General features: G+C 61.9%; 56 protein-coding genes (2 of these 56 cut by a window edge). 31 read left to right on the forward strand and 25 right to left on the reverse strand.

All coding sequences use genetic code 11. The annotated features are described in order from the left end of the window. Window positions 1–916, reverse strand: the 5' portion of a protein-coding gene (locus tag Q0X23_RS07240; RefSeq protein ID WP_374707450.1) for an ABC transporter ATP-binding protein. Its footprint begins 440 nt before the window's first position; the window shows 916 of its 1356 coding nt (coding positions 1–916); its start codon is at window positions 914–916; its stop codon lies beyond the left edge, outside the window. A gap of 973 nt (window positions 917–1889) precedes the next feature. Here Q0X23_RS07240 and Q0X23_RS07245 point away from each other — a divergent pair. Then, window positions 1890–2681: a hypothetical protein gene (locus Q0X23_RS07245; RefSeq protein WP_297859678.1), complete on the forward strand. Its 792-nt coding sequence runs from the start codon at window positions 1890–1892 to the stop codon at window positions 2679–2681. Between the two features lie 12 nt (window positions 2682–2693). Here Q0X23_RS07245 and gabT read toward each other — a convergent pair whose 3' ends face one another. Further along, window positions 2694–3998 carry a 4-aminobutyrate--2-oxoglutarate transaminase gene (gene gabT, locus Q0X23_RS07250; protein WP_297859679.1) on the reverse strand — a complete coding sequence of 435 codons (1305 nt, stop codon included), beginning with the start codon at window positions 3996–3998 and terminating at the stop codon, window positions 2694–2696. A 279-nt stretch (window positions 3999–4277) separates the two neighbouring features. Here gabT and Q0X23_RS07255 point away from each other — a divergent pair, with 279 nt between their 5' ends. Both Q0X23_RS07255 and Q0X23_RS07260 read left to right on the forward strand, forming a co-directional pair. Then, the gene (locus Q0X23_RS07255; protein ID WP_297859680.1) at window positions 4278–4520 is read left to right on the forward strand and encodes a hypothetical protein; all 243 of its coding nucleotides are present in this window, start codon (window positions 4278–4280) and stop codon (window positions 4518–4520) included. A 17-nt stretch (window positions 4521–4537) separates the two neighbouring features. Next, a complete protein-coding gene (locus tag Q0X23_RS07260; RefSeq protein WP_297859681.1) occupies window positions 4538–5224 on the forward strand; it encodes a TIGR02466 family protein in 687 nt (228 codons plus the stop codon). Here Q0X23_RS07260 and Q0X23_RS07265 read toward each other — a convergent pair. Continuing rightward, complete coding sequence (locus tag Q0X23_RS07265; RefSeq protein ID WP_297859682.1) at window positions 5218–5559, reverse strand: hypothetical protein; 342 nt, start codon at window positions 5557–5559, stop codon at window positions 5218–5220. The two genes, Q0X23_RS07260 and Q0X23_RS07265, sit on opposite strands and share 7 nt — an antisense overlap. Window positions 5560–5684: 125 nt before the next feature. Beyond that, entirely contained in the window at window positions 5685–6917 is a 1233-nt protein-coding gene (glyA, locus tag Q0X23_RS07270; RefSeq protein WP_297859683.1) for a serine hydroxymethyltransferase, read from the reverse strand. A gap of 52 nt (window positions 6918–6969) precedes the next feature. On the opposite strand from glyA, the gene Q0X23_RS07275 reads away from it, so the two are divergent. The 3 genes from Q0X23_RS07275 to Q0X23_RS07285 all read left to right on the forward strand — a co-directional run bounded on the left by Q0X23_RS07275 (window position 6970) and on the right by Q0X23_RS07285 (window position 10331). After that, entirely contained in the window at window positions 6970–7224 is a 255-nt protein-coding gene (locus Q0X23_RS07275) for a hypothetical protein (protein WP_297859684.1), read from the forward strand. Between the two features lie 4 nt (window positions 7225–7228). Next, window positions 7229–8098 (forward strand): DMT family transporter, encoded by an 870-nt coding sequence (locus tag Q0X23_RS07280; RefSeq protein WP_297859685.1) that lies wholly within the window; start codon window positions 7229–7231, stop codon window positions 8096–8098. 151 nt (window positions 8099–8249) lie between these two features. After that, entirely contained in the window at window positions 8250–10331 is a 2082-nt protein-coding gene (locus tag Q0X23_RS07285) for an alpha-amylase family glycosyl hydrolase (RefSeq protein ID WP_374707470.1), read from the forward strand. 6 nt (window positions 10332–10337) lie between these two features. Here Q0X23_RS07285 and Q0X23_RS07290 read toward each other — a convergent pair whose 3' ends face one another. The 6 genes from Q0X23_RS07290 to Q0X23_RS07315 form a co-directional block, all read right to left on the reverse strand. Next, on the reverse strand, window positions 10338–11324 hold the full coding sequence (locus Q0X23_RS07290) for a hypothetical protein (protein ID WP_297859687.1): 987 nt from the start codon (window positions 11322–11324) through the stop codon (window positions 10338–10340). A gap of 357 nt (window positions 11325–11681) precedes the next feature. Next, window positions 11682–12035, reverse strand: coding sequence for a hypothetical protein (locus Q0X23_RS07295; protein ID WP_297859688.1), 354 nt, complete (start codon window positions 12033–12035; stop codon window positions 11682–11684). 55 nt (window positions 12036–12090) lie between these two features. Continuing rightward, on the reverse strand, window positions 12091–12540 hold the full coding sequence (locus Q0X23_RS07300; RefSeq protein ID WP_119341902.1) for an Hsp20/alpha crystallin family protein: 450 nt from the start codon (window positions 12538–12540) through the stop codon (window positions 12091–12093). Between the two features lie 112 nt (window positions 12541–12652). Continuing rightward, the gene (locus tag Q0X23_RS07305; RefSeq protein WP_297859689.1) at window positions 12653–13120 is read right to left on the reverse strand and encodes a universal stress protein; all 468 of its coding nucleotides are present in this window, start codon (window positions 13118–13120) and stop codon (window positions 12653–12655) included. A gap of 50 nt (window positions 13121–13170) precedes the next feature. Then, window positions 13171–14307, reverse strand: a complete 1137-nt coding sequence (locus tag Q0X23_RS07310; RefSeq protein ID WP_297859690.1) for a VLRF1 family aeRF1-type release factor — start codon at window positions 14305–14307, stop codon at window positions 13171–13173. Between the two features lie 147 nt (window positions 14308–14454). Further along, window positions 14455–15273 carry a BTAD domain-containing putative transcriptional regulator gene (locus tag Q0X23_RS07315; RefSeq protein ID WP_297859691.1) on the reverse strand — a complete coding sequence of 273 codons (819 nt, stop codon included), beginning with the start codon at window positions 15271–15273 and terminating at the stop codon, window positions 14455–14457. A gap of 281 nt (window positions 15274–15554) precedes the next feature. Here Q0X23_RS07315 and Q0X23_RS07320 point away from each other — a divergent pair, with 281 nt between their 5' ends. Then, window positions 15555–15992, forward strand: coding sequence for a universal stress protein (locus Q0X23_RS07320; protein ID WP_297859692.1), 438 nt, complete (start codon window positions 15555–15557; stop codon window positions 15990–15992). Between the two features lie 490 nt (window positions 15993–16482). Then, on the forward strand, window positions 16483–17349 hold the full coding sequence (locus tag Q0X23_RS07325; protein WP_297859693.1) for a DMT family transporter: 867 nt from the start codon (window positions 16483–16485) through the stop codon (window positions 17347–17349). A gap of 6 nt (window positions 17350–17355) precedes the next feature. Here the strand turns inward: Q0X23_RS07325 and Q0X23_RS07330 are convergent, their stop codons facing one another. Continuing rightward, a complete protein-coding gene (locus Q0X23_RS07330) occupies window positions 17356–17631 on the reverse strand; it encodes a helix-hairpin-helix domain-containing protein (protein ID WP_297859694.1) in 276 nt (91 codons plus the stop codon). A gap of 81 nt (window positions 17632–17712) precedes the next feature. Between Q0X23_RS07330 and Q0X23_RS07335 the strand changes: the two genes are divergently transcribed. Further along, window positions 17713–19761 (forward strand): prolyl oligopeptidase family protein, encoded by a 2049-nt coding sequence (locus Q0X23_RS07335; RefSeq protein WP_297859695.1) that lies wholly within the window; start codon window positions 17713–17715, stop codon window positions 19759–19761. Here the strand turns inward: Q0X23_RS07335 and Q0X23_RS07340 are convergent. Beyond that, window positions 19733–20419 (reverse strand): phosphoribosyltransferase, encoded by a 687-nt coding sequence (locus tag Q0X23_RS07340; protein ID WP_297859696.1) that lies wholly within the window; start codon window positions 20417–20419, stop codon window positions 19733–19735. The genes Q0X23_RS07335 and Q0X23_RS07340 overlap by 29 nt on opposite strands. 253 nt (window positions 20420–20672) lie before the next feature. On the opposite strand from Q0X23_RS07340, the gene Q0X23_RS07345 reads away from it, so the two are divergent. Together Q0X23_RS07345 and Q0X23_RS07350 are read left to right on the forward strand one after the other, a co-directional pair. Next, window positions 20673–21677 carry an ATP-binding cassette domain-containing protein gene (locus Q0X23_RS07345; protein ID WP_297859697.1) on the forward strand — a complete coding sequence of 335 codons (1005 nt, stop codon included), beginning with the start codon at window positions 20673–20675 and terminating at the stop codon, window positions 21675–21677. Between the two features lie 223 nt (window positions 21678–21900). Next, window positions 21901–23499 carry a glycerol-3-phosphate dehydrogenase/oxidase gene (locus Q0X23_RS07350; protein WP_297859698.1) on the forward strand — a complete coding sequence of 533 codons (1599 nt, stop codon included), beginning with the start codon at window positions 21901–21903 and terminating at the stop codon, window positions 23497–23499. A gap of 435 nt (window positions 23500–23934) precedes the next feature. Here the strand turns inward: Q0X23_RS07350 and Q0X23_RS07355 are convergent, their stop codons facing one another. From Q0X23_RS07355 to Q0X23_RS07365, 3 genes are all read right to left on the reverse strand, one after another. Beyond that, window positions 23935–24747, reverse strand: a complete 813-nt coding sequence (locus tag Q0X23_RS07355) for a M48 family metallopeptidase (RefSeq protein ID WP_297859699.1) — start codon at window positions 24745–24747, stop codon at window positions 23935–23937. Between the two features lie 126 nt (window positions 24748–24873). Next, a complete protein-coding gene (pdxH, locus tag Q0X23_RS07360) occupies window positions 24874–25506 on the reverse strand; it encodes a pyridoxamine 5'-phosphate oxidase (RefSeq protein WP_297859700.1) in 633 nt (210 codons plus the stop codon). Between the two features lie 41 nt (window positions 25507–25547). After that, complete coding sequence (locus Q0X23_RS07365; RefSeq protein WP_297859701.1) at window positions 25548–26351, reverse strand: NYN domain-containing protein; 804 nt, start codon at window positions 26349–26351, stop codon at window positions 25548–25550. A 194-nt stretch (window positions 26352–26545) separates the two neighbouring features. Between Q0X23_RS07365 and Q0X23_RS07370 the strand changes: the two genes are divergently transcribed. The 9 genes from Q0X23_RS07370 to Q0X23_RS07410 all read left to right on the forward strand — a co-directional run bounded on the left by Q0X23_RS07370 (window position 26546) and on the right by Q0X23_RS07410 (window position 37578). After that, the gene (locus tag Q0X23_RS07370; RefSeq protein WP_297859702.1) at window positions 26546–26962 is read left to right on the forward strand and encodes a hypothetical protein; all 417 of its coding nucleotides are present in this window, start codon (window positions 26546–26548) and stop codon (window positions 26960–26962) included. Beyond that, window positions 26959–28686, forward strand: a complete 1728-nt coding sequence (gene polX / locus Q0X23_RS07375; RefSeq protein ID WP_297859703.1) for a DNA polymerase/3'-5' exonuclease PolX — start codon at window positions 26959–26961, stop codon at window positions 28684–28686. The genes Q0X23_RS07370 and polX overlap by 4 nt, the downstream gene beginning before the upstream one ends. Window positions 28687–28721: 35 nt before the next feature. Then, complete coding sequence (locus Q0X23_RS07380; RefSeq protein ID WP_297859704.1) at window positions 28722–29702, forward strand: CapA family protein; 981 nt, start codon at window positions 28722–28724, stop codon at window positions 29700–29702. A gap of 11 nt (window positions 29703–29713) precedes the next feature. Beyond that, a complete protein-coding gene (mgtA, locus tag Q0X23_RS07385; RefSeq protein ID WP_297859705.1) occupies window positions 29714–32272 on the forward strand; it encodes a magnesium-translocating P-type ATPase in 2559 nt (852 codons plus the stop codon). 482 nt (window positions 32273–32754) lie between these two features. Further along, the gene (locus Q0X23_RS07390; protein WP_297859706.1) at window positions 32755–33729 is read left to right on the forward strand and encodes a universal stress protein; all 975 of its coding nucleotides are present in this window, start codon (window positions 32755–32757) and stop codon (window positions 33727–33729) included. Window positions 33730–33777: 48 nt separating this feature from the next. Next, window positions 33778–34227 carry a universal stress protein gene (locus tag Q0X23_RS07395; protein ID WP_297859707.1) on the forward strand — a complete coding sequence of 150 codons (450 nt, stop codon included), beginning with the start codon at window positions 33778–33780 and terminating at the stop codon, window positions 34225–34227. A 9-nt stretch (window positions 34228–34236) separates the two neighbouring features. Continuing rightward, window positions 34237–34695: a CBS domain-containing protein gene (locus Q0X23_RS07400; protein WP_297859708.1), complete on the forward strand. Its 459-nt coding sequence runs from the start codon at window positions 34237–34239 to the stop codon at window positions 34693–34695. Between the two features lie 121 nt (window positions 34696–34816). After that, entirely contained in the window at window positions 34817–35980 is a 1164-nt protein-coding gene (locus Q0X23_RS07405) for a VLRF1 family aeRF1-type release factor (RefSeq protein ID WP_297859709.1), read from the forward strand. A gap of 47 nt (window positions 35981–36027) precedes the next feature. Next, on the forward strand, window positions 36028–37578 hold the full coding sequence (locus Q0X23_RS07410) for an ABC transporter ATP-binding protein (protein WP_297859710.1): 1551 nt from the start codon (window positions 36028–36030) through the stop codon (window positions 37576–37578). 284 nt (window positions 37579–37862) lie between these two features. On the opposite strand, the gene Q0X23_RS07415 is transcribed toward Q0X23_RS07410, so the two are convergent. From Q0X23_RS07415 to Q0X23_RS07425, 3 genes are all read right to left on the reverse strand, one after another. Continuing rightward, window positions 37863–38144: a metal-sensitive transcriptional regulator gene (locus tag Q0X23_RS07415; protein ID WP_297859711.1), complete on the reverse strand. Its 282-nt coding sequence runs from the start codon at window positions 38142–38144 to the stop codon at window positions 37863–37865. 125 nt (window positions 38145–38269) lie between these two features. Then, window positions 38270–39082, reverse strand: coding sequence for a TlpA family protein disulfide reductase (locus Q0X23_RS07420; RefSeq protein WP_297859712.1), 813 nt, complete (start codon window positions 39080–39082; stop codon window positions 38270–38272). Further along, window positions 39079–39219, reverse strand: a complete 141-nt coding sequence (locus Q0X23_RS07425) for a hypothetical protein (protein ID WP_297859713.1) — start codon at window positions 39217–39219, stop codon at window positions 39079–39081. Before Q0X23_RS07425 ends, Q0X23_RS07420 begins: the two co-directional genes overlap by 4 nt. 182 nt (window positions 39220–39401) lie before the next feature. On the opposite strand from Q0X23_RS07425, the gene Q0X23_RS07430 reads away from it, so the two are divergent. Continuing rightward, window positions 39402–40046, forward strand: a complete 645-nt coding sequence (locus tag Q0X23_RS07430; RefSeq protein ID WP_297859714.1) for a hypothetical protein — start codon at window positions 39402–39404, stop codon at window positions 40044–40046. A gap of 64 nt (window positions 40047–40110) precedes the next feature. Here Q0X23_RS07430 and Q0X23_RS07435 read toward each other — a convergent pair whose 3' ends face one another. The 7 genes from Q0X23_RS07435 to Q0X23_RS07465 form a co-directional block, all read right to left on the reverse strand. Beyond that, window positions 40111–40542 carry a copper chaperone PCu(A)C gene (locus Q0X23_RS07435; protein WP_297859715.1) on the reverse strand — a complete coding sequence of 144 codons (432 nt, stop codon included), beginning with the start codon at window positions 40540–40542 and terminating at the stop codon, window positions 40111–40113. 15 nt (window positions 40543–40557) lie between these two features. Next, window positions 40558–41310: a hypothetical protein gene (locus Q0X23_RS07440; RefSeq protein ID WP_297859716.1), complete on the reverse strand. Its 753-nt coding sequence runs from the start codon at window positions 41308–41310 to the stop codon at window positions 40558–40560. A gap of 2 nt (window positions 41311–41312) precedes the next feature. Continuing rightward, window positions 41313–41816 (reverse strand): nitrous oxide reductase accessory protein NosL, encoded by a 504-nt coding sequence (locus Q0X23_RS07445; protein ID WP_297859717.1) that lies wholly within the window; start codon window positions 41814–41816, stop codon window positions 41313–41315. Between the two features lie 176 nt (window positions 41817–41992). Beyond that, entirely contained in the window at window positions 41993–42658 is a 666-nt protein-coding gene (locus Q0X23_RS07450; protein WP_297859718.1) for a nitrous oxide reductase accessory protein NosL, read from the reverse strand. Then, the gene (locus Q0X23_RS07455) at window positions 42639–43277 is read right to left on the reverse strand and encodes an ABC transporter ATP-binding protein (protein WP_297859719.1); all 639 of its coding nucleotides are present in this window, start codon (window positions 43275–43277) and stop codon (window positions 42639–42641) included. The genes Q0X23_RS07450 and Q0X23_RS07455 overlap by 20 nt, the downstream gene beginning before the upstream one ends. After that, entirely contained in the window at window positions 43262–44458 is a 1197-nt protein-coding gene (locus Q0X23_RS07460) for a NosD domain-containing protein (RefSeq protein ID WP_297859720.1), read from the reverse strand. Before Q0X23_RS07460 ends, Q0X23_RS07455 begins: the two co-directional genes overlap by 16 nt. Before the next feature lie 123 nt (window positions 44459–44581). After that, on the reverse strand, window positions 44582–44959 hold the full coding sequence (locus tag Q0X23_RS07465; RefSeq protein ID WP_297859721.1) for a hypothetical protein: 378 nt from the start codon (window positions 44957–44959) through the stop codon (window positions 44582–44584). Window positions 44960–45083: 124 nt separating this feature from the next. Here Q0X23_RS07465 and trxB point away from each other — a divergent pair, with 124 nt between their 5' ends. From trxB to Q0X23_RS07515, 10 genes are all read left to right on the forward strand, one after another. Further along, the gene (trxB, locus tag Q0X23_RS07470; RefSeq protein ID WP_297859722.1) at window positions 45084–46022 is read left to right on the forward strand and encodes a thioredoxin-disulfide reductase; all 939 of its coding nucleotides are present in this window, start codon (window positions 45084–45086) and stop codon (window positions 46020–46022) included. An 8-nt stretch (window positions 46023–46030) separates the two neighbouring features. Beyond that, a complete protein-coding gene (locus Q0X23_RS07475) occupies window positions 46031–47098 on the forward strand; it encodes a C4-dicarboxylate transporter (RefSeq protein ID WP_297859723.1) in 1068 nt (355 codons plus the stop codon). 275 nt (window positions 47099–47373) lie between these two features. Further along, the gene (gene tkt / locus Q0X23_RS07480) at window positions 47374–49350 is read left to right on the forward strand and encodes a transketolase (protein WP_297859724.1); all 1977 of its coding nucleotides are present in this window, start codon (window positions 47374–47376) and stop codon (window positions 49348–49350) included. Between the two features lie 29 nt (window positions 49351–49379). After that, window positions 49380–50081, forward strand: coding sequence for a 2-phosphosulfolactate phosphatase (locus Q0X23_RS07485; protein ID WP_297859725.1), 702 nt, complete (start codon window positions 49380–49382; stop codon window positions 50079–50081). A gap of 72 nt (window positions 50082–50153) precedes the next feature. After that, window positions 50154–50903 (forward strand): HAD family hydrolase, encoded by a 750-nt coding sequence (locus Q0X23_RS07490; RefSeq protein WP_297859726.1) that lies wholly within the window; start codon window positions 50154–50156, stop codon window positions 50901–50903. Between the two features lie 2 nt (window positions 50904–50905). Then, entirely contained in the window at window positions 50906–51208 is a 303-nt protein-coding gene (locus tag Q0X23_RS07495) for a Dabb family protein (protein ID WP_297859727.1), read from the forward strand. Beyond that, window positions 51205–51492: an annexin VII gene (locus Q0X23_RS07500; RefSeq protein WP_297859728.1), complete on the forward strand. Its 288-nt coding sequence runs from the start codon at window positions 51205–51207 to the stop codon at window positions 51490–51492. Before Q0X23_RS07495 ends, Q0X23_RS07500 begins: the two co-directional genes overlap by 4 nt. 9 nt (window positions 51493–51501) lie before the next feature. After that, window positions 51502–51786, forward strand: coding sequence for a hypothetical protein (locus Q0X23_RS07505; RefSeq protein ID WP_297859729.1), 285 nt, complete (start codon window positions 51502–51504; stop codon window positions 51784–51786). A 2-nt stretch (window positions 51787–51788) separates the two neighbouring features. Then, window positions 51789–52619, forward strand: a complete 831-nt coding sequence (locus Q0X23_RS07510) for a class I fructose-bisphosphate aldolase (RefSeq protein ID WP_297859730.1) — start codon at window positions 51789–51791, stop codon at window positions 52617–52619. Window positions 52620–52629: 10 nt separating this feature from the next. Continuing rightward, window positions 52630–53955, forward strand: partial view of a DUF3422 family protein gene (locus Q0X23_RS07515; RefSeq protein ID WP_297859731.1) — the 5' portion only. 3 nt of this gene lie beyond the right edge of the window; 1326 of the gene's 1329 nt are visible here — the first part of the coding sequence; the start codon lies at window positions 52630–52632; the stop codon falls past the right edge of the window.

The raw sequence follows: 53955 nt of genomic DNA on the forward strand, positions 1-53955 counted from the left end.
CCGCCTCGCGCACCCGCACCCTGAGGCCGTTCTGCTGCGGCTCGACCTCGGAAAGCCGCACCCGCTCGGGCCGGATGGCCACGTAGCCCTCGTCCCAGGGGGGGGTGCGGTTCAGGGCCAGCTTGCCAAAAGAGGCCTCGAAACCCATGGGAAGCCGAAGGCCTTTGATGAGGTTGGCCGCGCCCAGAAACTCGGCGGCGTAGCGGGTGCGGGGCCGCTCGTAGACCTCGTCCGGGGTGCCGACCTGCTCGAGTTGGCCCATGCGCATCAGGGCGATGCGATCCGAGACCGCCATGGCCTCGTCCTGGTCGTGGGTGACCAGGATAAAGGTCAGGCCCAGTTGCTGTTGGAGCCGCCTTAGCTGCACCTGCACCTCGGCCCGCAGCTTGGCGTCCAGGGCGCTCATGGGCTCGTCCAGAAGCAGTACCTGCGGCTCGTTGACCAGGGCCCGGGCCAGGGCCACCCGCTGACGCTGCCCACCCGAAAGCTGGTGGGGCAGGCGGTCTTTGAAGCGCTCGAGCTGCAAAATCTCGAGGCCGTACTTGACCCGCCGCTCCACCTCGGCCTTGTCCATGCGGCGGCTTTTAAGCCCAAAGGCGATGTTTTCCCAGACCGAAAGGTGGGGAAAAAGGGCATAGCTCTGGAAGACGGTATTGACCGGGCGCTGGTTGGCCGGTAGGGGGGTGATATCCTTGCCCAGGAGCACCACCCGGCCCTCGGTGGGCACCTCGAGGCCGGCAATAATCCGCAGCAGGGTGGTTTTGCCGCAGCCCGAGGGGCCTAAAAGGGTAAAAAACTCGCCGGAGGGCACCTCGAGGCTGACCCCGCCCAGCGCGGTAAAGTCGCCAAATTTTTTGACCACGTTCTGTATGGAAAGGGATTCGCTTGTGGCCGGGGGCCGTGCAGCGACGTTCATGGTTGGGCCTTAGATTACCAGAGGACACGGCGCTTTTGAACCGCTCGGGGATGTGTGTGCAGTTACCGAAGCAAGACACCTAAGGGCAGAAGCTACCTACCTTGGAGAAAGGTCAGGAAAAGCAAAGGATGCCCTCGTACTAGTGCCGGAGCGTTTGGCACCAATGACTGTGTTGCTGCATAGCGGCTAGGTATAGGAAGCAATAAATGTGTACTTAGTATAAATAAAATATTTGCTATTGACCTCACTTGAAGCGCTAACCTACAATGATTCTGGCTGCCCCAAATGTAGCCTGGACTATGGAGGTTAATTCAGCTATGCGTTTCTCATCTTTTGGTTGCTGGTTGCTGGTTGCTGGTTGCTGGTTGCTGGTTGCTGGGCTGGGGTTACTGATTACGGCTTGTGGGGCGCATGACCCAGGGCATTCTCAGCATCAGCAGGGTAGTGTCATTTTTGAAGGAACCGCTGAGGAATCCAATGAGCTCAGCTCGCAACAAACTCGAGCCTCTAAAACTACCTGCACGATAAGGGTTGACTATCCACACGCTGCGTGGTGGGGTCAAGGATTCAACATGACGCGAATTGTGAAAGCAAAAGCAGAAGGTAAATGTACGACCGAACCACCCTGGCCCGGCTTGAAGTACCATTTATACATGGTTCTTGAGCGCGCCAAGCCTTCCATTGGCTTTGTACCAAGATGGGTTGAGATTGGTAGAGAAGGTCCCCTGACTCGCATTGCGCAGACTATCGGTGCTCAACAATCAGCCGCTTGGAGTGTATCTTCGACATACATATTTGCCCCTTGCAGCGACGCTAGATACCGCGTTTGGGTTTACGTTTTGCGTGAAGCCCCGGGGCTTGTCGCTGCAACCCCCATAACTTTTGGTCCTATAGAGAATTTCGTCAAGTGTTTCCCTGATGAACCGCCACCATCCCCACCCTATTACCCTCCCCGGTAATTCTGCAGCTACCTATGGCCATTACCCTTCAAGATGTCTTCATCAGGATGGTTTCGGGAAGTTTTCGCTTTGACTTTGGCTTGTATTTCAAAAGCCTTTGGCGGCTCAACGTACCCTTGTTTGGGTTTTACTCCAGTTGGCGTCTGCCATCGAAACACAGGCCTAAACTCGATCCAAAGTTGCTTCAACAGGAACTGTTGCAGCCCCGTTTTCAGATTGCAGAAAGTGAGTTCTGGTGGCTTCCGGGGGTGGGCTACCGAAAGAGGTACTGCTTGTATACACTTCCCAATAAACAAAGGGAGGAATGGTTCGATACGGTTAACTGGCGGGGAGTCAAAAAAGTGTGGGACAAAGGTACCTACCAAGTGGTCTCCTCTAAACCGATCCACGAGTATCGCTGTCTTAGCTCCGAAGGCGATGAATTTTATTGTAATCCTGTAAACGTAGATGCACGCATTCCCGATATGTCCGGTACAAACGAACTTTACCACTTCAGGCCCTTACTAGCCGAGGTGCAGATTGAGCTGGTAGGCGAGGACAGATATCTGGATCGCCCGGTAGTGCTGCTACGGGGGGTACCCAAACCTTTTCCAGAACGAGAAACCCCACCTTTTTTGGCGGGTTGGTCCGGGCCGGAAGATTGGTGGTTGGTTGCTGATTACTACGACCTGTCCTTGGACATGCGGGAAGGACTCTTGCTCAATTACCAAGGGCATGTAAAAGAGGGAATCCTGGTTGAATCGAAGATACTCGAGCTAGACACGTCAAACGAAGACGCCAGAAGTGAGCGCGTCTTCCAGGTGTAGCGGGAAGGTGTCTTACCTTGGCTCGCTCAGGGCCTGCTCGAGGCTCGCCTGCAAAATTTCCAGACCCTTCCTGGCTTCCTCTTCGCTCACCACCAGCGGCACCAGGCAGCGGATCACGTTGGCATGCATTCCGGCCTTGAATAAGAGCAGCCCTTTCTCGCGGGCGATATCCAGCAAGCGGTTGGTGAGTTGTGGGTCGGGGGCCTTGCTCTGGGGGTCTTTGACCAGCTCCATAGCAATCATGGGCCCCAGGCCGCGCACATCGCCCACAGCTTGAGGGAAGCGGGCCTGAATCTGACGGAAGCCCTCGTGCAAAATTTCCCCCAGCCTTTGAGCTTTTTCTAGCAGGTTCTCCTGCTCAAAGATGTCCAGAACCGCCAGGGCTGCCGCGCACGAGAGGGGGTTGCCGCCGAAGGTGCTGCCCAGGCCGCCCACGGTGGGTGCGTCCATGATCTCGGCCTTGCCCAGCACCCCGCCGATGGGCAGGCCGCCACCAATGCTCTTGGCGAAGCAGATCAGGTCGGGCTCCACCTCGGCATGCTCGATGGCCCAGAACCTGCCGGTGCGGCCTATGCCGGTTTGGACCTCGTCGTCAATAAACACGATACCGTGCTTCTGGGTAAGGCTGCGCAGGGCTTTGAGGAAGGGTTTGGGTGCGGGTACAAAGCCCCCCTCGCCGAGCTGCGGCTCGATGATGATGGCGGCCACGCGGTCGGGCTGAATCTGGGTATCGAATACCTCGTGCAGCCCGTCCAGGGCCTTGCGGGTGTCCACGCCGTGGTACTCGCTCGGGTAAGGCGCGTGGTAGACCTCGGGGGCAAAGGGGCCGAAATTCTGGCGGTAGGGGTTGGACTTGCCGGTAAGGGTCATGCCCATCAGGGTGCGCCCGTGGAAGCTGCCCCGGAAGGCAATCACGCCGGGCCGATTGGTGAACGAGCGGGCAATCTTGATGGCGTTCTCGGTGGCCTCCACGCCGGTATTGAGGAAGAAAGCTTTTTTATCGCCGCCGATGGGCGCGGTGGCCGTAAGCCGCTCGGCCAGCTCGATGTAGGGCTCGTAGGCCACGCCGGGAAAGCAGGTATGCATGTACTGGTGCAGTTGCCTTTCGACCGCCTCTACCACCTTGGGGTGGTTGTGCCCCACATTGAGCACCCCAATCCCCCCAAACCAGTCGAGATATTCCTTGCCCTCGACATCCCAAATTTTGCCGCCCTGAGCGCGGGCAATCACGATGGGGTGTACCTGCGAGACGCCTCGGGGCACCACTTTGTGCCGCCGTTCGATCAAGGCCTGGTTTTTGGAAGGGGCTTGAATCATAGATTTCCTCCGATAGTCCGACCTCGAGTGTATCCCGCCCGCTCTCGCTTGTGTACCCCTTGGGCGAGGAGTCAGGGCTGGTGCATAAAGCAAACCACTTCTTCCTCCCCAACGGGGGAGGCTAGCTGGGGGCCTGATACCCAGGTAGGTCGCCTGCCTACGAGCACAATACCGACTGTCTAAAGCGCACCTGGCAAATGTTTGCGCGGGTTCACACACCGACCCTGGCGAGGAGTGGGCGATTTTGGGCTGGGTGACAGCTTGAGTTAGACTTATGACGTGCTGAATAAAGTAGCTGTCACGCTGGGTTTGTTGCTACTGACCGGTCTGCTGGTGTATACATCTGCGTATTTTTTCGCCTTGGGCCAGGCACTGTTGAATGGGTTTCATATAGTGCTACTGGGTTTGATGCTTTGGGGATGGTGGGGGGTGTGGCGGGGGCCTAGAGCCTGGGCAGGCTGGGCTTTGGGGGTGCAAGTGTTGCTCACCATGGGCCTGTACATCATCTATTTGTACAACTAGAGGGTAGTGTATGGAGCATGAACCAGTCGGCCGTACAACTCTTGTGGCCCACCCCGATCCTGGTGCGCAAGTTCGACCAAGCGGAAGAAGTTAATGCTGAACTGCTTCGGCTGTTTTATGGTGAGTTGCAAGCCAAAGGGGGCTTGAAGGGCACGGTATATAGCAGCTCAGATGATATCTTGCAGCGCTATCAGAGCCCGGCCCTACAGGCCCTGTTTGGCTTTATTTCCAACGCGGTATTCGAAGCCGCCAGCGCCATGAACGGGCCCATCTGGAAGCAGGTTGGGGTGCGCAACTTGCAGATGCGGGTGGTGGGGGCCTGGTTCCAGATTCAAAACCGCTTTGGCTTCCACGACATCCATAACCACGGCAACTGTTCGTGGTCGGGGGTGTACTATGTGCAGCTCGACCCTGCCGAGCGACGCCAACAGCACCCGGTTCTGGGTGCGCTCAATGGCATTACCCGGTTTTATGCCCCACATCTGAACCTGTTGGGGGGCGCCCACATGGACATGGGCAACGCCTACATGCAGCAGTCCACCTTTGATGTAACCCCCGAGGAAGGGGTGCTGGTGGTGTTTCCGAGCTGGCTGCTACACAAAGCCATGCCCTACGATGGTGAACGCGACCGGGTAATCATTTCCTTCAATGCCCAGGTGCATGGCGAGCAAGGAAACCAGGCTTTCGAGTACGGCTTTCATTGAAAGTTGATGGTAAAGGAGGCTGGGACGCCGTAGCGGAAGGTACAGCGATAGGGCTGCCGGATACTGGCGCTTCGGTCGGTGGTGTCTACAAACGACTCGAGGCTTTGTGTGCCGTTCTCGGATTTGAGGGCGCGTAGATCGCGCCAGAAGCCTGGAAACAGGAGGTTGACCGATGACCCCAGCTCTGCGCGTATGCTGCTGTAGTAGGTCTGGATGGCCTGGTAGCGGGGGAAGAGAAACGCCAGGGCGACCCCTAAAAAAAGCACCAGCACCACCCCAAACACCACCAGCGGCTCGAGGCGGGCGCGCGTCTCCATGGGGGTTTCTTCGGGCATGGGTTCCTGAATGAGATAGCGGCACTTGACCTTGCACAATCAAGGCCGCTTGAGTTCTGATTATGAATCATGCCCGGGCGATGGAAAATCCCCTAAAGGAGCCAACAGGCCCGTAACGCAAAACTTTACGGCAAGGGGAACTGGGATGCGAAAGCTTTAACCTCCGCCTTCAGGGCCTGAGCGTCTTCACCCTTGAGAGCGCGGTCAATGAACTCGGCGATCTGGGGCATATGCTCTTCGGTCATACCCCGGGTGGTGATGGCCGGGGTGCCGATGCGGATGCCCCCGCCGTGGATGATTTTCTCGGTGTCGTAGGGCAGGGTGCTCTTGGAGATGGTGATGTGGGCAGCATCTAAGAGCCGGGTGGCCTTGGTGCCGTTGAGGCCCTGGGGGCGCAGGTCAACCACAAAGAGGTGGTTGTCGGTGCCGCCCGAAACGATGCGGTAGCCGCGCTTTTGCATCTCGGCGGCCAGGGTTTGGGCGTTTTTGATAATCTGGGCCGAGTAGGTTTTGAACTCGGGGCGCAAGGCTTCGCCAAAAGCGACCGCTTTCCCGGCGATGACATGCTCCAGAGGCCCTCCCTGAGTTCCGGGGAAGATGGAGCGATCCAGGATGGCGGCTACCTCCAGGTCGTTTGACAAAATCAGGCCCGAGCGCGGCCCCCGCAGGGTCTTGTGGGTGGTGGAGGTGACCACGTGGGCGTAGGGCAGGGGCGAGGGGTGCAGACCTGCGGCCACCAGCCCCGCGATGTGGGCGATGTCGGCCATCAGGTAGGCCCCCACTTCGTCGGCAATCTCGCGGAAGGCTTTGAAGTCGAGGATGCGGCTATAGGCGCTGGCCCCGCAGATGATCATTTTGGGCTTGTGCTCCAGCGCCAGGGCGCGCACATCCTCCATGTGCAGCAGCTCGTCTTCCTGGCGCACCTTGTAGCCAAAGAAGTGGTAGTTGAGGCCCGAGAAGTTGACCGGGGAACCGTGGGTCAGGTGGCCGCCGTGCGACAGATCCATGCCCAGCACGGTGTCGCCGGGCTTGAGCAGGGCGGCATACACCGCGATGTTGGCGCTGCTGCCCGAGTGCGGCTGCACGTTGGCCCAGGCCGCCCCAAAGAGCTGCTTGGCCCGCTCGATGGCCAGGGTCTCGATCTGGTCTACAATCTCGCAGCCACCATACCAGCGCTTACCGGGGTAGCCCTCGGCATATTTGTTGGTGAGCACACTGCCTACCGCCTCGCGCACCGCCGCCGAGGTAAAGTTTTCCGAGGCGATGAGTTCCAGGCCGTTGCGCTGCCGCTCTTCTTCCTGACGGATCAGGTCGAAGACCAGCTCGTCGCGGGGGAGATTTTCGGGAGCCTTGATCACCCTTCAAGTATAGCAATATCCAAGCGGCCCCCAATCCGGTACACTTAGGAGTATGAGCGTTTTAGGGCGTATCTCTTTGATTCTCGGGCTTATCCTGCTCTTGGTAGCGATTATCCTGGCCACGCTGAATTTCATCACCATCCGCGACTACCTGGTAGCCCTCACGGCCCAGCGCAGCCGGGACTTTTACAACGTGAACCCCCGCCTCTGGATTACCTACCTGGTGGTTTTTGGCTCGGGTCTGTTTTTGGGCCTGGGGATGGTCTGGAGCGTGATGGCCCGGCGCCAGCACCGGGCTGCTGAGTAAAACCTTGGCTGGCTACCTCTACGTTTTAGCCGCCGCTTGCCTGTGGGGCCTCTTGGGGGTGGTCTCGAGGTGGGCCTTCGAACAAGGGGTGAGCCCCCTCGAGGTGGCCTTCTGGCGGGCTGCTTTGGGTGCGGGGCTGTTCGGTGCCCAGGCCTTGCTAATGCAACAGGTGCGCCTCGAGCGCCCCGACCGCTGGGCGGTGCTGGGCTTTGGCCTGGTGGGCATCTCGCTTTTTTACGGGGCTTATCAGCTGGCCATCGAGAGCGGCGGGGCGGCTTTGGCGGCGGTGCTTTTGTACACCGCCCCGGCCATTGTGGCTTTGTTGTCCTGGCTTTTCCTGCGCGAGCCGATGGACGCCCAAAAGCTCGCGGCGGTGGGCCTGACCCTGCTGGGCGTGGCGCTGGTGAGCCTGCAAGGGGGCGGGGTGAAGGTGAGCCTGGCAGCCCTTTTCTGGGGGTTGCTGTCGGCCCTGACCTACGCCACCTATTACCTCTTTGGCAAGCTCTACCTGCATAGATACACCACCCCTACGGTGTTTTTGTATGCGCTGCCGGTGGGGGCACTGGGGCTCTTGCCTTTTGTGGATTTTGTGCCCAAAAACGCCGAGGCCTGGGCGGCCATTGCCTTCCTTACGGTGGCCTCGACCTTTTTCGCGGTCACGCTTTACTTTGCCGGGCTCAGGCGCTTAGAGGCCACCCGCGCTTCGGTGGTGGCGACCATCGAGCCCGTGGTGGCGGCCTTTGCGGCCTGGCTGTGGTGGGGCGAGCGCTTCAGCCTGCTGGGGTATCTGGGGGCCGGTTTGGTGCTTTTGGGGGTGTTGTGGATGGTTTTGAAGCCGCCCAAAGCTGTTCTCGAGGTTCCACGCTCGACCTGAACCACTGCTCACCTGCCTGCTGGGGTCGGATTGTAGACTGAGATAAGTCTTATAACGCTCAGGAACGGGCTGGAGGTGGCGGGTGCATGGATTGAGGCAGTGGATTTTAGGGGTGTTGCTCCTGCTGGGCTTTGCGTGGGCCCAGCAGAAAATGGCCGTTATCTTCACCTACGACCCTCCCTATGGCCTCGAGGTGCGCTCGGTGAGCCTGCGCGGGAGCTTTAACAACTGGGCCGAACTGCCCATGCAAAAAACCGAAGAAGGGGTCTGGCAGGTAGCGGTAGAACTGCCCCCGGGTTCGGTGCAGTACAAGTTCTTTATCAACGGGCAGTGGCCCCGCAACATGTGCGAGGACGAGACCTTCGGCACCCCGCAGGTAGACCTCGAGGCCCAGGGCTGTGTGGACGACGGTCAGGGGGGGCAGAACGCCCTGCGCGAGGTGGGCCGGGTTGCCGACCAACCGCCCGATACCGGCGGGCTGGCCCTGGTGCATGAACCCAGCCAACCGCAGTTCGTCTCGCAGGCAGCAGGCCGCCTTTCGGTGCGCTTCCAGGTGCCCCCGGGCAGCATCCAGGGGGCGGTGCTGATGGCCGACAAACCCTACCCCGTGGCTTTGCAGCTCACCGCACCGGAGGGGGAGATGTGGCGGGCGGCGCTACCGCTCGCGGTGAGGGCCTACCGTATTCAGGTGGTGGACAAAGAAGGTAAAGAACAGACCTTTGGCCCCTACCAAATCCCCGCGAAGCCCTTCCGTGCGGTGGACTGGGTGGCGGGGCGGGTGGGCTACCAGATTTTCCCCGACCGCTTTTGGAACGGCGACCCCAAGAACGACCGCCGGGCCCTGGAAACCAGCCAGGCCCGCTTCGACCAGACCTGGACAGGCAGGCTGCCCTATCTGTCGCGCTGGAACGATCCGCCGGACGATTACCACTGCTGCCAGCAGTACTACGGTGGCGACCTGGCCGGGGTGCTGGCGCGTCTGTCGCACCTGCGGGCGCTGGGGGTGAACCTGATCTACTTCAACCCCCTCTTCGATTCCGGCTCGGCCCACGGCTACGACACCCACGACTACGTGCGGGTAGCCCCCCGCCTGGGCGACAACGCTCTCCTAAAGCAACTCCTGGCCGAGCTAAAGCGCCAGGGTATCAAGGTTATCTTCGACTTCGTGCCCAACCACACCGGCCTGGGGCACTGGGCCTTTCAGGACGTGGTGAAGAAAGGGCGAGCCTCCCGCTACTGGAACTGGTACTTCATCCGTCGGTGGCCCTTCACCCCCGGCGATGGGCGGGCTTATGTGGGCTGGGCCGACCTGGGTAGTCTGCCCAAGCTCAACACCGCCAACCCCGAAGTCCAGGACTATTTGATCCGGGTCTCCAAGTTCTGGCTCAACTTTGGCTTCGATGGGATTCGGGTGGATGTGGCGAATGAAATAGCTCCCGAGTTTGTGCAGAAGTGGCGGGCCGAGCTCAAGGCCCTGAAGCCCGAGGTGTACCTGGTGGGCGAGGTCTGGGATTTGCGCCCGCAGTACCTGCAAGGCGATCAGTTCGACTCGCTGATGAACTACACCGTGGGACGGGGGGGCTCGCCCCCGGCTTTTGGGGGCGTGCTGGGCTTTGCCCGGGGCGGGCCTTTGCAAAATGGACGGCGGGTGCTTTCCGAGCTGGCGCGGGTCTATGCGGCCTACCCCGAAGCGGTAGCGGCCATGGGCTTCAACCTGATCGGTTCGCACGATACCCAACGGGTACTCACCGACCTGGGGGGTGGGGGGCTGCGCGATGCCCCATCGCCCGAAGCCCTGGCCCGGCTCAGGCTGGCCTCGGCCATGCTCTACGCCCTGCCGGGGGCTTCGGTATTTTTCCAGGGCGAGGAATGCGGTTTTACCGGTGAGCGGGGGCAGTGGCCGGTGAACGAGCTGTATCGGTATCCACTTCAGTGGGAGAAGTGCCGGGCCGAGGTGCTGCGCCACTATCAGTTGCTGGGCCGGCTCAAGGGCCAAATCAAAGCGTTCCAGAGCCCGCTCTTCCGCACCTATCTGGGCGAGGGCTCATTGCTGGCTTTCCTGCGGGGTGAGCCGGGGGTGGGCGAGGTGCTGGCGGCTTTCAACAACGGCACCGATCAGATAAACCTGCGCTTGCCCGAGGGCCGGTGGCGCGATGCGGTGGAAGGGCGTGTCTACCAGGCGCAGGTGGGGCTGCCTGGGCTGGGGTGGCGGTATCTGGAGCGGATGCAGTAAGTTTCTCTAAGGGAAAGCCCGCACCCCTAAAACTATATTGAGCACGGTGCGTTCATTACTGAGTAAAACGTTCAGGTTGCTGCTGAGTTCATAGTTGGAAAAGAGGTAAATGTAACTGGCGCTGAGCTGGGCCCGCAGGGGATGGTTCAACAGCAGGTAAGTACTCAGGTTCCAACGGGCGTCCTCCCCCTGGGTAAAGACCCACTGCCCGGCCAGGAAATGGCTTGCAGCCAAGAGAGGCAAGGTGCTGGCGTAGCCCCCCTCGAGCGCCCACCAACCCTCGCCCAGGCTACCGCTCAGGCCCAGCGCGTAGCGGGCCTCGGGGGGGTCGAGCAAAAGCCAGCCTTCCCCGTAGACCACCAGCCCCGCCACGGTGCCGCTCCCGCCCAGGCCCAGCACGGGGCGGGCGGGGTAGAGGGCGTAGGCCTCGAGTTCAAGCCCACCAAACTCTCGCCTCAGGCTCAGGACGGGAACCAGCCGGCCTGCCTCTTCCAGCACCGCCAGGCGCAGCCGGGTGGCTTCGGGGTTCCAGCCTAACCGCACACCCCAGCGGCCCTGGCGGCTGCCCAGCGAACCGACGGTCTCCAGGCTATAGGGTAGCGCGAGGCGGGCGACTTCCAGCGGCAGGCGCTCGAGCCCCGCGCTTACGTCCAGCTCGCCTTCGCGGTAGAGCATGTACAGCTCGGTTAGACCCGCATCGGTGGTAACTGCAGTAGAAAAGCGCACCCCAGGATCCAGCACCAGTTGAAAGCGCAGGGGGCTCAGGTCGTAGCGGGCCTCGAGGTGGGCCCCAAGGCTCCAGCTTGTGGTCAGGGGTGTATGGCTGATGGCCAGGGCAGTGCTATAGCGAAACTCGAGCCGGGTCTCCAGGTTTTGTGCCAGGGTGGGCTGAAGGCAAACCGCAACTTCGTGGCTAACCTGGCCCAGACGCAACGCAGGCCAGCGTGCTACCCCGCTTCGCAGCGAAGAAAGCGTATCAATGGGGTGTGACACACTTCTTTGTCCCTTCTCGTTTTTGCGGGCGGCCACGTCCGTGAAGAACGCGATAAGGCTCGCAGGAAAAACCTGTGTTCGAATAGAGCAATGCTGCTGTACAGTGACGCTTCCATCGATTATCTGCCATGAACTGTAATACCAGATTCGGTTAGTTCGGCGCCGGATGGCGGCGAACTAACCCGACCGAAGGGAGTGCTCTAGGATTCAAAAAGATAGCCTCTGGGGGTCTTTGGTTTGGATGATTATCTTTTTGAATCCGGTATAAACTCACAGCCACCACTGTCCAGCACAGGTCAAACACAGCGAAACGGGGCGAGTGTGGTTCCGCCCCGTTTCAAGCGATGGGTTTGCCCCTCAAGTGGCGGTTCTGGGGGTGCCCAGCCAGTCGTAGATCAGCACCACCGCAGCAATCAGGTTCACCACGATGTTCCAGCCGCCCGTGGGCAGGCCCAAGAAGCTGCTGTTAAAGAACCCGATGATGGCCAACGCGGCATACACCACACCGATCACCGCCGATACCAGGTGGGCCATCTGGTCGCTGGTGAAATAGCCATAAAGCAGCACCACGGCGGTAATCAAGTACACCAGTGCCATCCCGGTGGTGCTGGGAATGAAGCCCAGGATGAGGCCGTCGGGCGCAAAGAACAAACCCAGTACCGCCAGCAGGGCAAACACCAGCCCCATGAACAGATCAATCTTTTGGGCCATAGCTACCTCCTGTCCGCTAACTGCCTTATGGTCAGGCTTGGCAAACCACCCTAGCTCAAACCTTGGCCGGGGTCTTGATCGGGATGGCTTTGGCCTTGGCCACCTCGCTCTTGGGGAGCGTCAGGGTTAGCACACCGTTTTCAAATACGGCCTCGGCCTTATCGGTCAGCACCTCACTGGGCAGCATCACCGAACGCTCAAAACGGCTGTAGCGGTGTTCGCGCAGGTGGTAGTTGCGTTCTTTCTTTTCTTCCTCCTTCTTGGTTTCGCCGTAGATCCGCAGCACATCGCCACGTACCTCGATCTTGATGTCTTCGGGCTTGAGACCGGGAATCGAGGCTTTCACCACGATGTTGTTGCCCTCTTCGTAGATGTCGAGCGGCATGGCCGCCACCTCTTTATCGAGGAATGGAAACTCCCGACGGAACAGGCTTTCGTCAAACAAGCGCTCGATTTCCCTCCGCATGGTATCCATTTCGCGCCAGGGGTCGAAACGAGCCAACATACGCATTCCTCCTTTATTTGTGGCGTGGGTGGCTGCACGCCAGGTAAGATTTTGAGCCTATCCTCTTGAGTTCCGAACTGCCACCTAGCTCAGAACCCAGAGGTTTTGACGCTCAAGCCTGGGCTGCTTCAGCCCCAGCTTGATTCTCATCGGATGCTGCCGGAACAGGACGAACCAGCAGCAAGGGCACCGGTGCGTGGTGAGCAACCCCTTCGGCCACGCTGCCCAAAAGCATCCGCCCCAGCCCCTCGCGCCCGTGCATACCCATCACGATCAGATCGCACTGGCTGCGGTTGGCCAGGTAGACGATGCCCTCGGCAATGTCTTCGTCGTGCATGGGTTCGGTGTGGAGGTCGAGCTGCATCTGCTGACCCAGCAACGCCCAGGGCTCCAGAATTTCCTGAGCATGTCGTTTCATGGTGTCCGACGGCGCAGCCAACCCCCAGTAGGTTGGGGGCGCCTTCATCACATGAGTCGCCACCACCTGGGCATTCAGCTTTTTAGCGAAGGCCAGTCCTACCCGCCCAGCCCGTTCACTGCAGGATGATTCATCCACCGCGATCAGGATTTTGCGGAACATGGCACCCTCCTTCTCAAACGAGAGGATAAACTGCACCCGTTACGAAAGCATTACCACCGCGGCAGCCCAGCCAGACCGCCAAAGGCTTTGATGAGGCGCTCTTCAGCCGGCCCCCGCACGAACTCGAGGCGGGTTCCATAGGTGGCGGCCAGCTCGGGCAAGACCTGCCTGAGTTCCACGTCCTCGATGCGTCCGGCTCCATGCGCCACGGCGCCCTCCATGCTGCCGCCCACCCAGCCGTCCGGGGCGCGGTAGACCTTGCCCTGGGGGTTCCAGGGAGCCACCAGCAGGTGCAGCCCACCTTGCTGCAAGAGCTCTAGGGTCTGATCCAGCCCAGTTACCCCGCGCTCGGCCAGTTCGTCCAGGAGACGGTTTTCCCGTTCGCGCTCGAGGGGTTCTAGCACTTCTTGCACCCGCTTCAGCACCTCGCCGGCCTGGATCAGGGGGGTGGGCAGGGAGGGCAGGGTAGCCAGTATCTGTTCGCGCAGCCGGCGGGGCAGGAGTTCTTTGAACACCTGCACCTCGACCCTGGGCCCCATTAGCACCAGCCGCTGGATGTTGCGCTCGCGCAGGGTTTGCTCGAGCAGGCCGGCCAGGCGCTTGTAGAAGCGGTGGGTCCAGGCATCCAGCCGGCGCTCGAAGCGGTCGGTGTTGGCCGCCGCCCGATGAATGCCGCCCTGGCTATAGCGCCGCCCGGAGCTATCCTGGGTGAGCCGGTTCCACTCCTGGGTGGGTACCGCCCTGAAGGCCCCCGGCAACTCCTCAATCTCGCCCAGATACACCTCGAACATGCGCCATTTCTCGCTATCGAGGTAGACCACCCCCACCCGGTCGTATTCGTCCAGCACATAAAAAATGGGGGTCAGGTAGGGCTCGCCCCAGTGCGCCTCGACGCCCTCTACCAGGGGCAGATCCACCTGCAGGTCGTAGATTTCCATCCAGCTCCCGGTGGCAAAGAGCACCCGGCTGTGGGCCTGGGGCAGGTTGTGCTCGAGCGCCTCCAGCACTTTTTGGCGTACTTCAGGCGGCGTTTTTGAAGCTTCCAGCGCTTCTTTAGCCCTCAGCATATAAGCCTTGCCCTGGTTGCTGGGGTTGGCCGGGTTTACATCCAGGTACAGCGACAAGACCGGAGCTACCCTCGGAGCTACAAACTCGCGTATGTAGCGAGTACCTTCCTGGGTCAACATGGCAACCTCCTTACATTATTTCTCCTGAACCTTGTGCCGGGAGGTTAGGTGGCTACCTCCGCCTCCTGGTTTGATTCAAATCCAGGCCAATTACCTATCCATTACAGTTGTTGGAATGCCTGCTTGTGGGCGAGCGGGCCTACTGCATCAAGCCTGTGGGCTTCTGGAGCCCAGGCCATGAACCTCGTGATAGGGAGCGATGGGATCCCCCTGCTTGATGTGCTCGGCCAGCGCTTTGGTTTCGGGCATGGGGGTATCGCCCAGTTCTTCATGCAAAAATTTCACGAAGCGACGGTAATGCTCGATGGCCCCGTACCGGTCGCCGGCAGCAGCCAGGCACCACATCAGGCGCTGATGGTAGTTCTCGCCGATGTAGGGATCGGCCTTCAGGGCCCGCTCGAGATACTCCGCAGTGGCCCGCCAGTCTTCCCGGTCATAATGGATCAGGGCAACCTCCAGCAGCGCTTGTACATAGGCTGCCTTGTGCTCCTCGCGGGCTTGAGAAACCCAGTTGGTTGAGAAACCCGGCAGATAATCGCCCCGATAAAGCGAAATGGCTTTGTTGTAGCTTTCCAGACGGGCCGTTTCACAAGTGGCATGGTGGCCCTGGGCCAGAGCCTGATAGAAACCATACAGATCGGTGCTGTGCAAAATCTCCTCGGCTAGACGATAACGCCCATGGTCTTCCTGGATGGCCTCGGGGTTTTTCAGGGCTGTACGGACACGAAAAACCGTTACCCTAAAGCGGTTGTTGGCGATAGGGTCGGGGTCGAGACCCCACAGCGTCTCGAGGATCTCTTCTTTGCTGCGACCCTCGGGATAAGAAAGTAGATAGAAGAAGAGTTCTTCCGCCGTGTGGGCGTGCCAGACGGCAGGCCGTCCGGCCACCAATACCTCCACCTGGCCCAGGGTGCGCACCCGGAGCGCAGGCGTAGCCTGTTCTGAACGGGATGGCATCCTTTTCATGCCCTAATTTTGTTACAAATCCATTACCGCTTCATCCGCCATTTGGAGTAGAAGCGCCGGTATCAATATTTGAAAGCGTGAAAGTTTTGTCCGGGCATGGGTTGCGCGAAGAGGAAGTAAGGCAGAACGCTGGCCAATGACTGAAGATGAGCAATGAGTGGTGGCTTACTGCGTGCCGTTATAGCTCTCGAGCCTTGACCCAGAGCAGCGGTAATACCCTGGTAATGGCCTGGGCCCATTCTGAACTCAGATGTGCTGGATTGAACCAACAGGAGGTGCTTGTGTTTCGTCACATCTTGGTTCCTGTGGGCCTGGGAGCGGGTAGCCAGGCTGCTGCCCAACATGCCCTCAACCTTTCCCGCTGGCTGGGCTGTAAGGTGACGTTGGTGCATGTGCTCGAGAACGCCGAGGGCGCGGTCTACGAGACTTTTGCCCAAATGGTGCAGGGGGCACGCCGCAAACCGACAGTATTGCTGGTGGAGCCCCACGGCCAGACCGTGGGCGCGGTGGTGGCCCAGACCGCCCAGCAAACCCACGCCGACCTGATTGTCATAGGTTGCCACGATGCCGCCCCGCAGACCTCGGAGGTGCTGGGGCCTACAGCCCAGAGCGTTGTGGCTGAATCCAAAGTACCTGTTCAGGTGGTTCCCACTGCGGTATGGGGACAGAGTAAACCCTGGCTGCAACGCTTTCTGGGTCGAGCGGTACAAGAGATTTGATCCTGGCTATGGGATGATTCGGTATGGCCTGATAAGGAATCTGCTTATTCCGTTTCCAAATTTCCAGAGCACTTACCCAAAATACCGCTGTGCGGAAGAAGAGGTCTTGATAAAGGGTTCCGCTCCAGATGCGCACTCCCCCACCCGATCTCCCCCGCTGGGGGAGGAAAAAGAGGCTTTTCGTTAGCGGGTGATACCGGATTCAAAAAGATAATCATCCAAACCAAAGATCCCCCAGAGGCTATTTTTTTGAATCCTAGAGCACACCCCTCCCGAACGGTCGGCGAAGAAAGCGTCTCCCTTCCAAAGGGGCTTACGCCCTCCGCTACGCGGATAACTTCGGCCCTGGTAGTTCGCCGCCATCCGGCGCCGAACTAACCGAATCTGGTATGAGGCAGGTCTGCTTATCCCTTCTGATTTTCGCGGCCAGGTCTGTGAAGCCCACCCTAAGCTCGGGGCAAAAGTACTAGAACTCGGTAGACTCTTCTTTGTGCGCCGAGACCAGCTTTTAGGACTGCTTTACCTCAACCTGGCTACGCTCTTTTGGGGCAGCACGTTTGTGCTGGTGAAGGATGGTCTGCAAACCCTGGGGCCGGGCCAGATCAATTTTGTGCGCTTCGCCATCGCTACGTTGGTCTTTGCGCCCTTCCTGTTCCGGCGCGACCCCAGCTTGTGGCGGGCAGGCCTCGAGCTTGGAGCGGTGCTTTTTGTGGCCTACTTGACTCAGACCGTGGGCCTGCAATACACCACTGCCAGCCGCAGCGCCTTCATCACCACGCTCTATGTGGTGGCGTTGCCTTTGCTGCTGGGGGTTCTGGGGCACCGCCTGGGCTGGCCCATCTGGCTGGCGGCAGGGCTGGCAGTGGGGGGCGTGGGGCTATTGTCCTACGACGGCTCGCCCCCCAACCTGGGCGATGCCTGGACGCTCATCACGGCGCTTTCGTATGCCTTTTACATCTGGCGATTAGAACACTTTGCTCAGCGCTTTTCGGCCCTGCCGCTCACCGGTATTCAGATGCTTATGGTCACCCTGCTCTCGCTTGTCTGGATGCTTGGCGAAGGGCCTACCTGGAATCCCAGCAATTTCCCCTTCCTTTCGCTCTTGTACCTGGGCCTGGTGGCCTCGGCGCTGTGCATCTGGCTGCAGGCCCTGGGCCAGCGGCTGGTACCAGCACCCCAGGCGGCGGTGATTTTCACCCTCGAGCCGGTCTACGCAGCCGCTTTTGCCTATGTGCTGCTGGGCGAGCGATTGGGCTGGCAGGGGATGCTGGGGGCGGCCCTGATTATTGCCGCGACCCTCATTAGCCAGCTCAGGAGCACAAAGCCCCACCCCGAGCAGGTCACCCCGGAGGTGTAGCCGAGCCTAGCGGAAGCGCACGTAGCGTTTGATTTCTTCCCAGGTTTTAGGGCCAATCCCCTTGACCTTGGCCTGGAGCTCTTTGCCATCGCGGTAGGGGCGGTTGCGGATGATCTCGCGGGCAATTTTCGGGCCGATGCCAGGAAGGGCCTCGAGCTGGCTTTGGGTAGCGGTATTGATGTTGATAACCCGTGGGGCACTTTGGCTCTGAGCCCAGGTGAGGGGCAGGGTAGCCGGGCCCAAAAGGGTCAACAAAAGAAGAATGCTCTGCAGTGCTTTCAAGATGCTTCCTCCCGGGATTGCGTTCTGCGAACAACTTACCAAAAAGCCCACCTGGGCAGCAAGCTCGGGTATATTGGCGGAATGAAGTTTTCATATCCCCCAGCTCCTACCGCCCAGGTTGTGGAGGACTTACACGGTGTGCCGATTCCCGATCCCTACCGGCCCCTGGAAGACCCCCACGCGCCCGAGACCCGGGCCTGGATTGAGGCCCAGAACCGCCTTACCTTTGACTACCTGGCCCAAATCCCCCTGCGCGGGGCCCTGAAGGGCCGGCTCGAGGAGCTGTGGAACTACCCCCGTGTGGTCAGCTTTTTCAAACGGGGTGGGCGCTATTTCAGCCTGCGTAACAATGGCCTGCAAAACCAGAACGTGCTCCACGTGCAGGAGAGCCTGGAGGCGGCCCCCCGGGTGCTGCTCGACCCCAACACCCTCTCCGAGGACGGCACGGTGGCCCTGAACAACTACGCGGTGAGCCGGGATGGGCGCTACCTGGCCTATGCCCTGAGCCAGAGCGGCTCGGACTGGCTTGTCTGGAAGGTGCGCGAGGTGGAAAGCGGGCAAGACCTACCCGACGAAATCAGGTGGAGCAAGTTCAGCACCGCGGCCTGGCTACCCGACAGCAGCGGGTTTTTCTATAGCCGCTACGACCCCCCCGCCGAAGGCGCCGACTACACCGGGGCCAACTACTTCCAGAAGGTCTACCTGCACCGCCTGGGCACGCCCCAGGGCGAAGATGTGCTGATCTACGAGCGGCCCGACCAAAAGGAGTGGGGCTTTCATGCCTTTGTGACCCACGACGGGCGGTACGAATGCCTGCACGTGTGGCGGGGCACCCACCGGGAGAACCTGTTTTTCTACCGCTTGCATGGCTCGGAGGAGCCTTTTGCCCCGCTGGTGGGTGAGTTTGTGGCCTCGTTTGCCTTCATTCGCAACCAGGGTTCCCGCTTTTTCTTCCAAACCAACCTCGAGGCCCCCAGGGGCCGTGTGATTGCGCTGGACGTGGCCCAGGGGGGCCTCGAGGCCCACCAGACCGTCGTGCCCGAGGGCGAGGACACTCTGATCTTCGCCGAAGCCGCAGCAGACTGTCTGGTGCTGGGCTACCTGCACCACGCCAGCCAGCGGTTGGAGGTGCTGGATCTCGAGGGACAGTCCAGGGGCCGCCTGCCCTTGCCCACCCTGGGCATGGTGCCCACCCTTGCCGGGGAGGAAGACGACCCGGAGCTCTTTTACGGCTTTACCTCGTTCCTGTACCCCACCACCCTGTACCACCATCACCTTGCCACCGGCCAGACCCGAACCCTTTTTGCCCCGCCCCTGAATTTTGACCCGGGCCACTACGAGACCCACCAGGTGTTCGTAACCAGCAAGGACGGCACCCAGGTGCCGCTGTTCCTGGTACACAGAAAGGGGCTCGAGCATAGTGGCCAGAACCCCACCCTGCTCTATGGCTATGGGGGCTTCAACATCCCCATGACCCCGGCTTTCAACCCTGGGCGCCTGGTCTGGCTCGAGCAGGGCGGCGTATTCGCTCAGGCTTGCTTGCGCGGGGGTGGCGAATACGGTGAGGACTGGTACCGGGCCGGCACCCTGGAGCGCAAACAAAACGTGTTCGACGACTTTATCGCCTGCGCCGAGTGGCTTATCGCGCAGGGCTATACCCAGCCCAAGCGACTGGCCATCCAGGGTGGCTCCAACGGCGGGCTTCTGGTAGGGGCGGCCCTCACCCAGCGCCCGGAGCTGTTTGGCGTAGCGCTGCCTGCGGTGGGGGTGCTGGATATGCTGCGCTTCCACAAGTTCACCATTGGCTGGGCCTGGGTCTCGGACTACGGCTCACCCGACGACCCGGCGCAGTTCCGCTATCTGTTGCCCTACTCCCCGCTGCACAACCTGAAGCCCGGCGTTCACTACCCGGCCACCCTCATTACTACCGCCGACCACGACGACCGGGTGGTGCCGGCCCACTCCTTCAAGTTTGCGGCGGCCCTGCAGGCAGCCCAGGGGGGCCCTGCGCCGGTGCTCATCCGCATCCAGACCAAAGCCGGACACGGCCTGGGCAAACCCACCCGGATATTAATTGAAGAACAGGCCGATATATACGCTTTTACCCTGCATCAGATTGGGCTGGCCTAGCCGGGCTATCCGACCGACGGGCGGCCTGGAGCAGGGCCAGCACCTCTTCGTCGGAGGTTTGGGGGAAGTGTTCATACCACAGACCCACCGCCTGAAAAAAAGCGGGCGTCTGCAAGCAAACCACCTCGTCCACCAGGGCCTGTATTTCCGCCACCGTATCCGGGGGCGCCACCGGTACGGCTACCACCAGGCGTTTGGGGTGTTGTGCCTGGGCCGCCGCGATGGCCGCTTTCATGGTAGCGCCGGTGGCCAGTCCATCGTCTACCAGCAAGACGGTCTGGCCGCTCAGGTTGGGGAACGGCCTGTTGCCGCGGTACAGCTGCTCGCGGCGCTGTAGTTCGGCCCGCTGCTGCTGCTCCGCGGCAGCGATGGTATCCGCTGATATTTGCAAACTTTCCACAATTTCCTGGTTGAGTACCCGCCCCCCGCCCGAGGCAATGGCCCCCATGGCCAGCTCTTCATGGCCGGGGGTGCCCAGTTTGCGCACCACCCAGACATCCAGGGGGGCCCTGAGCCGCAAGGCCACCGGATAGGCCACCGGTACACCTCCCCGGGGCAAGCCAAATACCAGTAGATGAGGCTCCTGGTCATACCCCAGCTCCACCAGCCTTTGGGCCAGCAGTTCGCCAGCCTGGTTGCGGTCTTTGAAGGGTTTCATGCGACCTCCTTGGGTCTCTTGCAAGTTTGTACCTTTATAAGCGCCCAAAGCCCAAGGCTGAGGGCTGGGTTTCCCCAACATCAAGGAACACACACCCACAGACAGAAAATGGTCTTGGCTGCCCCCATGTGCCTTTTTCTATCTTCCACTATAGAATTGGGGCATTACCAGACGGTTACAAGTGCTACTTGAAGCTTCTTAGATGTAGATAGCGCACCATTCGGGGCCTGGCCTGCCGGCTATACTGCTTCAAGTGAGCCAAATTCGGGCCCAGAACCTATCCAAGTTCTATCCGGTAGCCCTTAAAGCGCCTGGATTTGTGGGTACCCTGCGGCATTTCTTCCAGCGCAAATACAAGCAGGTGGAGGCCGTCAAGGGTGTTTCGTTTCAGATAGCCCCAGGCGAAGTGGTGGGCTTCCTGGGGCCCAACGGGGCCGGCAAAACCACCACCCTCAAGCTCTTGTCGGGTCTAATCTACCCCAGCGCGGGGCAGGTGGAGGTGGCCGGACACCAGCCCTTCAAGCGCGAACATGCGTTTTTGCGCAAGATTACCCTGGTAATGGGCAACAAACAGCAGCTCATCTGGGATCTGCCGGCTGCCGATAGTTTTCGGGTCAACGCTGCCGTCTACGAAATTCCCGAAGCCGATTTCAAAAAGCGGGTGGGCGAACTGAGCGAGATGCTGGCCCTGGAGGGCAAGCTGAACCAGCCTGTGCGCAAGTTGAGCCTGGGCGAGCGCATGAAGGCCGAGCTGCTGGCGGCGCTTTTGCACCGGCCCCAGGTCCTGTTCCTGGACGAGCCCACCCTGGGGCTGGACGTGAATGCCCAGGTAGCGGTGCGCGAATTTTTGCGCGAGTACAATCGGCGCTACCAGGCCACCATTCTGCTCACCAGCCACTACATGACCGACATCACCGCCCTGTGCGAGCGCGTCTTGATGATTCATCAGGGGAGCCTTGTATACGATGGTGGGTTGGAGGGGTTGTTGGGGCGCTTTGCCCCCTACCGCGAGGTGCACATCCAGCTGGGGCAACCGGTGGAGAAAGACCGACTGGAGCAGTTCGGCGAGGTGCGCGAACAGGAGGGCCTCGAGGCCCGACTCCTGGTACGGCGTGAACAACTGGTAGGCGGGGTCAGCCAGATACTCCGTGAGCTGCCCATTGCAGACCTCGAGGTGCGGGATCCGGCCATCGAAGAGGTGATTGGGCAGGTGTTTGCCGATACCCGGCTGATTGCTGGGTCAATAACCGATGGCTAAATGCTGAGGGCCAGAGCTAAAGGCAGAGTAGCAATGGGGGCTCGCCTTTGCGGATGATGGGCAACCTATGCGCTCGGAACCGGGTGCTGGACTATGTTGGCAGGATACCTGCCGGAGAATATACGAAACCCACAGTTTTTGCCAGCAGGAGACAGTCCCCCACCTATCGGCCAGACGGCTCTTGGTTGCAGTTCCCCATCTGCGTTAGGCTAGGTGCAAAGCTATGGAACGTGCCCAATTGCTAGAAAGACTTGCTTCCGAAACCTTCGACCTGCTGGTAATTGGGGGTGGTGCTACCGGGGCAGGGGTAGCCCTGGAAGCGGCCAGCCGGGGCCTCAAAACCGCCCTGCTCGAGCGATACGATTTTTCTGAAGGCACCTCGAGCCGCAGCACCAAACTGATCCACGGTGGGGTGCGCTACCTGGAAATCGCCGTCAAGACCTTCGACCGGGTGCAGCTTAACCTGGTGCGCGACGCGCTGCACGAGCGGGCCATCATGCTAAGGAACGCGCCCCATCTATCCCGCCCCTTGTGGCTCCTGACCCCCCTGTACAAGTTTTGGGAAGCGCCCTACTACTACACCGGCCTGAAGATATACGACCTCCTGGCCGGAAAGGCCCGCCTGCAACCCGCGCAGTACATCGATGCCAAAGGAACCCTGGAACGCTTTCCCTCGATCAATCCGGGGGGGCTCAAAGGTTCGGTGGCCTATCAGGACGGCCAGTTCGACGACGCTCGCTTTAACGTAGAGCTGGCCCTTACTGCAGCGCAGCAAGGGGCGGTGGTGCTCAACTACGCCGAGGTGAAGGGGTTGCTCAAGCAGAATGGCCAGCTAGGGGGGGTAGTGGTCAGGGATGGCCTGAGCAAAAAGGAAGTGGAGGTGGCCGCCCGGGTGGTGGTCAATGCTACCGGTCCCTTCTCCGATACGATTCGGCGCATGGACGACCCCGACGCCCCCCCTTTGCTGAAAGCCAGCTCGGGTATTCACATTGTGCTGGACAAAAAATACAGCCCCCTCGATACCGGCCTGCTGATTCCCAAAACTGAGGACGGACGGGTGGTGTTCGTGTTGCCCTGGTTGGGAGGTACCCTGGTGGGTACGACCGACGACCCAGCCCCGATAGTCGATCACCCCAGGGTAACGGAAGAGGAGATTGGTTATGTGCTCCGGCAGGTTAAGCCTTACCTGGGCGAGATTCCACGGGAGGCTGTGCGGGCTAGCTGGTCGGGCCTGCGCCCGCTGGTTTCGCGCCCCGAGGCCGACACGGCCCGGCTGGCCCGCGACCACCTGATTCAGAAAAGCCCTTCGGGCTTACTTACCCTGACGGGGGGCAAGTGGACCACCTACCGCAAAATGGCCCTGGACTTGGTGAACTATGCCGTGCGGCAGTTTGAACTGCAAGCAGGCCCCTCTCGAACCGAGCAGCTTCCGCTCTTGGGCGGGCAAGGCTTTGAGCCGGATGGAGCGAAAAAACTCGAGCAGATGGGTTGGTCTTCGGACATCGCCCAACACCTCCACCGGTCCTATGGCGCCCGCGCCACAGTGGTGGCCCAGATTGCGGCGGAAGGCTATCGGACGCGATTGGCGGTGGAGTGGCCGATCATTGAAGCCGAAGTGATTTACGCGGCCCGCCACGAGATGGCTTACTCTCCGCTCGATGTGCTGGCCCGCCGAACCCGCCTGGCCTTCCTGGACACGCTGGCTGCCCTCGCGGCAGCCCCACGGGTGTCCGAACTGATGGGCCGGGAACTGGGTTGGAGCGCGGACCGTGTGGCGCTGGAAGCCGAAAAAGCCAGGGCGCAAATTCTAAGCGCAATTTGAACAGGTGTTGTGTTATACCAGATTCGGTTAGTTCGGCGCCGGATGGCGGCGAACTAACAGGGCCGAAGTTATCCGCGTTGCGGAGGGCGATACCGCCCCTTGGAAGTTATCCGCGTAGCGGAGGGCGTAAGCCCCTTTGGAAGTTATCCGCGTAGCGGAGGGCGTAAGCCCCTTTGGAAGGGAGACGCTTTCTTCGCCGACCGTTCGGGAGGGGTGTGCTCTAGGATTCAAAAAAATAGCCTCTGGGGGATCTTTGGTTTGGATGATTATCTTTTTGAATCCGGTATAAGTTCCCCTGGGCCAGCATACGTGATGGAAGCCAGTAATGCAGACATCTATAGTATCTGGAGTATCTGGCTATGCAAAAAGGATAAAACCCAAACCGAGTTTGTCAAATGGCGGAAGTCCATCCTGGCTGGGCCGATGGCGCGATAACTACCAGTACAACCTCATGCCTAGCTCGTGCAGGGCCTGGTGACGGGCTTTGTAGTTGGGCATGATCTGCTCGACCAGGGCCCAGAAGCGAGGGCTGTGGTTGAGCACCTTGAGGTGGGCCATCTCATGCACCACCACATAGTCCAGCACCGGCAAGGGCAGCATCACCAGCCGCCAGTTGAAACGTAACTCGCCCTTGGCGTTGCAACTCCCCCAGCGCTTTTTCTGGTTGCGGATGAGCACCTTGGGCATGCGCCAGCCCAGTTGATCGGCATAGTGCTGTACCCGGCGCGTAATTACCTCCTCGGCGCGGGCCTTATACCATTCCTCGAGAATCTCCCGTACCTCTTTGGTGCTCTGCTTTGAGGAGGCATCGGCCTGTACATGTAAAACATTGCCTTTGAGGGCCACTGCTGCTTTGGGCCTGGCTCTGGGTAAAAAGTTAAAATCAAACAACTCGGGCTGCATCGAGGAACCGGGTTTGTGGCTCCCCCGCTTTGGGTGAGGGGATAAACCTTCGGACTGAATCTGAAGGCTCACCCGGCGGCCCAGGTACAAAAACTCTTCCCCACTGACAAATCGCTTGCGCGGCTCCAGTCGACTCTTGAATTCGGTGTGTTTTTCGGCAATCCAGCGGGCTTTGGTGTTCACCAGAGCGATAACCTGCTCGAGGGGCATACGTTTGGGGGCGGCGACCCGCACCCCCTGAACATCGATGGTAATTCCCACCGTCCGGCGGCGGGCACTGCGGCGGATGGTATAGCGAATGGTTTTGTTTTGGTAGTAAAGGGTAGCTTTCTCCGTGTCTGACATCCGGCCTTAATCCTATCCAGAACACGCAAATCAGATGGTGAGATGAGGGCTTGCAAAATTAATCAAATGGCTATTTGTGAGAATAGTTTTCTTTCATTTACATAACGTAACTCTTAATGTTGCGACTCAAGGAGCCAGCCGTTCAATTGTCCATCCCCCATCCGGCTGAAGGCGGTAGACCAGCCGGTCATGCAGGCGGCTGGGGCGGCCCTGCCAGAACTCGAAGGTATCGGGCTTCAAGCGGTAGCCCCCCCAGTGGGCCGGGCGGGGTACGGCTTCGGGGTAGCGGGCCTTGAGCTCGGCGATGCGTTGCGCCAGTACCTCCCGACTGGCAATCACCTGGCTCTGGGGGCTGGCCGCCGAGCCAATCTGGCTGTCGTAGGGGCGGCTGGCAAAATATTCGTCGGACAGCTGCGGCTCTACTTTTTCAACCCGCCCCTCGATGCGCACCTGGCGCTCCATGGGGGGCCACCAGAAGTTGAGGCAGGCCCAGGGGTTGGCCTCGAGCTCTTGTCCCTTGCGGCTGTGGTAGTTGCTGAAAAACACCAGGCCTTCCTCGTCCAGGCCCCGCAGCAGCACTACCCGGCTGCTGGGCCGTCCATTCGTGCCCACCGTGGAGAGGGTCATGCCGTGGGGTTCGTAGAGATGGGTCTCGATGGCTTCCGAAAGCCAGCGTTCGAGCTGCCGAAAGGGGTTGGGATCGGCGTCCTGCTCGCTTAAGGTGCCGTAGGTGTAGTCGCTGCGGAGGTCGCGGAGCATATTTGAATTATGCGATTTTGAATCAACCCCAATTGAGGCCCTTACTCCCCTCGAGGGTGCACAATATAGCCCCCCGAGCGCTCGTCGCGCTCCAGGCGCAAAAGCCCCCGCCGCTGGGCTTCCTCCAGCAAGGCGCTAAAGGAACGGAAGCCGTAGGAGGCTTCGTTGAAACCCGGCTTGCGCCGCTTAAGGGTTTGCTTGACCAACGAACTCAGGATGCGCTCCTCCTCGCCGCGCTCGGCTTGCAGGGCCATGAGGGTCTCGAGCACAAGTTGTAAGGCCTCCTGCTGCTGATCCTGGGGCTTCTCGGGGGTTTTGCTCTTGGGCGCCGGCCTGCTGGCTTTGACGGCCCGCTTTTGGGCCAGTTCCTCCTGGATCAGGTCATCGTAGAAGATGAACTCGTCGCAGGCTGCGGTCAACAGATCCGAGGTGGACTTTTTTACGCCTACTCCGATTACCAGCCGGTTGTTTTCGCGCAGCTTGGACACCAGGGGCGAGAAGTCGGAGTCGCCGCTGATGATCACAAAAGTATCCACGTGGGACTTGGTATAGCAGAGGTCGAGGGCATCTACCACCAGCCTGATATCGGCCGAGTTCTTACCCGAGAGGCGGGTATGGGGAATCTCGATAAGCTCGAAGCCGGCTTCGTGCATGGAGGCCTTGAAATCCTTGTAGCGCTCCCAGTCGCAATAGGCCTTGCGCACCACGATACTGCCTTTGAGCAGAAGCCGCTCGAGGATTTTCTGGATGTCGAACTGGGGGTACTTGGCCTCCCGAACCCCCAGGGCAATGTTTTCGAAGTCGCAGAAAAGCGCCATGTTTTTGATATCGGATCGGCCTGCCATAGTTTCACCACGCGGTAGGGGAGTGTCCTGCTCAAGTATAGAGGCCAAGCGCTCTGTGTTACGGACTACGGGGGTTTGGCGCACAGGCTCAGGTCTTGCATCCATTGGTAACGCCTTGGTAATTGAGCCGGTTCAAGCTAGAGGGGAGCCCGCGAAAGAGGTGGCTCCCCCGGAACCGGCAAGCGAGGTTGAACATGGCGATGCCGCAAAACTTTCCGTCCAAAGTCGTCTATATTCCGCTGGAGAACCTGGGTGCGCTCGAGGGTGACCTCTGCGTCCCTCCCGGGGCGGAGGGGGTGGTTCTTTTCGCCCACGGCAGCGGCAGCAGTCGGCACAGCCCGCGCAACCGCTACATTGCCCAGGAACTGCAACAAGCCGGTCTGGCCACCTTACTCTTTGATTTGCTGACCCCTGAAGAAGAGCAACTGGACGAGTACACCCGTCGGTACCGCTTCGATATTGGCTGGCTGGCCGACCGCCTGGTGGCCGAGGTGCTGGGTCTTTTCCTGGAAGACCCCCGCCTGTTGCGCTGGGCCCGCCTGCCGGTTGCCCGCCAGGTAACCCCCTGGGGGGGTACTCTGGACGAGGGGCTCGAACTGATGGTGCGATGAAAAACGCCGAAATTGCCCGTATTTTTCAGGAAATGGCCGATATGCTGGCCTTCCTGGGCGAGAACCCCTTCCGGGTGCGGGCCTACGCCCAGGCCGCCCGCACCCTGGCCGACCTCGAGGCCCCCATCGAGGCGGTGGCGGCCCAGGGAACTGAAGCCCTGGAGGCCCTGCCCGCCATCGGCCCCGACCTGGCCGCCAAAATCCAGGAGTACCTGCGCACCGGTGCCATCCAGGCCCACGCCCGGCTAGCCCAGCAGGTGCCCCAGGGCATCCTGGAGGTGCTGCGGGTGCCGGGGGTGGGGCCCAAGACCGCCAAACTGCTGTGGGACAGGCTGGGGGTGAACTCGCTGGAAACGCTGCAGGCCGCGCTGGCCTCGGGCCAGGTGCGGGGGCTGCCCGGTTTTGGCGAGAAAAAACGCCGGCATCTGCTGGAAAACCTGGCCCTGGCCGAAACCGCCACCCAGCGCCGGCCCCTGGGCGCGGTGCTGGGGCAGGCCCGGGCCTTGCTTGAGCAAGTGCGGGCCCAGCCGGGGGTGGTGCAGGCCGAAGTCTGCGGCTCGCTCAGGCGCTACCGCGAGACGGTGGGCGACCTCGATTTTCTGATTGCCACCGAAAAGCCAGCCGAGGTGCTGGCGGCCCTGGTGCGCCTGCCGGGCATTGCCGATGTGGAAGCGGTAGGGGAGAACCGGGCTACGGTCTTTTTGCGTGAAGGCTTGCAGGTGGACTTCAAGACCGTGCCCCCGGCGGCCTGGGGTAGCGGCTTGCAGTACCTGACCGGCTCCAAAGCCCACAGCATCAAGCTGCGCACCCTGGCCCAGAAACAGGGCCTCAAGCTCAACGAGTACGGGGTCTGGCGCGGGAAAATCCGCCTGGCCGGCGAGGACGAGGAAAGCGTCTACCGAGCCCTGGGCCTGCCCTGGATTCCGCCCCCCTTGCGGGAAGACGGTGGTGAAATCGAGGCGGCCCAGGCCGGGCGGCTGCCCCGGCTGGTCACCCTTCAGGAGATTCGTGGCGACCTCCAGGTGCACTCCAGGTGGTCGGACGGCAAGGCCAGTTTGCTCGAGCTGGCCCAGGCCGCAGCAAAGCTGGGCTACGAGTACCTGGCCGTCACCGACCACTCCCAGAGCCTCAAGGTGGCCCATGGGGTGCCGCTGGACAAGGTACAGGCCCGCCTGAAGGAGATACGCCAGGTCAACGAACAAACCGGCGGCAAGCCCTATTTGCTGGCCGGGGCCGAGGTGGAGGTTCTGGCCGATGGTTCCCTGGACTACCCCGAGAAAGTGCTGCGGGGGCTCGAGGTGGTGCTGGTGGCCGTGCACTCCCACTTCCACCTGAGCCGCGCCCAGCAGACTGAGCGCATCCTGCGGGCGCTGGAGCACCCCGCCGTACACATCCTGGCCCACCCCACCGCCCGCATGCTGGGGGTGCGCAAGGAGCTCGAGGCCAATTGGGAGAAGATTTTCCGGCGGGCCCAGGCCCTGGGGAAGGCCCTGGAAATCGACGGCTACCACGACCGCATGGACCTGCCCGATACCCTGGCCCGCCAGGCTGGCGGAATGGGCCTCCTTTTTTCCCTCTCCACCGATGCCCACCAGCTCGATCACCTGCGCTTCATGGAGCTGGCGGTGGGTACGGCCCAGCGGGCCTGGTTGGGGCCTCGGCAGATTCTCAACACCCGCTCCCTGGCGGCCCTTCTGGACTGGCTCCAGGGCGTGCGGGGGTAATGGACCGGGAACGCCGAAGGCCCAAGCTGATATAGATGGAAGGCATGGTTTGCCTTTGCCTGACCGGCGACCTGATGCTGGGCCGGCTGGTGAATGAGGCCTTGCTGCGCTACGGGCCAGCCTATCCCTTTGGCAACGTGCTGGACGAGTTTTACCGGGCCGACTTGCGGCTGGTGAACCTCGAGTGTGTCATCTCGGACCGGGGCCGGCCCTTTAGCCGCTGGGAAAAGGCTTTTCACTTCCGCGCCCATCCCCAGGCCCTGGGGGCGCTCCAACTGGCCCGCATAGACTGCGTGGTGCTGGCCAATAACCACGTGCTGGACTACGAGGAGGAAGCCTTCCTGCAGATGCTGGAACTGCTTCAGGGGGCCCACATTCCCTACGTGGGGGCCGGGCGCAACCTGGCCGAAGCCTGCCGCCCGGTGCTTTTGCCAACCCAAAGCGGCCCGGTGGGGGTGGTGGCCTTCACCGACAACGAGCCGGGCTGGAAGGCGGGCCCCCACACCCCCGGCACCCACTACCTACCCGTAGCGCCGGAATCGCTGCCGGTGCTAAAGGAGCAGATTGGCCAGGCCCGCGCCCAAGGAGCCCGCTGGGTGGTGGTCTCGGCCCACTGGGGGCCCAACATGCGCTTGCGTCCTCCGCCTTACTTCCGGGCTTTTGCCCATGCGCTTATAGAGGCTGGGGTCGACGTGTTCCACGGGCACAGCGCCCATGTTTTCCAGGGCCTCGAGGTCTACCGGGGCAAGTCCATCCTCTACGACTGCGGCGAGTTTGTGGACGACTACGCGGTAGACCCGATTTTGCGCAACGACTGGGGCCTTTTATACCGGGTGGAGCTCGAGGAAAAACGCATTGGGGAAGTGGAGCTAATGCCCCTCTACATTGATAACTGCCAGGTCAACCTGGCTACCGGCCCCACCTGGGAGGCCGTTGCAGAACGGGTGCAAATGCTCTCGGCGGAACTGGGTACCCCGGTCTCGCGCGAAGGTACGCGATTGTGGGTAACCTGCTAGAGGAGGCCACCATGCGCCAGCATTCGCATCATCCCAGGGCCCCCACCCCCTACTGGGCGGAAGCGCTGGAGGGCCTTTGGACTCGGCTGAAAAGCCAACCCGATGGACTAAACCCTGCTGAGGCCCGTCGCCGCTTGCAACAGTGGGGTCCCAATACCCTGCAAACCCGGCGGCGCACCACGGCTCTGGCGGTTTTGCTGGCCCAGTTCAAGAGCCCCCTGGTGCTGATGCTGGTCTTTGCGGCCTCGGTCTCGGCACTGGTGCAGGAATGGCTGGATGCCTTCATTGTGCTCCTGATTGTGCTGGGCAGCGCGTTGCTTTCTTTCGTGCAGGAGTACAGCGCCAGCCGGGCGGTGGAGAAGCTACTGGCCAGGGTTCAGGTTCGGGTTTGGCTGTTGCGCGGGGGCCAGACCCTGCACCTCCCCGCCGAGGAGGTAGTTCCGGGCGATGTGGTGCTGCTCTCGGCGGGCAGCCTGATTCCTGCTGATGGTCGGGTGCTCGAGGCCAAGGACTTCTTCGTCAGTCAGGCGGCCCTCACCGGCGAGACCTTCCCGGTAGAGAAGCTCCCAGGGGTGGTGCCACCGGAAGCCAGCCTGAGCGAGCGCACCAACTGCGTTTTTATGGGTACTAGCGTGCGTAGCGGTACTGCCCGCGTGTTGGTGGTCGAGACCGGGGCCAGTACGGCTTTTGGAAAGATTGCCGACCGGCTGGCCCTGCGCCCCCCCGAGACCGAGTTCGAGCGGGGGATTCGGCAGTTTGGCTTTTTGCTGACCCAGGTCATGTTGCTTATGGTGCTACTGGTTTTTGCGGTCAACGTGTTTGGCGAGAAGCCGCCCATCGACTCGCTGCTTTTTGCCATTGCGCTGGCGGTGGGCCTGACCCCCGAACTGCTGCCAGCCATCATCGGGGTGAACCTGGCCAAGGGCGCCCAGCGCATGGCCCGCCACGGGGTGATTGTGCGCCGCTTGAGTGCCATCGAGAACCTGGGCAGCATGGACGTGCTCTGCACCGACAAAACCGGCACCCTGACCGAAGGGGTGGTACGGCTAGACGGTGCGCTGGACTCGGGGGGGCGGCCCTCATCCCAGGTCCTGCGACAGGCCTTCTGGAACGCTTACTTCCAGACCGGGCTGGCCAACCCCCTCGACCAGGCCATTGTGCAGGCGGCTTCCCGGGCGGGCCTGGATGCCGCCCAAGCGCAAAAAGTGGACGAGATTCCCTACGACTTCAGCCGCAAGCGCCTGAGCGTGGTGGTGGAGCAGTCGGGGAAGCGGCTTTTGGTGACCAAAGGAGCGCTGGAGCAGCTCCTCGAGGTCTGCACCGACCTCGAGGAGGAAGGCCAGGTTCGGCCTCTGGACGACGCCGACCTCGTGCGCCTCGAGGCGCTCTACAGCCATTACAGCGAGCAGGGCTACCGGGTGCTGGGGTTGGCCTGTAAGCTGGTCTCTACTCAGCAGGCCGTCTTCACCCGCGATGATGAGCAAGACCTTACCTTCCAGGGGTTTTTGCTCTTCTTCGACCCCCCCAAAGCGGGTGTGCAGGACACCCTGATCCAACTGGCCCGCCTGGGCGTGAACCTCAAGATCATTACCGGCGACAACCGTAAGGTAGCGGCCCACCTGGCTGCCCGGGTGGGGATGGAGGTGCGGGGGCTGCTGACCGGGCGGGAGCTCGCCACCCTCCCCGACGAAGCCCTTTGGCACCAGGCCGAGCGCTGCAACTTGTTTGTGGAGGTAGACCCTACTCAGAAGGAGCGCCTGATTCTGGCCCTGCAAAAAACCGGCCACGTGGTGGGCTATATGGGCGATGGCATCAACGATGCCCCAGCCCTGCACGCAGCCGATGTGGGCATCTCGGTGGATCAGGCGGTGGACGTGGCAAAAGAAGCCGCCGACCTGGTGCTGCTCGAGTCCGACCTGGATGTCCTGCGGGAAGGCATCGAGGAAGGGCGCAAGACCTTCGCCAACACCCTCAAGTACATCTTCACCACCACCAGCGCCAACTTCGGCAACATGTTCAGCATGGCCGGGGCCTCGGCTTTTTTGCCCTTCTTGCCCTTGCTGGCCAAGCAAATTCTGCTCAACAACTTTCTCTCCGACCTACCGGCGGTGGGCCTGGCTACCGATAATGTAGACCGCGAATGGCTGGAAAAACCCCACCGCCTGAATATGCGCTTCATTCGCAATTTTATGGTGGTGTTTGGCCTGATCAGTTCGGTCTTCGACTACCTGACCTTTGGCTTGCTGCTATGGGTTTTTCGTGCCAGTTCGGAGCAGTTTCGCACCGGCTGGTTCATAGAATCCCTGCTCACCGAGCTCTTGGTAGCGCTGGTCGTGCGTACCCGCCGTCCCTTCTTCCAGAGCCGACCCGGTCGCCTGTTGCTCTGGTCCACCCTGCTGCTGACCGTGCTGGCCGTGCTGATGCCGTATCTCCCTTTTAGCGGTGTTTTTGGGTTCGTGCCCTTGCCCTATCCACTGCTGCTGGGGCTCCTGGACCTGACCTTGCTGTACGTTTTGCTGGTGGAGTGGGTCAAAGGGATTTTCCACCGGCGTTTCTCGAGCCAGGTGTAATACCAGATTCGGTTAGTTCGGCGCCGGATGGCGGCGAACTAACAGGGCGAAGTTATCCGCGTAGCGGAGGGCGTAAGCCCCTTTGGAAGGGAGACGCTTTCTTCGCCGACCGTTCGGGAGGGGTGTGCTCTAGGATTCAAAAAGATAGCCTCTGGGGGCTTTTGGTTTGGATGATTATCTTTTGAATCCGGTATAATATCTACATCCCACCCTAAAGCTGATGGTGCAGTAACGAAAGGGGTGAGTTTGTGCGGTGGTTGCTGCTGGGCCTGCTGGAGGCGGCCGTGGTCAAGTGGCCTGGTAGTTACCCGGCCGGCCGAACTATCCCTGGGGACAAACACCCCTTGGCAAGGTTGCCACACAGGACTACCCTGAAGATGAAAGGAGGCAAGTCGGCAACGGCTTTCCTTCCTCCCACCTCAGCAGCCTCTTCCCAAGGGAAAGGTCGCTGAGGTGTTGGTTTGAAGCGAGTGGAGGTGGGTATGTATCAACGCATTCTGTTGCCCATAGATGGCTCACCCCCCAGCGAGCACGCGGCGGCAGTGGGGCTGGCCCTGGCCAAGCGCCTGGGGGCCTCGGTGGTGCTGGTGCACGTCATTGAGCCGCAGCGCTACCGCGAGCTGCGCGATGTGCAGGAGGCCCTCGAGCGGGCCCGTACGGTGGGTCGGGCTTTGCTCGAGCAGTGGGAGCGCAAAGCCAGCCGCGCCCAGGTGGCCTGTGCTACCCAGCTCACCAGCACCGAACCCGAGAGCAGGCCCGGCGTGGCCGAGGCCCTGGTGGATGCCGGGGTAGCCCATGGTTGCGACCTGGTGGTGATGGGTACGCACGGCCGCACGGGGCTGCCCCGCGTCTTGCTGGGCAGCGTGGCCGAGCGGATGGCCCGGCTGGCCCCCGTGCCGCTTATGTTGGTGCGGGGAGACGACACCAAACCCACCCTGTTCAAACGCATTCTGGTGGCTATTGACGGCAGCTCTCACAGCGATCTGGCCCTGCAACATGCCGACGAACTGGCCGGGGCACTGAAGGCCCGGCTCTCGGTGGTCTATGTGGTGCCCGACCTGACCCAGCTCTATGTGAGTGCGGGACGGGCCTGGATGTTTACTGACCCGGCCCAGCTCCAGGCCCAACTGGCCCAGGAACAGGCCCACCTGCGCGAGCAGGGCGAGTTCATCTTGCGAGAAGCCGCCCAACGCTGCAAACACGCCCGCGTACACACCGTGCTGCGCGAGGCCGGACGGCATCTGATCGGCGAGCGCATCCGCGAAGTGGCCGAGGAAGAGAAGGCTGAACTGATCGTCATGGGCACCCACGGACGTACTGGGCTACGCAAGTTCTTGCTGGGTAGCGTGGCCGAGGATGTGGCCCAGCAGGCCCGCCAGCCCATTCTGCTGGTGCGCAACCCGGCGGCCCTGACCCACCCCGACGAGACCCACCTGCCCCCGCCGGGGGAGCGCTAAGTGATCCTGTAGCAAATCTGCTCTTAAAAGAGCCAACGAGGAGGAGCTATGTACAACCGGATTCTGATTCCCACCGATGGAAGCGCCCCCAGCGAGGCCGCGGTCAAGGCGGGCCTCGAGCTGGCCAAAAGCCTGGGGGCCGAAGCGACCCTGCTTTATGTGGTGGAGCCGGTGGTAGCCCGTATTCTGATTGGCCCCGAAACCATTCCCTACTACCCCGAGCTGTCGCGTGACCTCGAGGTCGCGGGCAAGCAAGCCCTGGAGCGGGCCGAGGGGTTCGCCCAGTACCTGGGGGTTCCGGTCAGAACCGAGCTCAAGCAGGGCAACGCAGCCCAGGTTATTGTGGAGGAGGCTGCCCTTCACGACCTGGTGGTGATGGGCACCCACGGGCGCAGCGGGCTGGATCGACTCCTGCTCGGCTCAGTGACCCAGAAGGTCTTGCAACGCTGCCCCAGGCCGGTGCTGGTGGTGCGCTTGAGCGAGCCACACCACCCGTAAGGGACTGCTATGAAAGCCAAGCAGATCATGGCCAGGCCCATTGTGGCCGTCTCGCCCAAGACGCCGTTGGTGGAGGTGGCCCAGAAAATGCTCGAGCACCACATCGGCTCCGCGCTGGTGGTGGATGACAAAGGCCAGCTGGTGGGCATCATCACCCAGGGCGATTTTTGCCGCCACCCCGGGCGTATGGTGCCTTTTTCCCTGTTCGAGAGTGCCAATGTGCTGGCCAACTGGCTCTACCCCGATCAGGTCGAGAAAGTCTATCAAGCAGCCCGCAACCTGCGAGCCCAGGACATCATGCGCAGCCCGGTGGTCACGGTCTCGCCCGAGGCTTCGCTAAAGCGAGTGCTGGCCCTGATGCTCGAGCACGATGTCAACCGCATCCCGGTAGTGCGCAGGGGTAAAGTGGTGGGCATTATTTCGCGCTACGATATGCTCAAATGGATGATGCAAGCGCAAACTGATTAGATAGAGGCCCTGCCCACCGTGGGCCCATGTGTGCGGGCATGCGCGGTTCACAAAAGCACAGAAGTCCGCTTCAGTAGCCAACAACCGATGCTACAGGGGCGTACCTTGTGAAAGGAGGCATATGCTCAACAAAGCGCAAATCACCTATCTCCAGGAGGCCATCGCACCGCATCCAGCCCCGCTGCTCTCCTTGTACCTCGATGTGAACCTGGCCAACCCCGACAATAGCGGCAAGGCCTACGTGCTGCGGGCCAAGGAAGCCCTCGAGCGCCTGGGGGTGCCGTCGGCCCTTAGCAAAAAAGTGCTCGAGCGCCTGCAGCACTACATCCCCCAGGGCCGTACCCGGGCGCTCTTTGTGGCCGAAGATTTGTTTGAAGACTACCACCTGCAGGTCGAGCTGCCCCTGCTCGAGCCCCGCGCGGGGGTGGAAGCCCACTGGGGGCCGCCTTACCTGGCCCCGCTGCTCTTTGCCCTCGAGGAGTACCAGCGCTACGGCGTGGTACACATGGATCAGGAGCGCCTGCGGCTATTCGAGGTATTCCTGGGCGAGATTGAAGAGGTGGCCGATGCCTTCCGGCTGCTGGACACCCACAACTGGCGTTACCTGGGCGAAGACCGCACCGGCTCGCCCGGACGCAGCGCCGCCCCAGCCACCAGCCCGGTGGGGGTAGCGGCGCGGGGCGGTTCGGGCAAGGACAAATACGAGCGGCGGGTGGACGAGTGGAGCCAGCGCTTCTTCCGCGAGGCCGGTGTCATTCTGCAGCAGCAGATGGCCGAGCGCGGCCTGGAGCGGCTGATTTTGCTGGGGGTGCCCGAGGAAGCCCGGCAAGCCCTCCCCAGGCCGGTAGCCGAAAAAGTGGTGGCCCTGCTGCCCCCGCTGCACACCGCTACCCCCAGTCCGGCGGAGGTGCTCAAAACCGTCTCGGCGACCATCGAAGCAGTGGAGCGACGGGAAGAGGAAGCCCTGCTCTCGCAGGTGCGGGAGAAAGGGGTGGGGGGCCTCGAGCAGGTGCTGAGCCTCTTGCAGGAGGGGCGCTTGCAGTACGTGCTGGTGCCCTGGCACCTGCAGGAAAAAGCCTGGCGCTCTGGCGATGGCTGGGTGGGCAGCAGCTCCCAGGCCGCCCAGGCCCACAGCCCCGGCCAGCCGGTAGAAGAAGTCGAGCTCAAGCGGGTGCTGCCCGAGCTGGCCGCCCGCTATGGCACCAAGCTCGAGTTTGTTCATGCCGAAGTCGCAGAGCGCTTGCGGCAGGAGCTGGGCGGTCTGGCCGGTATGCCCCGCTGGTAATCCTCTGGTAATGGCCGGAAGCTAGCCTGAGGGCAAGGAGGGTAGCCATGACCAAGCCCATGGTTCCCACAGCAGAGGCTATGCCCACCCAGCGCAATGCCCTCGAGATGCGGGGTGTTTCCAAGCGCTTTCCGCTGGTACAGGCCAACCAGAATGTGGATTTCTCGGTGCGCTGGGGCGAGGTGCACGCCCTGGTCGGCGAAAACGGCGCCGGTAAATCCACCCTGATGAAAATTCTCTACGGCATCCAGCGCCCCGATGCGGGGGAGATCTGGATTGATGGAGAGAAGCGAACCCTCCGCGACCCCCACGACGCCATTGCCCTGGGGATTGGAATGGTGCACCAAAACTTCACCCTGGTGGAGCCTTTTAGTGTGCTGGAGAACGTGATTCTGGGCCACGAGCCCACTGCCCCCCTGGGCCTGGATATGGCCGAGGCGCGCCGCCGGGTAGAAGCCCTGGTACGGCAGTTTGAATTCCAGCTCGACCTCGACCGCCGGGTGGAGGATTTGCCGGTGGGCTTGCGGCAAAAAGTGGAGATCCTCAAGGCCCTGTACCGGCAGGCCCGCATCCTGATTCTGGACGAACCCACCGCTGTGCTTACCCCGCAGGAGACCGACGACCTCTTCCGCTTTCTGCGGGAGTATGCAGCCCAGGGCAACGCAGCGGTTTTTATCTCGCACAAGCTGCTCGAGGTCATCCAGGTCTCCGACCGTATCTCGGTCATGCGCGATGGCCGCATGATCGGCACCATTCCCACCCCAGGGGCCACCCTGCCCCAGATCGCCCGCATGATGGTGGGGCGCGAGGTGGAGTTCAGGGTGGAAAAAGGCCCCGCCCATCCCGGCGAGGCGGTGCTCGAGGTCACCCACCTGACGGTGGCCCAGGCCAGAGAAAAACCCTTGGTGCGGGATGTGAGCTTTGCGGTGCGGGCCGGCGAGATTGTGGGCATCGCCGGGGTGCAGGGCAATGGCCAATCCGAGCTGGTCGAGGCCCTGACCGGGTTGCGGCCCTACACCGGCGAGGTGCGCTTTTTGGGCCGCTCGCTCGACCACGGCGACCCCCACAGGGTGCGGCGGGCGGGGGTTTCGCACATCCCCGAGGACCGCAACCAGCGGGGGTTGGTGATGGGCTTTACCAGCGCCGAGAACCTGATCCTGGGCGACCACAACCAGCCCCCCTACGCCGGGCCCTGGGGTTTTTTGAACCAGGAGGTGATAGAACAAACCGCTCGCCAGCGCATCGAGGCCTTTGATATCCGGCCCCGCTCCACCACCCTGAGCGCCGACCGCTTCTCGGGGGGCAACGCCCAGAAAATCATCGTGGCCCGCGAGCTCTCCCGCAACCCCCGGCTTCTGATTGCAGCCCAGCCCACCCGGGGCATCGACATTGGCGCGACCGAGTTCGTGCACGAGCAAATCGTGCGGGCCAGAGACCGGGGTGTGGCGGTGCTCCTGGTCAGCGCCGACCTGGGGGAGATTATGGCCCTATCGGACCGCATCCTGGTGATGTACGAAGGGCAAATTGTGGGCGAACTGCCCGCCCAGGAGGCCACCGAAGAGAAGCTGGGCCTGCTGATGGCCGGGGTAAAAACCTAACAGCGGCCCTTTGATACCAGATTCGGTTAGTTCGCTGCCGGATGGCGGCGAACTAACAGGGCCGAAGTTATCCGCGTAGCGGAGGGCGATACCGCCCCCTGGAAGGGAGACGCTTTCTTCGCCGACCGTTCGGGAGGGGTGTGCTCTAGGATTCAAAAAGATAGCCTCTCGCAGTTTCGGGCAATCGACGTGCTTCAAGATGTGTCACAAAACAAGTTACCTGTGCACCAGATCCGCTTTTCAGCTTTCAAAGAGGGGTCTTTGCGCTAATCGGAAGGCCCGGATTAGCCTCGCAGCAAGCGCACCGCCTCCACAATGGCTTTGGTATCGCCCTGGCCCCGGGCCAGGTCGGCCCGGCACTCCTCCAGATAGGTCTCGAAGATCAGGTCGCCGGTGGCTTCCAGGGCGCTTTTGATGCCTGAGAGCAGGGTCAGAATCTCGCGGCAGTCGCGGTCTTCTTCCACCATTTTTTGCAAGCCCCGCACCTGCCCTTCCAGCCGCTTGAGGCGGTTGAGGACGCGCGTACGGGCCTCGAGGTTGTGTTTCTTACTGCTGGCAGCGCCCATAATGTATCCCCAGGGGGTATCGTACACTAAGACCGCGCTTCTTCCAACGTTCTCTGCATGCCCGCAGTCCAGGGCCCCAAGCAAAAAAGGTTTTTGCCGACCCATAATCAGCCATGGGCTAAAAGCTAGTCCAACTGTCGCAAAAGCTGCTCGAGCTGGGCCCGGTTTAAGGGGCCCAGGTGACGGGCCACGATCTGCCCATCGGCCCCAATCAGCAAGGTGGTGGGCAGCCCGCTCACCTGGAAGGCCCGCTGCAAACCTGCACTGTCCAGGAAAACCCGCGCTTCTAGCCCGGTCTGCTGCAAGAAGTCCTGAATGGCGCCTGCGTCTTCACCTGCGTTCAGGAGCACGATGGGATAGCCCTTCTGCTGGTACTCCACCAGGAGGGGCATCTCGGCCCGGCAGGGAGGGCACCAGGTGGCCCAGAGGTTCACCAGCATGGGCTTGGGCAGATCTGCAAAGCGTACCTCGCTGGGGCGGGACTGGCCGGCCTCGAGGTACTGTAGTACCTGGCTCCCTAGGGCTGGTTTGCTGGTTGAGGGGGCCGGACGGGTAAGGCCATACTGCACCCCTAACGGCAACAAGGCCACAGCCAGCGAGGCCGCTCCCGGAACCAGCAGGCGCATTGCTTCCCGCTTGAGCAAGAAAAGTGCCGCTAAAGCCCCGGCGGGGACGCCCACCCACCAGTTCCAGCCCCCGCTGCGGATGTCCAGGATACCGAGCAGGGCAGCAAAAGGATCAGGCCAGGTAGATAGGTGTTCCACGGCGTAGCCCACTCGAGCCGCCAGCACCGCAACCAGCAACACCCACCAGGCTTTACCCTCCACCCCCTGACGCGCGGCCAGCCAGGTAAAAGCAAGAATCCCCAGCAGGAGGGCCAGGTTGGGCCAGCTCAGGGCCAGGGGGCCTAGAAGCAAGGCATCCGGTGTGAGTCTCATCGGCTATACACCACCCATCCCAAAAGAAGCACGGCCATCCAGGGCATCAGGTTGCACAGCGAAAGCCTGCGCAAGCGGCAGGACATCCAGCCGCGCAGGCGATCCGCAAAAGCCTTAGCTGGTTGATGAGTGTTCATAATACCATTATACCCCCAGGGGATATAACATGCAAATAATTTGGCTTTGTCGAGTCGGAGGTCTTTATATACCCGTACCAGGTATAAAATCTAAATTTGGCTCAAGCTACATAGTGTTGACATTGTAGAAATACAATTGTTTTGGGTAAATACCCAGTAGGGATATCCACAGGAGGTAATAAATGCGACTAATTGTTTTCTTGATGCTTGTGCTAGGCTTTGTACAAGCCCAACCGCTTACCCTGGGGGAGCAGTATTTACTTCGCGGTTACACCGGGAATGCGATGGGCAAAATATGGGCAAGCGCACTGCGTTTTGAGGGGGTTGAGGTGCTCACCAACAGCAGCTCGATCTGCGCCAGCCTGAGCGGTGCAGCCATCGCTAGCTACCTGGAGGCCCGACCCAACGCGCAGCTAGCCAGCGTGGCCCTCTCCACTCCAGAAGATGCCCTGCGGTTAGTAAGCTTTCGGCAGCCAGCCCTAGCGCTCATCTTCGGAGGACAGACCGATGCTGCAACCAACAACGCCCTGGTAAAAGGGGTGTTGGCCGAAGCGGCCCAGCGCAATTACGGTGGGGCTATCTTCATCCACGTGCGCACCTGGGGTCTGGGCTCGGTGGGCCAAGCCGCCAAAGAGGACGCCAGTATCCGCCGCTACCTTAGTGCGAAGAATAACCTCTTTGCAGTGCTGGTAGATGGTAACGCAGGTGAGGTGCGGGTAGCGCAGGTCAGGATCAACGCCTCCTCAGGGGACCAGGAGGTGGCCCAGGTGCTGGGTAGTCAGAAAATGGGAGAAGCCTGGCTGGCCTTATTCCGTCGTTCGTTGTAGTTGATGAAAAGAGTAGTTGGTTAAAGGACGTCACGTCTTTTTATCAGAAAAGACGTGACGTTTTTTAACGCATTTCCACAGTTAGGGTAAAAGTCACCTTAGTCCCATCCTCGAGCCTGAGGGTCAGAGTTACTTTCTGCCCTTCGGCCAGGGGCTTGGGGTTTTTCTCGCGCAGGCCGTAGAGCATTAAGTGGTAGCCGCCGGGCAGAATCTTGAGGCGGCCCTTGGCCGGCACGGTCAGGGCGTCCACCCGCCGCATCGCCGACAGGTCGAGGTGCTGGTCGTTACCGGCTTGGGTGGTCTGATGGAATTCCACCCGCGTGGCGATGGGGGTGCTGGCCCCCACGATGCGGATCGGCTTATCGGTGGGGTTGTAAAGCACCAGGTAGGCCGCGGTAATGTTGCCCGGCACCCGCCGCACCCAGCCTTCCTCGAGCCGCAGCGTGGGCTGGGCCAGGGCCAGTCCAGCAAACAAAAGCAAAGATAACCATCGCATAAACGTCTCTACAGTTTACCGGTCGCGTCGGGTAAAACGCCAACCCGCGCCGAAAAACCCCATTCCTATCGCCAAGAGACCCACAGCCACCGGTAGAAGCCCCCCTGTGTAGCCTAGAAACTCCTTAAGCAAGTACCCCGTGGGCCCCACCAGCACCGGGGCTTCCAGCGCATACAGCAGGCCCACCCTAAACATCTCCAGGGGATTCAGCAGCACTGCCGAGAGCAAGAAACCTTCCAGCGGATAGTCCCGCAACGCTACCGCCAGCCCGACCACCAGAGGGTCGTAGGCCAGTACCAGCATCCCCCACGCCAGCAAGCCCACCCCCAGTGCTCGGGCAGGCTCGAGGCCCGCCCCCACCCAGCCCGCCAGGGCTACCCAGACCCACAGAAGGCCCAGCCCACTGAGCATCAGGAGGCTGGCAGCCTTGCTCCCCAAGCCCAGCAGCCCTGCCGCCAGGGCCAGCCCGGCCAGAATGGGCAGGCTAAAGCCCAGACCCACCCCCAGCACCCCGAAGAGATAGAGCTGTGCTGGGCTCTGGGGCATCCCGGCCCAGAAGGCCCAGTCTTCCCGCAGGGTCAGCAGGGGTACGCTCAAGGCCAACACAAAAGGCGGCAACAAGAGCGCCAGCGAGGCAAAAAGCGAGACCACCGCCACCGCCTCGCCCCGGCCCAGGAAGGCCAGGGCCAGCAGGGGCAGCAGTACTACCGGGGCCAGGGCCCAGGGGTTGCGCAAAAGGGCTTTGGCATACAGGGGCAGGAGGGCCATGGTCACCTGCCGTAGCCGGGTACCCAGGCTTGCTTGCGACCCCGCGCGAGGAGCTCGTTCCAGCGCAGTTTTTCTCCGGCGTGTTGGGGGCGCTCTTTCAGGTAAGCCTCCAGGGCTGTGCTGCTGCTAAAAGCCAGCAAGCCCACCCCCATGGGGGTACGAATGCGTTCATTGAACAAAAAATGGGCCTCTTGGGTCGGAATAAAGCGGGCCTCGCGGCGCTCGGAGGTGGCAAAATCGGCCACGTAGAGCTCCTTGGGGGTGGCCTGGGGGCCGCCGTAACCCAGTAGATGGTCGAGCAGGCAGCCTACGTCGTCGTACTGGTAAACCTTTCCGGTACTGGTCACCATCTGGGCCGCGTAGCGGGCGTCCAGGATGGTCATGTTGCAGTAGGGGCAGGCATCCACCCCTACCCGCAAGGGCCGGGCTGCGGCCAGCGCGGGTTGCAATAGTCCAAAGCCCAGGGGCAGGGCCAGCAGTCCTTTGATGATGGTGCGTCGTTGCATAGAGGCTCCTTGTGGTCTCGTGTCAAAGAATTTGGCGCGCAATACAGTCCCCTCGATGAGCCGCACATTGCAATTTTTGGGACAATCTACGTGCTTCAAAACGTGCCGCAAAACAAGGTATCGGTGCGCCAGCAGGGCCGAGGGTATGAACAAGCCCCCGGCCCAAGCGTCTGGGTTTATTTGAGCAGGCCGGCGTGTTTGGCCAGGAGGTTCACCAGGTTCATCTCAGGCAGGGGGGCCAGATCCAGCAGGGTCTGCCAGTCCAGGATACGGGTGCGGCCTAAGTCGGGGTTTTTGCGGGCAAAGACCTCCGCTTCTACCTTGGAACTGAAGGCGGCAATTTTTGCATCCATCACCACCCAGCCGCGCTTCTCACCCCACAGGTAGACGGCCTGGCGGGCGGGCATCAGCCGTACAGCTTCGGGGCCTTTGGCAGGGTCGTAAAGCCCCCGGTCGGCCACGTAGAAGGTGCTGCCCACCCCGTCGCGCAAGCCGTAGATCCAGGCATAGTTGACCATGCAGGCGATGGACTCGAAGTGAATGGCCTCCATTCCCTTTTGCGGCTCTTTGAGGGCAATCTGGCTGTAGGTCTGCTCGAAGAAGCCCGGAGTAAAGGTGCGGTTCATCCAGGCCCCGGGGGCCGGGGTCTTGAGGGGCATCGAGCAGAAGGCGCAGGTGCCCTGCTCCCAGGGGATAGACTTGGCGGGGATGGTTTCCAGATTGGCCGGGGCGGCGGAGGGGGCTTGCATCTGCTGCATATGCTGGGCCAGGGCCTGCGAAAGCGCAGTCGAAGCGCCTAAAGCCGAAAGCATCTTGATCACTTCACGACGGTTCTTGTACATGGTTCACACTGCCTTGTTCTACTACCCGGCCGTTTTCCAGGCGGATAAACCGCTCGGCCAGGCGCGAAATTTCTTCTTGCCGGTGAGCCGACAAAATAACCAGTCCACCCATGGTCAGGTGGGCCGAGAGCCAGTCCTGCAAGCGGTTTAGGCCTTCGGTATCCAGGGCCGCGGCTGGTTCGTCCAGAAGCCAGAGCGGCGGGTAACCCATGAGCCCGGCCGCCAGGGCCAGCCGCTGCCGCCAGCCGCCCGAGAGCTGGGCTACGGGGCGCTTGTAGTGGGCCTGTAAGCCCATGCGCTCCAGGGCCTCGTCCTTGTCTGCCGAACCTGCACCCTTGAGCCGTCGGGCTGCTTCCAGTACCTCTTCTACCCGCAGGGTAGCGGGAAAGGTCAGGTGCTGGGGGATATAAGCGCGGCCTCGAGCCGCCCCCAGACTGCGGGGGTCGTGTCCGAAGAGCCGCACCAGGCCGCCATCGGGCTTTAGCCGCCCGGCCAGCAGGCCCAAAAGGGTGCTTTTCCCGGCCCCGTTGGGGCCCAGCAGGGCCAGGCTGCCCGCCTCCAGGCGAAGACTCACCCCTTCCAGGCGGCCTTTTTTGCGCAGGTCTACGACCTCAACCATAACCCTCCCAGCAGGCTCAAAAAGGCCAGCCCCACAAAGCCGGGCGCTATGCCCGCGGTGGGCCGCGCGGCGGGCCGGGCTTCCGAATCGGCCAGGGACAGCATCCGCAGCCCCGGCACCCGGGCCTCGGCGGTCTCCCAGAGCACTACCCCCGGTGAGAGGGCCAAAAGGCTCAGGTCGGGTTGGCGCGCACTGAGCAGCGCAAAGCTGCTGCTAGGCAGGTGGGGGATGGGCAGGGGATAGGCCCGATCGAAGGCGTTGCCCCGCAGGCGTACCCTGGCTCTAGGGTCGTCGACCGCCAGGTCGTGCAGGTTGCCCATAAAAGTGTTGCTGGTAGCGAAGAGGGTGTTCTGGTCGGTGTCGCGGGCGAAGAGCAAGGCGGTGCCGTTGTTCTCAAAGCGATTGCCCTCGAGGCGGGTGTCCCTCGAGTCCAGCGACAAAAGCCCAACAGTACTCTGCACGAAGCGATTGTTTTTCAGTACAGTTTTCCATTCCTCTTGCAACAAAAGCCCGTAGCGCAGAGGCCCTACTTCCTGGGCGAAGGTGTTGTCTTCCACCCGGTTTTCGGCCCCGTGCATGAGGGCCGAGCCTACCCGGTTGCGCTGGCTGTGGTTGCCCCTCACCTGGGCCTGGTAGGTAAACATCAGGTGCAGGCCGTAGCGTTCGCTCGCCTCGACCCGGTTACCCTCCACCACCACCCGCTCACCGTACTCCACGTAGAGGTTGTCCAGGAATCCGCTGATGCGGTTGTTCAGGAGCACCACGTTGTCGCTGCGATAGGTCTGTAGGCCGGGGGCTACCCCGGTGCCCGAGATTGTGGAGCTTTCGACCCTTGCCCCATTAGATTGCTCAATCCGGATACCCCCGGTAACACCCTCTGCCCGCAGGCCCCGCACCATACAGCCCGCGCACTTGTAGAGCACCAGGGCTGCATCGGGCTCGTAGAAGTCGTCGCCGGGGCCTACGCCCCGCACCTCGAGGCCCTCCACCACAATCCCGGGGGCCGATAGCAGAAGCCCGCTGCCCCTGCCGCCCGCATCCAGCACCGCCCCCGGGCGGGCCACCAGGCGCACCCCCGGGGTGCTAATCTCCCAGGGACCACGGTAAACACCCGCCTCCAGCACCACGGTCTGGCCCGGGAGCAAAGGGGGAGGGGGAGCAGGGGGATGCAGTATCAGCATGATTCAGCCAGGCGACAGGCTGTGCCTGCCAGACGGAGAGCAAACTTATGGTGGTTACGCAGTACCAGCAGCGAGGCTTCGCCACAACGGCTACACAGCCGCTCGTGCAGGGCGGCGTGCTCGCTAAACCGGCAGGGGCGGCCCCCGGTTAAGCAGAGGGAAAGCCGGGCGCAGGTGGGGCCTGGGGGCCTCGAGCGGCTCCGGCCTTACACCTGCTTGCGGCACTGGCCGCGGCACTGAAACGATGGGCAGAGCCCCGTCACTAAAGCCGCCGATGATGCACAGGGGGCAGTGGGGCTGGTGGGTATGGGTGGGGGTAGGGGTGGGTTGGGTGTGGGAAGCCCCCCCCTGGAAAGTGCAAATAAATGCGTCCGGCAGGAAACCCACCGGGAGTACCTGTGTGCGGGGGTCGCGCAAGGCGTACTGGCTCGAGACCACCAGCACCAGCCCCACCAGGAAGGAAATCCAGAGCGGGTGGCGGGCTTGGGCTGCAGCAGGCATATATTGAAATCATTATAGCTACCCCCCCTATAGGGGCAAACGTCCCAGATCGCATATCCCCCAGGGGTATGTTATACTTTGTGCTGAAGTGCCAGCACTAAGCTGGCAAAAGGAGAACTTGCTTATGAACCAACTCTACGACGTGGTGATTATTGGGGGCGGCCCTGCCGGGCTGACCGCCGGCATTTACACCGGCCGGGCCAACCTGAAGACCCTTATTCTGGAAAAAGGCCTGCCCGGCGGCCAGATTGCCCAGACCGAGGAGGTCGAAAACTACCCCGGCTTTCCTGAGCCCATTGGCGGGGCCGAGCTTTCTGAGCGCATGGTGCAGCAGGCCAAGCGCTTTGGGGCCGAGATCGCCATGGACGAGGCCCAGGGCATAGAGAAATCCCTTGAGGGCTTTGTGGTCAAGGGCTACGAGCAAGACTACCGCGCCCGCACGGTGATTCTGGCCACCGGGGCCAACCCCAAAAAACTGGGTGTGCCCGGTGAAGAAAAGTTCTATGGCCGGGGGGTGAGCACCTGTGCGACCTGCGACGGCTTCTTCTACCGGGGCAAGGAAGTGGTGGTGGTAGGCGGGGGCGATGCTGCGGTGGAAGAGGGCCTATTTCTGACCAAGTTTGCCAGCAAGGTTACCCTGGTGCACCGCCGCGACGTCCTGCGGGCCAACAAGACCGCCCAGGCCCGGGCCCTGGCCCACCCCAAGATGCACTTCATCTGGGACACCGTGGTAGAGGAAGTGCTGGGCGAAGAGACCGTGACCGGGGTGCGCCTCAAGAACCTCAAGACCGGCCAGGTCTACGACTACCCCACCGATGGGGTCTTTATCTTCATCGGGCACGAACCCAACACCGGCTTCTTGAAGGGCCAGGTGGAGTTGCGCCCGGATGGCTACGTGGCGGTGAAGGACGAAATTTTTACCTCGGTACCGGGGCTCTTTGCTGCCGGCGACGTGGCTGATCCCATCTACCGCCAGCTTTCCACCAGCGTGGGGGCCGGCACCCGCGCAGCCATGATGGCCGAGCGCTACCTGGCCGAGCTGGAGCACGCCGCCGTGCATTAGGGGGTGCCATGGAAGCCGCCGTTCCCGCAGCACCCAGCGTACGCTTCCTGAACCCGGCCTGGTTTGCCTCGGTAATGGGCACCGGGGCGCTGGCTTTGGCCCTGGCCCAGTTCGGCCTGGTTGGGCTGGCCGTGCCGGTCTATGCGCTGGCCCTTGTGGCCCTGGTGGGGCTCCTGGGCCTTTACCTCGCCAAGCTTTTCCGCTACCCTCAGGCCGCCCTTGCCGACCTGCAGCACCCCCTGTTCTCGCAGATGCTCCCTACCCTGCCTATTGCCCTGCTGGTGCTGAGCCTGGCCACCCGGGTGCTACCCCTGGGGCCCTGGTCGCTGCTCCTGGGCCAGGGGCTTTTCTTGCTGGGTACACCGCTCATCTTTGCGGTGGGCCTGCTGGTGGTGTATGTGGTGAGTACCCGGCTCAGGCTGCCCCTCGAGGCCGCCAACGGGGCCTGGTTCATCCCGCCGGTCTCGGCCCTTTTGGTGCCCATGGCTGGGGGCTTTTGGCTTTCTACCTTTCCCAAGGTGTGGCAAAAAGAGCTTTGGGTGATGAGCGGGCTCTTTTTGGGCATTGGTTTTTTCCTGTTCTTGTTCGTGTTGCCCAGCTTCTTGCAACGGCTCTATGGGCACGACCGGCTCGAGCCCCACTTTCTGCCCTCGGTTTTTATCGGCCTCGCACCGGTGGGCCTGCTGGTGCTGGCCCCCTGGCGCTGGCTCGAGGGGGGCACGCAGGTTGGGTTGGTGCCAGAAGGCTGGCTACAGGCCTGGCCGGTTATTGCGCTGGCCATTTGGGGCCTGGGGCTGTGGTGGCTGGCTTTTAGCCTTTTGCTCCTGCTCGACACCCTCCTGGCCGAGAGCCGCCGGACACAGTTCCACTTTGCCCCGGGCTGGTGGGGGTTTGTGTTTCCTGTAGGGGCTTTTACCTTGGCCACGCTGGCCTTATCCAGGGCGCTGGAATCGGCCTTCCTGAGCAGCCTGGCCTGGGCACTGCTCTTGCTGCTCGGAGTATTCTGGATGTGGGTGATGTTTTACTCGCTGCGGGCCTGGGTCGGCCTGGGGGCCATGCGACCCCCCAAAGGCTAGCCTGAGCGCGCTTCATATAGGGTTGGCGATTGGCGAAAAAAGTCTTCTCTGTGTGGCGGTATCCCTCGCCCCTACGCTGCGTACCTTAGCCCGGTTGGTTCTTCGCTTCCCTACGAGGAACCAGCCGAAGCTGGCATCTGTCAGCGCGCGGGCCAAAGCCTGGCTGCAAAAAGTTCAATAAAGAACACTTATCAAAAAAAACAAAACCTGGCTTGATGCTTGGGGATTTCTGGGCCTACACTTCTCTCTGAGACCCGCCTTGTGAAAGGAGACACATGGAGAGCACCCTCAGCGCTATCGAGACCCAGGCCATCACCGCCGTTCGGATGCTGGCTGCCGACGCGGTGGAGCAGGCTAAAAGCGGCCATCCGGGCATGCCCCTGGGCATGGCTCCGGCGGCTTATGTGCTCTGGACTGATTTTCTAAAACACAATCCGACGAACCCGCACTGGCCCGACCGTGACCGTTTCGTGCTCTCGGCGGGGCACGGCTCCATGCTCCTGTATGCGCTGCTGCATCTGACCGGCTACGACCTGCCCCTCGATGAACTCAAGCGCTTCCGACAGTGGGGTTCCAAAACCCCTGGCCACCCCGAGTACGGCCACACCCCGGGGGTAGAGGTAACCACCGGGCCGCTGGGTCAGGGCATCAGCACGGCGGTGGGGCTGGCGCTGGCTGAGCGTAAGCTGGCTGCCGAGTTCAACCGCGAGGGACACACCGTGGTGGATCACTACACCTATGTGCTGGCCTCAGACGGCGACCTGATGGAGGGGGTCTCGGGAGAGGCTAGCAGCCTGGCTGGGCACTGGGGGCTTTCCAAGCTGATTGTGCTCTGGGACGACAACCACATCTCCATTGACGGAAAAACCGAGCTTTCTTTTGCCGAGGACGTACTCGAGCGCTACCGGGCCTACGGCTGGCATACCCAACGGGTAGACGGAGAAGACCTGGTGGCATTGCGCCAGGCCCTCCGGGCTGCCCAGGTCGATGCCCGGCCCTCCATAATTGCTGTACGCACGGTGATTGGTGCAGGCTCGCCCAAGGCCGGGAGCCATAAGGTGCACGGCGAGCCTCTGGGCCCCGAGGCCCTCGAGGCCACCCGGCAGAACCTGCACTGGCCCCACCCCCCCTTCGAGATACCCCGCGAGGTCTACGAGCATTTCCGGGCTGCCGTGGCACGGGGACAGCGTCTCGAGGCCGACTGGAACATCCGCCTCGAGCGCTATGCCAGCGCCTACCCCGCCGAAGCCAGGGAGCTGGAGCGCCGCTTGAAAGGCGAACTGCCGCCCCTCGACTGGGAACAGCTCATCCCCAGCTTTAGCGGCAAGTTGGCCACCCGCGCCGCCTCGGGCAAAGTGCTCGATGCCCTGGCCCCTCGCCTGCCGGAGCTTTTGGGTGGCAGCGCCGACCTGACCCCTTCCAACAACACCCAGGCCCAGGGCATGCAGGCTTTCTCACGCGAGAACCCCACCGGCCGCTATGTGCATTACGGAGTTCGGGAGCACGGCATGGGGGCCATTCTCAACGGCCTCAACCTGCACGGGGGCTACCGGGCCTACGGAGGCACTTTCTTTGTTTTTTCCGACTACATGCGCCCAGCCATCCGACTGGCGGCCTTGATGGGTACGCCCACCGTCTTTGTGCTGACCCACGACTCCATCGCCATTGGCGAGGACGGCCCTACCCACCAACCCATCGAGCACCTGGCCAGCCTGCGGGCTATGCCCAACCTCTTTGTGGTGCGGCCCGCGGATGCCCTCGAGACCGCCTACGCCTGGCGCCTGGCCCTGGAGCGCAAGCAAGGCCCCACCGCGCTGGTGCTCACCCGGCAGGCCCTGCCGGTACTGGAGCGGGGTAGCCTGGCCAGCGCAGAAGGCACTTTGCAGGGCGGCTATGTGCTCTCTGAGCGGCCTGATGCAAAAGCGGCCATCGTGGCTACCGGCAGCGAGGTGTCCCTGGCCCTGGAGGCCCAGAAGCAACTCGACGCCGAGCGAATTCCGGTACGGGTGGTGAGCCTACCTTGCTGGGAGGCCTTTGAGGCCCAGCCCGCAGCCTACCGCGAGGCCGTGCTGCCCAGGGGACTACCTACCCTGGCGGTAGAGGCTGGGGCCAGCCTAGGCTGGGAGCGCTACGCCGACGCCGTGCTGGGCCTCGATCACTTCGGGGCCAGCGCCCCCTACCCCGCTATCTACGAAAACCTGGGCTTCAGGCCCGGAGCCGTGGTGCGGGCGGTGCTGGAGCTTTTGCAGTAGCCTTCCACTAGAGAGGTGTCCTTATTCCCATGAAGAAAGTTCGTGTTCACCCTTTGCCTTTAGAGGCCTTACCCCAGGCCGAGGTCATGCTGGTGGTGGATGTGATCCGGGCTACCAGCACGGCTGTGATGTTTTTGGAAGCCGGGGCCGAGGCCCTCTGGCTCACAGTGGGTCTGGAGCCGGCCCGCGCTCTCAAGCGCAATGGTGAACTGCTGGCCGGCGAGGTGGGGGGGCTGCGCCCGGAGGGCTTCGACTTTGGCAACAGCCCGCGCGAAGCCGCCCTGGCCGAACTCTCGGGCTGCACGGTCATTCACGCCACCACCAACGGCACCAAGGCCGCCCACAAGGCGGCCCGGGTGGCCCGCGAGGTGCTACTGGCCTCGCTTTTGAATGCCCCTGCGGCTGCCCAATGGGCTTCCCGGCTGGGCACCGACGTGGCCATCCTCTGCGCGGGTAAGGAAGGCCAGGTGGGCATGGACGACCTCTACACCGCCGGGATGCTGGCCCAAAGCCTCCTTGCCGAGGGCTTTGAGCCGGAAGGCGACGGAGCCCAGATGGCCCTCCACCTGGCCCAGAAGCCCGCTCTGCCGTTGCTCAGGGCTTCCGAGGCGGCTTTGGCCTTGGAGCGCGAGGGGTTGGCTGCAGATGTAGATTTTTGTGCCCAGTTGGGCCTTTCCGAGCGGGTGCCCCGGCTACTGGAGCGGCGCGGCGAGGCGCTGGTCTTTGGCTAGGGGAGGCCATCCATCGCTTGACCACACAATTATCGGCTATGGGCCCTATACCTTGAGGAATGTAGGTGAACCATGCAGGCACTGATTTTTGATGTAGATGGCGTTATAGCCGAGACAGAGGAGGGCCACCGGCTGGCTTTTAACCGGGCCTTTGCCGAGGCGGGACTGGACATTGAATGGAGCCCGGAGATGTACGAGCGCCTCCTATGGGTAACCGGGGGCAAAGAGCGCATCGCTCACTACCTCTATCACTGCCCCGAGTGCCCCAAGCTCCTCGACGCGGACATTGCTCGGTTGCACAAGCGCAAGACCGAGCTGTACAACCAGATTGTGCAAGCAGGCGAGGTACCCTTCCGCCCCGGGGTGCTGAGACTCTGGCGCGAGGCCCGCGAGCGCGGGGTGCGGCTGGCCATTGCTACCACCACCTCGCTGCCCAACGTAGAGGTGCTGTTGCACCAGGCCGGGCCAGAGGTGCTGAGCTGGTTCGAGACCATCGTGGCGGGGGATATGGTGCCCCAGAAGAAGCCCGCCCCCGATGTGTACCTCCAGGCCCTCCGGAACCTGGGCATCGCGCCGGAAGCAGCAGTGGCTGTAGAGGACTCCCAGAACGGTCTGATTGCGGCGCAGCGGGCCGGCATCCCCACCCTGATTACCCCCAGCTACTACACCCGTTCGCAGCGCTTCGAAGGGGCCCTGGCGGTACTGGAGCACCTGGGCGAGCCGGAGCTTCCCGCAAAGGTAGTGGAGGGGCCGCGCAGTTGTTCTATGGTGCTGACTCTCGAGGTCCTTCGGAACTGGCACGGCATGTTTGTGGCGGCGTAGGTATGGTGCGTCATCTGATTGTCTTCAACACTGAGGCCTCAGAAGCGGAAGTGTGGCAGATGTTCGAGCAGGCCCGCAGGGTATTGGGCCAGATTCCGGGGGTGGTGGGTTTTGAGCTGGGCAAGGCGTTGGGGGCGACCGCGCGCTACCGCTACGTACTGGTGGTGGATTTTGCCGATGAGAACGTAATTGATCTTTATCGCGATCACCCTTTGCATCAAGCTTTTGCCGATGGGATCTTCAGACCCATGGCCCCAGACCGCCTTACCACCGATTTCCTAAGGCTCTACCCGGAGGCTTCGTGACGACAGAGGTGCTTCGCCGACTGCCTTACGCCGAGGCCGAACCCAAAGCCCGGCGGGTGTTGGTGGACGGCTATGGTGAGGGGTTGGTGCTGGAAGGGATGGGGGGCTTCTACGGGCTTTACTACCTGTTTGGGCTACTGGGCCTGCGCGAACCCCAGCCCTCCTACCCGCCCGACTGGGTGGAAGGCCCCCGGGCCAGCCTGGAAGACTTCTGGCCCCCTTACCAGATGGCCCACTGGCTCGAGCAAAACGGCTATAACCTTTTCATCAACGAAAGCAAGTAGGAGGTTGGAATGCCCGGTGTTGCCCGTGAGTATGACGAGCTCGCCTACCGTGAGGCCCGTAGCCGGGCCGTGCGGCAGATGGTGGATGGTTTTGGCGAAGTCCTGGTGCTGCACGACGAGCACGGTTACTGGGGTCTTTACTACTTTTACTGGAGCCAAGAACCCCCGCCTGAGGCCAAGCCCCACTGGATGGAAGGCCCGCTCAAGGAGCCCGGCGACTTCCGCCCACCCTATATCGTCAAGACCTGGATGGAAGAAAACGGCTACGAGAGTTTTCAGAATGACCTGGACTAGCAATGGTAGAACCCCGCCTCAACCGTTTGTTGGCCTCCGATGGCCGTTGCTTGGATGTGGCCGTTGATCACGGCATCTTTGGGGAGCTGGCTTTTCTGGCGGGCCTCGAGCGCTTAGCCCAGGCGGTGCAAACCCTGGTGGAAGCAGGCCCCGATGCCCTCCAGCTTGCCCCTGGGCAGGCCCACTGGCTTCAACGGATACCCGGCAAGCACAAGCCGGCCCTGGTGCTGCGGGCCGATACCACCAACGCCTACGGCCCGGTTCCGCCTCCGGTTGTTTTTGCTGAGCTGGCCGAGGGGGCTGTGGAGCAGGCCTTGCGGCTGGATGCGGCCTGTGTGGTGGTGAATTTGCTTTGGTTGCCGGGACAGGCAGAGCTATACCGGGATAGCCTCAAGAACGTGCAACGTCTGAAGGTAGAGGCCGAGCGCTACGGGATCCCCCTGATGGTGGAGCCTTTGGTCATGCAACCTGGAAAGGAGGGCTACGCGGTGGACGGGGATGTGCGCAAAATTATCTCCCTGGTGCGCCAGGCGGTGGAGCTGGGGGCCGATGTGATCAAAGCCGACTTCACACAGAATATTGAAGACTACTACCGGGTGGTGGAGGCTGCCTCGAGCAAGCCGGTCTTGGTGCGGGGTGGGGGTAAAGTGGACGAGATCACCCTGTTAGAACGCAGCTACCAGGTCATGCGTCAGGGGGCCAGGGGCCTGGTGTATGGGCGGAACATCCTGCAACACCGGAACCCCCGGGGCATGGTGCAGGCCCTCATGCAGATTGTGCATCAGGATGCCACCCCCGAGGTAGCGCGGATCGCCCTGTCGGTTGAGGCATAATGGTAGCGGAATGGTAGCGAACCTCGAGCGCCTTGGAACGGGGGTTCTGCCCCCCGACGACCCCTTGCGGGTGCAGCTCCACAACGAACTGCACGCCCGGCCCACCCCGCGCATCCGCTTGCCTGCGCTGGTGCTCCAGGTAGCGGTGCGGCACGAAGGGGTGAGCCGCGAAGACGAGCTCGAGCACCTTCGCCGGCTGGCGGGTCTGGGGGAGCTCGAGCTCGACCAGCTTGCCGGTACCTACCTACGCCTGCGCTTGGCCGGGGGCTCGTTGCGCTGGGAGCGGCACACCGAGTTCAGTACCTATACCCTGGTGCAAAGCCTGCCGGGCCTCGAGGTTACCCCCGAGACCGATCTGCTTAATCACGTCATCGTGGATCCAGACTGGCTTCGCGGCATTCCGGGTCGTACCCTTGCAGCACTCAAGCTGATTATGCTCGAGGGGCCGGTCGAAAAAGCCCTGGAAATTGCCCGGCCCTGGTTTGCGGGGGGAACGGTGGTAGCCTCGGTGATGGGCCGGAACGGCCATAGCTGCGTTGTAACCGACTTTCGTCTGCGCTCCAATGGCTTTGAGCGCATGGTGGTGGTGGCCCCGGCGGGCACCAGCGAGACCCGGGCAGGCCGCATTGCCGCCCGGCTGCTCGAAATCGAGTCCTACCGGATGATGGCCCTCTTGGGCTTTCCGGTGGCGCGGGGCTTGCGGGAGATGCTTTTGGAGTCGGAGCAGGCCCTGGCCCAGATTACCGCCCGTATCCGCGATACCAACCGGGCCGACGCCGAGTTGCTGGATGAGCTCGAGGCCCTGGCCGCCCGCATCGAGCACGCCATTGCCGAACACAGCTACCGCTTTAGCGCCACCGCTGCCTACCACGCCCTGGTCAAGGCCCGCCTGGCCGAGCTGCGTGAGACCCCCATCCCCGGCACCCAGACCCTCGGCGAGTTCCTACAACGCCGCTTCAGCCCAGCCATGGCCACCGTGGAGTCCACCGCCAGCCGCCTGATGGCCCTCTCCCAGCGCATCGAGCGGGCCGGGGCGCTGCTGCGTACCCGCGTGGACATTGCCCTGGAAACCCAGAACCAGGAGCTCTTGAACAAACTCCGGCGCGGCCAGGAGATGCAGTATCAGCTCCAGCGCACCGTAGAGGGCCTCTCCATTGCGGCCATCTCCTACTACGTGGTGGGCTTGCTGTACTACCTGTTCAAAGCGGGAAAAGAAGTGGGCCTGCCCCTCTCGCCCGAGCTGGCCGCCGGGCTGACCATTCCAGTGGTGGTGTTGGGGGTGTGGTGGCTTACCCGGCAGATCCACCACCGGCTGCTGGGGCGGTACCAGGGGGAT

The sequence above is a fragment of the Meiothermus sp. genome, assembly GCF_026004115.1.
Classification (GTDB): domain Bacteria; phylum Deinococcota; class Deinococci; order Deinococcales; family Thermaceae; genus Meiothermus.

What these genes read in the sequence shown, in the direction of transcription:
- Q0X23_RS07305 (WP_297859689.1), bottom strand. Translation starts at nt 13,120, where the DNA reads ATGTTCCGCAAAATCCTGATCGCGGTGGATGAATCATCCTGCAGTGAA.
- tkt (WP_297859724.1), top strand. Translation starts at nt 47,374, where the DNA reads ATGGAGAGCACCCTCAGCGCTATCGAGACCCAGGCCATCACCGCCGTT.
- Q0X23_RS07430 (WP_297859714.1), top strand. Translation starts at nt 39,402, where the DNA reads ATGCGACTAATTGTTTTCTTGATGCTTGTGCTAGGCTTTGTACAAGCC.
- Q0X23_RS07285 (WP_374707470.1), top strand. Translation starts at nt 8,250, where the DNA reads ATGGCCGTTATCTTCACCTACGACCCTCCCTATGGCCTCGAGGTGCGC.
- Q0X23_RS07455 (WP_297859719.1), bottom strand. Translation starts at nt 43,277, where the DNA reads ATGGTTGAGGTCGTAGACCTGCGCAAAAAAGGCCGCCTGGAAGGGGTG.
- trxB (WP_297859722.1), top strand. Translation starts at nt 45,084, where the DNA reads ATGAACCAACTCTACGACGTGGTGATTATTGGGGGCGGCCCTGCCGGG.
- Q0X23_RS07260 (WP_297859681.1), top strand. Translation starts at nt 4,538, where the DNA reads ATGAACCAGTCGGCCGTACAACTCTTGTGGCCCACCCCGATCCTGGTG.
- Q0X23_RS07390 (WP_297859706.1), top strand. Translation starts at nt 32,755, where the DNA reads ATGTATCAACGCATTCTGTTGCCCATAGATGGCTCACCCCCCAGCGAG.
- Q0X23_RS07420 (WP_297859712.1), bottom strand. Translation starts at nt 39,082, where the DNA reads ATGAGACTCACACCGGATGCCTTGCTTCTAGGCCCCCTGGCCCTGAGC.
- Q0X23_RS07425 (WP_297859713.1), bottom strand. Translation starts at nt 39,219, where the DNA reads ATGAACACTCATCAACCAGCTAAGGCTTTTGCGGATCGCCTGCGCGGC.
- Q0X23_RS07450 (WP_297859718.1), bottom strand. Translation starts at nt 42,658, where the DNA reads ATGTACAAGAACCGTCGTGAAGTGATCAAGATGCTTTCGGCTTTAGGC.
- Q0X23_RS07370 (WP_297859702.1), top strand. Translation starts at nt 26,546, where the DNA reads ATGGCGATGCCGCAAAACTTTCCGTCCAAAGTCGTCTATATTCCGCTG.
- Q0X23_RS07495 (WP_297859727.1), top strand. Translation starts at nt 50,906, where the DNA reads ATGGTGCGTCATCTGATTGTCTTCAACACTGAGGCCTCAGAAGCGGAA.
- Q0X23_RS07315 (WP_297859691.1), bottom strand. Translation starts at nt 15,273, where the DNA reads ATGAAAAGGATGCCATCCCGTTCAGAACAGGCTACGCCTGCGCTCCGG.
- Q0X23_RS07295 (WP_297859688.1), bottom strand. Translation starts at nt 12,035, where the DNA reads ATGGCCCAAAAGATTGATCTGTTCATGGGGCTGGTGTTTGCCCTGCTG.
- polX (WP_297859703.1), top strand. Translation starts at nt 26,959, where the DNA reads ATGAAAAACGCCGAAATTGCCCGTATTTTTCAGGAAATGGCCGATATG.
- Q0X23_RS07445 (WP_297859717.1), bottom strand. Translation starts at nt 41,816, where the DNA reads ATGCAACGACGCACCATCATCAAAGGACTGCTGGCCCTGCCCCTGGGC.
- gabT (WP_297859679.1), bottom strand. Translation starts at nt 3,998, where the DNA reads ATGATTCAAGCCCCTTCCAAAAACCAGGCCTTGATCGAACGGCGGCAC.
- Q0X23_RS07275 (WP_297859684.1), top strand. Translation starts at nt 6,970, where the DNA reads ATGAGCGTTTTAGGGCGTATCTCTTTGATTCTCGGGCTTATCCTGCTC.
- Q0X23_RS07380 (WP_297859704.1), top strand. Translation starts at nt 28,722, where the DNA reads ATGGAAGGCATGGTTTGCCTTTGCCTGACCGGCGACCTGATGCTGGGC.
- Q0X23_RS07485 (WP_297859725.1), top strand. Translation starts at nt 49,380, where the DNA reads ATGAAGAAAGTTCGTGTTCACCCTTTGCCTTTAGAGGCCTTACCCCAG.
- Q0X23_RS07355 (WP_297859699.1), bottom strand. Translation starts at nt 24,747, where the DNA reads ATGTCAGACACGGAGAAAGCTACCCTTTACTACCAAAACAAAACCATT.
- Q0X23_RS07310 (WP_297859690.1), bottom strand. Translation starts at nt 14,307, where the DNA reads ATGTTGACCCAGGAAGGTACTCGCTACATACGCGAGTTTGTAGCTCCG.
- Q0X23_RS07365 (WP_297859701.1), bottom strand. Translation starts at nt 26,351, where the DNA reads ATGGCAGGCCGATCCGATATCAAAAACATGGCGCTTTTCTGCGACTTC.
- Q0X23_RS07440 (WP_297859716.1), bottom strand. Translation starts at nt 41,310, where the DNA reads ATGGCCCTCCTGCCCCTGTATGCCAAAGCCCTTTTGCGCAACCCCTGG.
- Q0X23_RS07460 (WP_297859720.1), bottom strand. Translation starts at nt 44,458, where the DNA reads ATGCTGATACTGCATCCCCCTGCTCCCCCTCCCCCTTTGCTCCCGGGC.
- Q0X23_RS07435 (WP_297859715.1), bottom strand. Translation starts at nt 40,542, where the DNA reads ATGCGATGGTTATCTTTGCTTTTGTTTGCTGGACTGGCCCTGGCCCAG.
- Q0X23_RS07335 (WP_297859695.1), top strand. Translation starts at nt 17,713, where the DNA reads ATGAAGTTTTCATATCCCCCAGCTCCTACCGCCCAGGTTGTGGAGGAC.
- Q0X23_RS07300 (WP_119341902.1), bottom strand. Translation starts at nt 12,540, where the DNA reads ATGTTGGCTCGTTTCGACCCCTGGCGCGAAATGGATACCATGCGGAGG.
- Q0X23_RS07475 (WP_297859723.1), top strand. Translation starts at nt 46,031, where the DNA reads ATGGAAGCCGCCGTTCCCGCAGCACCCAGCGTACGCTTCCTGAACCCG.
- Q0X23_RS07245 (WP_297859678.1), top strand. Translation starts at nt 1,890, where the DNA reads ATGGCCATTACCCTTCAAGATGTCTTCATCAGGATGGTTTCGGGAAGT.
- pdxH (WP_297859700.1), bottom strand. Translation starts at nt 25,506, where the DNA reads ATGCTCCGCGACCTCCGCAGCGACTACACCTACGGCACCTTAAGCGAG.
- Q0X23_RS07415 (WP_297859711.1), bottom strand. Translation starts at nt 38,144, where the DNA reads ATGGGCGCTGCCAGCAGTAAGAAACACAACCTCGAGGCCCGTACGCGC.
- Q0X23_RS07350 (WP_297859698.1), top strand. Translation starts at nt 21,901, where the DNA reads ATGGAACGTGCCCAATTGCTAGAAAGACTTGCTTCCGAAACCTTCGAC.
- Q0X23_RS07400 (WP_297859708.1), top strand. Translation starts at nt 34,237, where the DNA reads ATGAAAGCCAAGCAGATCATGGCCAGGCCCATTGTGGCCGTCTCGCCC.
- Q0X23_RS07410 (WP_297859710.1), top strand. Translation starts at nt 36,028, where the DNA reads ATGACCAAGCCCATGGTTCCCACAGCAGAGGCTATGCCCACCCAGCGC.
- Q0X23_RS07340 (WP_297859696.1), bottom strand. Translation starts at nt 20,419, where the DNA reads ATGAAACCCTTCAAAGACCGCAACCAGGCTGGCGAACTGCTGGCCCAA.
- Q0X23_RS07465 (WP_297859721.1), bottom strand. Translation starts at nt 44,959, where the DNA reads ATGCCTGCTGCAGCCCAAGCCCGCCACCCGCTCTGGATTTCCTTCCTG.
- Q0X23_RS07505 (WP_297859729.1), top strand. Translation starts at nt 51,502, where the DNA reads ATGCCCGGTGTTGCCCGTGAGTATGACGAGCTCGCCTACCGTGAGGCC.
- Q0X23_RS07405 (WP_297859709.1), top strand. Translation starts at nt 34,817, where the DNA reads ATGCTCAACAAAGCGCAAATCACCTATCTCCAGGAGGCCATCGCACCG.
- mgtA (WP_297859705.1), top strand. Translation starts at nt 29,714, where the DNA reads ATGCGCCAGCATTCGCATCATCCCAGGGCCCCCACCCCCTACTGGGCG.
- Q0X23_RS07490 (WP_297859726.1), top strand. Translation starts at nt 50,154, where the DNA reads ATGCAGGCACTGATTTTTGATGTAGATGGCGTTATAGCCGAGACAGAG.
- Q0X23_RS07395 (WP_297859707.1), top strand. Translation starts at nt 33,778, where the DNA reads ATGTACAACCGGATTCTGATTCCCACCGATGGAAGCGCCCCCAGCGAG.
- Q0X23_RS07265 (WP_297859682.1), bottom strand. Translation starts at nt 5,559, where the DNA reads ATGCCCGAAGAAACCCCCATGGAGACGCGCGCCCGCCTCGAGCCGCTG.
- Q0X23_RS07510 (WP_297859730.1), top strand. Translation starts at nt 51,789, where the DNA reads ATGGTAGAACCCCGCCTCAACCGTTTGTTGGCCTCCGATGGCCGTTGC.